This is a genomic window from Phytopseudomonas punonensis, assembly GCF_900142655.1.
Lineage (GTDB): Bacteria > Pseudomonadota > Gammaproteobacteria > Pseudomonadales > Pseudomonadaceae > Aquipseudomonas > Aquipseudomonas punonensis.
The window spans coordinates 115777-171505 of sequence record NZ_FRBQ01000001.1; the positions used below are offsets into that span (position 1 = coordinate 115777).

At 60.0% G+C, this 55729-nt stretch carries 56 protein-coding genes and 1 riboswitch (2 of these 57 running past the window's edge); of the genes, 19 read left to right on the forward strand and 37 right to left on the reverse strand.

The window, feature by feature from the left end:
- From BUC40_RS23200 to BUC40_RS22855, 3 genes are all read left to right on the forward strand, one after another.
- Positions 1–597, forward strand: the 3' portion of a protein-coding gene (locus BUC40_RS23200; protein ID WP_073263806.1) for an RnfABCDGE type electron transport complex subunit B. The gene continues 528 nt to the left of window position 1, outside the view; 597 of the gene's 1125 nt are visible here — the last part of the coding sequence; its start codon lies off the left edge, out of view; its stop codon occupies positions 595–597.
- 29 nt (positions 598–626) lie between these two features.
- The gene (gene nth, locus BUC40_RS00535) at positions 627–1265 is read left to right on the forward strand and encodes an endonuclease III (RefSeq protein ID WP_073261526.1); all 639 of its coding nucleotides are present in this window, start codon (positions 627–629) and stop codon (positions 1263–1265) included.
- Between the two features lie 107 nt (positions 1266–1372).
- Positions 1373–1549: a PA3496 family putative envelope integrity protein gene (locus BUC40_RS22855; protein ID WP_167369128.1), complete on the forward strand. Its 177-nt coding sequence runs from the start codon at positions 1373–1375 to the stop codon at positions 1547–1549.
- 228 nt (positions 1550–1777) lie between these two features.
- On the opposite strand, the gene trxB is transcribed toward BUC40_RS22855, so the two are convergent.
- On the reverse strand, positions 1778–2725 hold the full coding sequence (gene trxB, locus BUC40_RS00540) for a thioredoxin-disulfide reductase (protein ID WP_073261528.1): 948 nt from the start codon (positions 2723–2725) through the stop codon (positions 1778–1780).
- A gap of 227 nt (positions 2726–2952) precedes the next feature.
- Here trxB and cysZ point away from each other — a divergent pair, with 227 nt between their 5' ends.
- Positions 2953–3720 carry a sulfate transporter CysZ gene (cysZ, locus tag BUC40_RS00545; protein ID WP_073261530.1) on the forward strand — a complete coding sequence of 256 codons (768 nt, stop codon included), beginning with the start codon at positions 2953–2955 and terminating at the stop codon, positions 3718–3720.
- A 39-nt stretch (positions 3721–3759) separates the two neighbouring features.
- Entirely contained in the window at positions 3760–4965 is a 1206-nt protein-coding gene (locus BUC40_RS00550) for a glycosyltransferase family 4 protein (protein WP_073261531.1), read from the forward strand.
- Between the two features lie 46 nt (positions 4966–5011).
- Here BUC40_RS00550 and BUC40_RS00555 read toward each other — a convergent pair whose 3' ends face one another.
- Both BUC40_RS00555 and BUC40_RS00560 read right to left on the reverse strand, forming a co-directional pair.
- Positions 5012–5494, reverse strand: a complete 483-nt coding sequence (locus BUC40_RS00555) for a glutathione peroxidase (RefSeq protein WP_073261533.1) — start codon at positions 5492–5494, stop codon at positions 5012–5014.
- Between the two features lie 193 nt (positions 5495–5687).
- Positions 5688–6173, reverse strand: coding sequence for an FKBP-type peptidyl-prolyl cis-trans isomerase (locus BUC40_RS00560; protein WP_073261535.1), 486 nt, complete (start codon positions 6171–6173; stop codon positions 5688–5690).
- On the opposite strand from BUC40_RS00560, the gene BUC40_RS00565 reads away from it, so the two are divergent.
- The 4 genes from BUC40_RS00565 to BUC40_RS00580 all read left to right on the forward strand — a co-directional run bounded on the left by BUC40_RS00565 (position 6066) and on the right by BUC40_RS00580 (position 10812).
- A complete protein-coding gene (locus BUC40_RS00565) occupies positions 6066–6485 on the forward strand; it encodes a DUF3565 domain-containing protein (RefSeq protein WP_425272900.1) in 420 nt (139 codons plus the stop codon). The genes BUC40_RS00560 and BUC40_RS00565 overlap by 108 nt on opposite strands.
- Positions 6486–7670: an acetate kinase gene (locus BUC40_RS00570; RefSeq protein ID WP_073261539.1), complete on the forward strand. Its 1185-nt coding sequence runs from the start codon at positions 6486–6488 to the stop codon at positions 7668–7670.
- Between the two features lie 13 nt (positions 7671–7683).
- Entirely contained in the window at positions 7684–9777 is a 2094-nt protein-coding gene (gene pta / locus BUC40_RS00575; protein WP_073261541.1) for a phosphate acetyltransferase, read from the forward strand.
- A 135-nt stretch (positions 9778–9912) separates the two neighbouring features.
- A complete protein-coding gene (locus BUC40_RS00580; protein ID WP_073261543.1) occupies positions 9913–10812 on the forward strand; it encodes an acyltransferase in 900 nt (299 codons plus the stop codon).
- A 3-nt stretch (positions 10813–10815) separates the two neighbouring features.
- Here the strand turns inward: BUC40_RS00580 and BUC40_RS00585 are convergent, their stop codons facing one another.
- From BUC40_RS00585 to BUC40_RS00610, 6 genes are all read right to left on the reverse strand, one after another.
- On the reverse strand, positions 10816–12141 hold the full coding sequence (locus tag BUC40_RS00585; RefSeq protein WP_073261545.1) for a GGDEF domain-containing response regulator: 1326 nt from the start codon (positions 12139–12141) through the stop codon (positions 10816–10818).
- 155 nt (positions 12142–12296) lie between these two features.
- A complete protein-coding gene (locus BUC40_RS00590; RefSeq protein WP_083593283.1) occupies positions 12297–12953 on the reverse strand; it encodes a YiaD family glycine zipper/OmpA-like lipoprotein in 657 nt (218 codons plus the stop codon).
- A gap of 127 nt (positions 12954–13080) precedes the next feature.
- The gene (locus BUC40_RS00595; protein ID WP_073261547.1) at positions 13081–13725 is read right to left on the reverse strand and encodes an MBL fold metallo-hydrolase; all 645 of its coding nucleotides are present in this window, start codon (positions 13723–13725) and stop codon (positions 13081–13083) included.
- 161 nt (positions 13726–13886) lie between these two features.
- A complete protein-coding gene (locus tag BUC40_RS00600) occupies positions 13887–15254 on the reverse strand; it encodes a DUF1329 domain-containing protein (protein WP_073261549.1) in 1368 nt (455 codons plus the stop codon).
- 28 nt (positions 15255–15282) lie between these two features.
- Positions 15283–17193, reverse strand: a complete 1911-nt coding sequence (locus tag BUC40_RS00605; RefSeq protein ID WP_073261551.1) for a DUF1302 domain-containing protein — start codon at positions 17191–17193, stop codon at positions 15283–15285.
- A gap of 212 nt (positions 17194–17405) precedes the next feature.
- Positions 17406–19088, reverse strand: a complete 1683-nt coding sequence (locus BUC40_RS00610) for a fatty acid--CoA ligase (protein ID WP_073261554.1) — start codon at positions 19086–19088, stop codon at positions 17406–17408.
- A gap of 183 nt (positions 19089–19271) precedes the next feature.
- On the opposite strand from BUC40_RS00610, the gene BUC40_RS00615 reads away from it, so the two are divergent.
- Positions 19272–20447, forward strand: coding sequence for a thiolase family protein (locus BUC40_RS00615; RefSeq protein ID WP_073261556.1), 1176 nt, complete (start codon positions 19272–19274; stop codon positions 20445–20447).
- A 31-nt stretch (positions 20448–20478) separates the two neighbouring features.
- Here the strand turns inward: BUC40_RS00615 and BUC40_RS00620 are convergent, their stop codons facing one another.
- A complete protein-coding gene (locus tag BUC40_RS00620) occupies positions 20479–21108 on the reverse strand; it encodes a LysE family transporter (RefSeq protein WP_073261558.1) in 630 nt (209 codons plus the stop codon).
- A 121-nt stretch (positions 21109–21229) separates the two neighbouring features.
- Between BUC40_RS00620 and BUC40_RS00625 the strand changes: the two genes are divergently transcribed.
- The 3 genes from BUC40_RS00625 (at position 21230) to BUC40_RS00635 (ending at position 24160) form a co-directional block, all read left to right on the forward strand.
- Positions 21230–22195: a 2-hydroxyacid dehydrogenase gene (locus tag BUC40_RS00625; RefSeq protein WP_073261560.1), complete on the forward strand. Its 966-nt coding sequence runs from the start codon at positions 21230–21232 to the stop codon at positions 22193–22195.
- A gap of 82 nt (positions 22196–22277) precedes the next feature.
- Positions 22278–23276: a class I SAM-dependent methyltransferase gene (locus BUC40_RS00630; RefSeq protein WP_073261562.1), complete on the forward strand. Its 999-nt coding sequence runs from the start codon at positions 22278–22280 to the stop codon at positions 23274–23276.
- A 61-nt stretch (positions 23277–23337) separates the two neighbouring features.
- A riboswitch (yybP-ykoY riboswitch) is annotated at positions 23338–23482 on the forward strand.
- A 90-nt stretch (positions 23483–23572) separates the two neighbouring features.
- Positions 23573–24160 (forward strand): TMEM165/GDT1 family protein, encoded by a 588-nt coding sequence (locus BUC40_RS00635; protein WP_139272124.1) that lies wholly within the window; start codon positions 23573–23575, stop codon positions 24158–24160.
- 122 nt (positions 24161–24282) lie between these two features.
- Here the strand turns inward: BUC40_RS00635 and BUC40_RS00640 are convergent, their stop codons facing one another.
- The 4 genes from BUC40_RS00640 to BUC40_RS00655 form a co-directional block, all read right to left on the reverse strand.
- Positions 24283–25101: a M48 family metallopeptidase gene (locus BUC40_RS00640; RefSeq protein WP_073261566.1), complete on the reverse strand. Its 819-nt coding sequence runs from the start codon at positions 25099–25101 to the stop codon at positions 24283–24285.
- Positions 25102–25170: 69 nt separating this feature from the next.
- A complete protein-coding gene (locus BUC40_RS00645) occupies positions 25171–25788 on the reverse strand; it encodes an SOS response-associated peptidase (protein WP_073261568.1) in 618 nt (205 codons plus the stop codon).
- A 34-nt stretch (positions 25789–25822) separates the two neighbouring features.
- Complete coding sequence (locus BUC40_RS00650) at positions 25823–26083, reverse strand: putative signal transducing protein (protein WP_073261570.1); 261 nt, start codon at positions 26081–26083, stop codon at positions 25823–25825.
- Positions 26083–26265 carry a CPXCG motif-containing cysteine-rich protein gene (locus tag BUC40_RS00655; RefSeq protein ID WP_073261572.1) on the reverse strand — a complete coding sequence of 61 codons (183 nt, stop codon included), beginning with the start codon at positions 26263–26265 and terminating at the stop codon, positions 26083–26085. The genes BUC40_RS00650 and BUC40_RS00655 overlap by 1 nt, the downstream gene beginning before the upstream one ends.
- A gap of 144 nt (positions 26266–26409) precedes the next feature.
- Between BUC40_RS00655 and BUC40_RS00660 the strand changes: the two genes are divergently transcribed.
- Positions 26410–27573 (forward strand): 1-acyl-sn-glycerol-3-phosphate acyltransferase, encoded by a 1164-nt coding sequence (locus BUC40_RS00660; protein WP_073261574.1) that lies wholly within the window; start codon positions 26410–26412, stop codon positions 27571–27573.
- A 65-nt stretch (positions 27574–27638) separates the two neighbouring features.
- Here the strand turns inward: BUC40_RS00660 and BUC40_RS00665 are convergent, their stop codons facing one another.
- The gene (locus BUC40_RS00665; protein ID WP_073261576.1) at positions 27639–28223 is read right to left on the reverse strand and encodes a YajG family lipoprotein; all 585 of its coding nucleotides are present in this window, start codon (positions 28221–28223) and stop codon (positions 27639–27641) included.
- Between the two features lie 143 nt (positions 28224–28366).
- Here BUC40_RS00665 and BUC40_RS00670 point away from each other — a divergent pair, with 143 nt between their 5' ends.
- A complete protein-coding gene (locus BUC40_RS00670) occupies positions 28367–28561 on the forward strand; it encodes a hypothetical protein (RefSeq protein WP_073261578.1) in 195 nt (64 codons plus the stop codon).
- Positions 28562–29008: 447 nt separating this feature from the next.
- Entirely contained in the window at positions 29009–30502 is a 1494-nt protein-coding gene (gene mqo / locus BUC40_RS00675; protein ID WP_073261610.1) for a malate dehydrogenase (quinone), read from the forward strand.
- A gap of 152 nt (positions 30503–30654) precedes the next feature.
- On the opposite strand, the gene rpoS is transcribed toward mqo, so the two are convergent.
- The 7 genes from rpoS to ispF form a co-directional block, all read right to left on the reverse strand.
- Entirely contained in the window at positions 30655–31665 is a 1011-nt protein-coding gene (gene rpoS / locus BUC40_RS00680; protein ID WP_073261612.1) for an RNA polymerase sigma factor RpoS, read from the reverse strand.
- Between the two features lie 108 nt (positions 31666–31773).
- Positions 31774–32592, reverse strand: coding sequence for a peptidoglycan DD-metalloendopeptidase family protein (locus BUC40_RS00685; protein WP_073261614.1), 819 nt, complete (start codon positions 32590–32592; stop codon positions 31774–31776).
- 92 nt (positions 32593–32684) lie between these two features.
- Entirely contained in the window at positions 32685–33614 is a 930-nt protein-coding gene (locus BUC40_RS00690; protein ID WP_073261617.1) for a polyprenyl-phosphate transporter, read from the reverse strand.
- A 22-nt stretch (positions 33615–33636) separates the two neighbouring features.
- Positions 33637–34305: a protein-L-isoaspartate(D-aspartate) O-methyltransferase gene (locus BUC40_RS00695; protein ID WP_073261619.1), complete on the reverse strand. Its 669-nt coding sequence runs from the start codon at positions 34303–34305 to the stop codon at positions 33637–33639.
- Positions 34302–35054: a 5'/3'-nucleotidase SurE gene (surE, locus tag BUC40_RS00700; protein WP_073261621.1), complete on the reverse strand. Its 753-nt coding sequence runs from the start codon at positions 35052–35054 to the stop codon at positions 34302–34304. The genes BUC40_RS00695 and surE overlap by 4 nt, the downstream gene beginning before the upstream one ends.
- On the reverse strand, positions 35042–36100 hold the full coding sequence (gene truD, locus BUC40_RS00705; RefSeq protein WP_073261623.1) for a tRNA pseudouridine(13) synthase TruD: 1059 nt from the start codon (positions 36098–36100) through the stop codon (positions 35042–35044). The genes surE and truD overlap by 13 nt, the downstream gene beginning before the upstream one ends.
- Positions 36097–36570, reverse strand: coding sequence for a 2-C-methyl-D-erythritol 2,4-cyclodiphosphate synthase (gene ispF, locus BUC40_RS00710; RefSeq protein ID WP_073261627.1), 474 nt, complete (start codon positions 36568–36570; stop codon positions 36097–36099). Before ispF ends, truD begins: the two co-directional genes overlap by 4 nt.
- A gap of 262 nt (positions 36571–36832) precedes the next feature.
- Here ispF and BUC40_RS00715 point away from each other — a divergent pair, with 262 nt between their 5' ends.
- The gene (locus BUC40_RS00715; protein WP_073261629.1) at positions 36833–37363 is read left to right on the forward strand and encodes a Dps family protein; all 531 of its coding nucleotides are present in this window, start codon (positions 36833–36835) and stop codon (positions 37361–37363) included.
- 171 nt (positions 37364–37534) lie between these two features.
- On the opposite strand, the gene fghA is transcribed toward BUC40_RS00715, so the two are convergent.
- The gene (gene fghA, locus BUC40_RS00720) at positions 37535–38380 is read right to left on the reverse strand and encodes an S-formylglutathione hydrolase (RefSeq protein ID WP_073261631.1); all 846 of its coding nucleotides are present in this window, start codon (positions 38378–38380) and stop codon (positions 37535–37537) included.
- A 59-nt stretch (positions 38381–38439) separates the two neighbouring features.
- Positions 38440–39552: an S-(hydroxymethyl)glutathione dehydrogenase/class III alcohol dehydrogenase gene (locus tag BUC40_RS00725; RefSeq protein ID WP_073261633.1), complete on the reverse strand. Its 1113-nt coding sequence runs from the start codon at positions 39550–39552 to the stop codon at positions 38440–38442.
- Positions 39553–39682: 130 nt separating this feature from the next.
- Here BUC40_RS00725 and BUC40_RS00730 point away from each other — a divergent pair, with 130 nt between their 5' ends.
- Positions 39683–40570 carry a LysR family transcriptional regulator gene (locus BUC40_RS00730; RefSeq protein ID WP_073261635.1) on the forward strand — a complete coding sequence of 296 codons (888 nt, stop codon included), beginning with the start codon at positions 39683–39685 and terminating at the stop codon, positions 40568–40570.
- 140 nt (positions 40571–40710) lie between these two features.
- Positions 40711–41025, forward strand: coding sequence for an HPF/RaiA family ribosome-associated protein (locus tag BUC40_RS00735; RefSeq protein ID WP_279627112.1), 315 nt, complete (start codon positions 40711–40713; stop codon positions 41023–41025).
- 15 nt (positions 41026–41040) lie between these two features.
- On the opposite strand, the gene ispD is transcribed toward BUC40_RS00735, so the two are convergent.
- The 13 genes from ispD to lpxD form a co-directional block, all read right to left on the reverse strand.
- Complete coding sequence (ispD, locus tag BUC40_RS00740; protein ID WP_073261639.1) at positions 41041–41751, reverse strand: 2-C-methyl-D-erythritol 4-phosphate cytidylyltransferase; 711 nt, start codon at positions 41749–41751, stop codon at positions 41041–41043.
- Positions 41748–42026, reverse strand: coding sequence for a cell division protein FtsB (gene ftsB, locus BUC40_RS00745; protein ID WP_073261641.1), 279 nt, complete (start codon positions 42024–42026; stop codon positions 41748–41750). The genes ispD and ftsB overlap by 4 nt, the downstream gene beginning before the upstream one ends.
- 155 nt (positions 42027–42181) lie before the next feature.
- Positions 42182–43471, reverse strand: coding sequence for a phosphopyruvate hydratase (eno, locus tag BUC40_RS00750; RefSeq protein WP_073261643.1), 1290 nt, complete (start codon positions 43469–43471; stop codon positions 42182–42184).
- A 141-nt stretch (positions 43472–43612) separates the two neighbouring features.
- Complete coding sequence (gene kdsA / locus BUC40_RS00755) at positions 43613–44458, reverse strand: 3-deoxy-8-phosphooctulonate synthase (protein WP_073261645.1); 846 nt, start codon at positions 44456–44458, stop codon at positions 43613–43615.
- Between the two features lie 3 nt (positions 44459–44461).
- Entirely contained in the window at positions 44462–46093 is a 1632-nt protein-coding gene (locus BUC40_RS00760) for a CTP synthase (protein WP_073261647.1), read from the reverse strand.
- Between the two features lie 309 nt (positions 46094–46402).
- Positions 46403–47704 carry a tRNA lysidine(34) synthetase TilS gene (gene tilS, locus BUC40_RS00765; protein WP_073261649.1) on the reverse strand — a complete coding sequence of 434 codons (1302 nt, stop codon included), beginning with the start codon at positions 47702–47704 and terminating at the stop codon, positions 46403–46405.
- A gap of 74 nt (positions 47705–47778) precedes the next feature.
- Positions 47779–48729, reverse strand: coding sequence for an acetyl-CoA carboxylase carboxyl transferase subunit alpha (gene accA / locus BUC40_RS00770; protein ID WP_073261651.1), 951 nt, complete (start codon positions 48727–48729; stop codon positions 47779–47781).
- Between the two features lie 242 nt (positions 48730–48971).
- The gene (gene dnaE, locus BUC40_RS00775; RefSeq protein ID WP_073261653.1) at positions 48972–52508 is read right to left on the reverse strand and encodes a DNA polymerase III subunit alpha; all 3537 of its coding nucleotides are present in this window, start codon (positions 52506–52508) and stop codon (positions 48972–48974) included.
- Positions 52509–52583: 75 nt separating this feature from the next.
- Positions 52584–53192: a ribonuclease HII gene (gene rnhB, locus BUC40_RS00780; protein ID WP_073261655.1), complete on the reverse strand. Its 609-nt coding sequence runs from the start codon at positions 53190–53192 to the stop codon at positions 52584–52586.
- Complete coding sequence (gene lpxB / locus BUC40_RS00785; protein ID WP_073261657.1) at positions 53192–54325, reverse strand: lipid-A-disaccharide synthase; 1134 nt, start codon at positions 54323–54325, stop codon at positions 53192–53194. The genes rnhB and lpxB overlap by 1 nt, the downstream gene beginning before the upstream one ends.
- A gap of 3 nt (positions 54326–54328) precedes the next feature.
- A complete protein-coding gene (lpxA, locus tag BUC40_RS00790) occupies positions 54329–55105 on the reverse strand; it encodes an acyl-ACP--UDP-N-acetylglucosamine O-acyltransferase (protein WP_073261659.1) in 777 nt (258 codons plus the stop codon).
- Positions 55102–55542, reverse strand: a complete 441-nt coding sequence (fabZ, locus tag BUC40_RS00795; protein WP_073261661.1) for a 3-hydroxyacyl-ACP dehydratase FabZ — start codon at positions 55540–55542, stop codon at positions 55102–55104. The genes lpxA and fabZ overlap by 4 nt, the downstream gene beginning before the upstream one ends.
- Positions 55543–55586: 44 nt before the next feature.
- Positions 55587–55729 carry the 3' end of a UDP-3-O-(3-hydroxymyristoyl)glucosamine N-acyltransferase gene (gene lpxD / locus BUC40_RS00800; protein ID WP_073261662.1) on the reverse strand. It continues 919 nt past the right edge of the window, so 143 of the gene's 1062 nt are visible here — the last part of the coding sequence; the start codon falls outside the window, past its right edge — the gene reads right to left on this strand; it ends in the stop codon at positions 55587–55589.

The following is a 55729-nucleotide window of genomic DNA, read 5'->3' on the forward strand; positions in this document are numbered from 1 at the left end:
GAAGCGCCTGCTGTCGCGCCCCTGCAGCCCCACGGCGCTACCTCGCTGAAACAGGCGAAGATCGACGCCGCCATGAGCCGGGCCCGGCTGCAGAAGGCCTTGAAAGCCTTTGGTGATACGCCGGATGACAGCCAGCGCCAGCAACTGGCGGCCCTGCAACAGGCCGCCGAGCAGGATCAACGGCGTCTCGCTGAACTGCAGGCAACGTCCGAACAAGCAACCGCGAGCCCGGGCGAGCAGGCACTCAAGCAGGCCAAGATCGACCTGGCCAGCCACCGCATGGCCCTCAAAGCGGGCGAGCGCCGCGGGCTGGACGAGCAGGCTTTGGCGCCACTGCGCAGCGCCTACGCGGCCGCCCAACAGGCGCTACACCTGGCCGAAGAGCGCTGTGGCAAGCCCGCTCCAACGCGCTTGCTGGTCGACAAGGCAGGCATCAGCGCACAATGGCGCGAACTGAAAACTGATCTGGCCTATGCGCGTGCCGAACTGAACAAGCTACAGCGCGCCGAAGCACCCGATGCTGTCATGCTTAACAATGCCCGAGAGCGTCTTGCAGCCGCCGAACGCCGCCTGCAGGAACACACCAGCGCCAGCTAGCGCGCACTGACGAACCCTGATGCCAGACCATGAACGCCGCCAAACGCCTTGAAATCTTCCGCCGTCTGCACGAAGACAACCCCGAGCCAAAGACCGAGCTGGCCTACAGCACACCGTTCGAGTTGCTGATCGCCGTCATTCTTTCTGCGCAGGCGACCGACGTCGGTGTCAACAAGGCCACCGCGAAGCTGTATCCGGTGGCAAACACGCCCGAAGCTATCCTCGCCCTCGGCGTCGACGGGCTGAGCGAATACATCAAGACCATCGGCCTGTATAACAGCAAGGCCAAGAACGTCATCGAGACCTGCCGCATGCTCGTCGAGCTGCACGGCAGCCAGGTTCCCGATAACCGTGAAGCACTCGAGGCGCTGCCGGGCGTCGGCCGCAAGACCGCCAATGTGGTGCTCAACACCGCGTTTCGCCAGTTAGCAATGGCGGTCGACACGCATATTTTCCGGGTCAGCAACCGCACCGGCATCGCGCCCGGCAAGAATGTCGTCGAGGTCGAGAAGAAACTGCTCAAGTTCGTGCCCAAGGATTTTCTCCTCGACGCGCACCACTGGTTGATCCTGCACGGGCGCTACGTTTGCCAGGCGCGCAAGCCGCGCTGCGGCAGTTGCCGTATCGAAGACCTGTGCGAATACAAACTGAAAACCTCCGACGATTGAGGCTTCATACAGTTCTTGTATGGGCTGATTGAAAAAATCTTTTTTACTCGCCTCACATTTGGCTCTATAAGGTCGGCAAATGGCCCCTGTAGCCGGGAGTGAAGCGCATGAGCGGCAAAGAAGACCTGGAACTGGAAGACGACTTCGTCAGCGAAGACTCGGACAACAGCGAAGCACCTGTAGAAGTGGCGAAAACCAACCTGACCAAACGCCGCATCATCGACAATTTTCTCGAGGAGCGACGCCTGCACAAGCAGTTGGCCGAATACGATTTCGACCTGTAACAGGCAGCGCGATCACCGCCGAACGAAGAAGCCCGTATCGATCGATACGGGCTTCTTCGTCCAAGGCCTTGGTAAGCCTTGTGACTTAGAACCTGTTCACGATCTAGCGAGCTAGAGCGATACAAGGCAAAAACAAGCGAGGAAGCGGAGTTTACGAGTGGTAAATGAGCATTCCGAGCTTGTTTTTAACGCAGGAGCGCCGACGCGCAGCAGATCGTGAACAGGTTCTTACAACCCGTCGAGATAGCGCTCCACATCCAGCGCAGCCATGCAGCCGGCACCGGCCGAGGTGATCGCTTGGCGATAGACGCTATCTGCTACGTCACCGGCAGCGAATACCCCGGCAATAGTCGTCGCCGTCGCATTGCCTTCGCGCCCGCCATTGACCTGCAGATAACCATCCTTGAGTGCCAGCTGGCCTTCAAACAATGACGTATTGGGCGTATGCCCAATGGCCACGAACAGGCCATCGACGTGCAGCTCCCGAGTAGCGCCATCACGCTCGCGCAAACGCACACCCGTCACGCCTGAAGCATCGCCAAGCACCTCGTCTACCTCGGCATTCAGCGCCAGCACGATGCGCCCTTCGGCCACTCGCTCCTGCAGCTTGTTCTGCAGGATCTTCTCGGCCCGGAACGCGCCACGGCGGTGAACCAGCGTTACGCGGCTGGCGATTTTGGCCAGATACAGCGCTTCTTCCACCGCTGTGTTGCCGCCACCCACCACCGCCACTTCGCGATTGCGGTAGAAAAAGCCGTCGCAGGTAGCACAGGCAGATACGCCTTTGCCCATGAACGCCTGCTCGCTCGGCAAGCCCAGATAACGGGCGCTGGCACCGGTAGCGATGATCAGCGCATCGCAGCTGTAGGAAATGCTGTCACCGACCAGGGTGAATGGCCGCGCGGCGAGATCCACTGCCTGGATGTGATCGAAAACGATCTCGGTCTCGAAGCGCTCGGCATGGACCTGCATGCGCTGCATCAGCTCCGGGCCAGTCAGGCCGTGGGCATCGCCGGGCCAGTTGTCCACCTCAGTGGTGGTAGTCAGCTGGCCGCCAGCCTGTAAACCGGTGATCAGCAGTGGCTTGAGATTGGCGCGTGCAGCGTAGACCGCCGCGCTGTAGCCGGCAGGGCCGGAACCGAGAATGATCACGCGGGCGTGTCGGGTACTCGACATCAGTAACTCCTCACAGCGTAGCGCTGCAAAAAAAGCCGCCACCAACCAGGGCGGTCGGACTTCGGCGGCTATAAAGGGACGCGAGCAGAGTAGTCGCCACAGTCTCGTGCTTGGAAATGCGCTTTGCCAATTCCATGCATAGCCGCCGGCTATCAGCGCTCGACGCTTTCACCGGGACGGCAAAATGGGTAAGGTCGCGCCACGTTCACTGATTGGAGACACCCTCGATGCGCGCTCCTGTGCTGTCCGGTCCGCAATACCTCGGCGAAGGCCTGAAGCTGGTGATGAGCCCCGGCCTGCGCCTGTTCGTGCTGCTGCCGCTGGCGATCAACCTGATCCTGTTCAGCATGATGATCGGCTTAGCCGTGCAGCAGTTCAGCGGCTGGGTGGACGCTTTCATGCCGTCGTTACCGAGCTGGCTGAGCTTTCTGCAGTACATCCTCTGGCCGCTGTTCGTGGTGCTGGTGGTGCTGATGGTGTTCTTCACCTTCACCATGCTGGCCAATATCGTCGCCGCGCCGTTCAACGGGTTTCTCGCCGAGAAGGTCGAAGTGGTGGTGCGTGGCCAGGACAATTTCCCGCCCTTCAGCTGGGCCGAACTGATCGCCATGGTGCCGCGCACTCTGGGCCGCGAAGGGCGCAAGCTGGCGTATTTCCTGCCACGGGCACTAGGCCTGCTGATCCTCTCGTTCATCCCGGTGGTCAATTTGATCGCCGCGCCACTGTGGCTGCTGTTCGGCGTGTGGATGATGGCCATCCAGTACATCGACTACCCCGCCGACAACAACAAGGTCAGTTGGCAGGACATGCTCGCCTGGCTGCGCGAGAAGCGCTGGCAGTCCCTGGGCTTTGGCGGCATTACTTACGCAGCGCTGCTGGTGCCCTTCGTGAATATCGTGATGATGCCGGCGGCTGTCGCCGGCGCGACGCTGTTCTGGGTGCGTGAAGGTGGCGTGAGTTCGGGCGCCGGCACTGTCACGCAAACGCCACGCTGATGTCACAAACGCTACATGACGGCAGCCCAGACTGCTGTCATGAGCACTCCCCCGCTATTCATCGCCCTGGTCAGCGAGACCTACAGCCCGGAAATCAACGGTGTGGCCAATACCCTTGGCCATCTGGTCAACGGGCTGCGCGCACGCGGCCATCGCCTGCAAGTGATACGCCCCCGGCAGCACCACGATGCCCCGGCCGCGAATAATGAGGATCTGCTGCTCACCCGCGGCTGGCCGTTGCCCGGTTATCGCGGCCTGCAATGGGGTCAGTCGGCGCGCCATAAGCTGCTGCGCCTGTGGCGACGCCAGCGTCCGGATGTGCTGTATATCGCCACCGAAGGCCCACTAGGCCTGTCCGCCCTGCGCGCGGCGCGGCGTCTGCGCATACCGGTAATCAGCGGCTTTCACACCAACTTCCAGCAGTACACCGGGCACTATGGCATCACCTTGCTGACGCGCCTGCTAACCAACTATCTGCGCTGGTTTCACAACGCCTCACGCATGACCCTGGTGCCCAGCCTCAGCCAGCGCAGCGAGTTGCAACGCCGTGGCTTCGAGCGCCTGGAACTGCTCGCCCGTGGTGTCGATGCAGGGCTGTTCAACCCGGCCAGGCGTTGCGACGAATTGCGCCGCAGCTGGGGGCTGGCTGAGCAGGACATTGCCGTTTTGCATGTGGGCCGACTGGCTGCAGAAAAGAACCTGGACCTGTTGGTCAGCACCTTCAATGCACTGCAGCGGCAGTGTGCAGGAGCAACGCTCCGACTGGTAGTGGTCGGCGACGGCCCGCAGCGCGAGAGCCTGCAGAAGCAGTTGCCAGATGCACTGTTCTGCGGCATCCAGCGCGGTGAAACGCTGGCTCAGCACTATGCTAGCGGCGACATCTTTCTATTCCCCAGCCTTTCGGAAACCTTCGGCAACGTGCTGCTCGAAGCCATGGCGTCGGGGCTTGGTGTGGTCGCCTTCGATCAGGCGGCGGCTGCCCAGCACATCGAGGATGGCCACAACGGCATGCTAGCCAGCGCCGATGACCAGCGCACCTTCATCGAAGCGGCCGGCTGGCTGATCGAGAACAGCGAGAACCTGCGCCGGGTGCGCCTGAATGCGCGCCAGCATGCGGCCAGGCAGAGCTGGTCGAGCATCGTCGAGCAATTCGAAGAGCACCTGCATGGCGCATTACAGAATGGCGTGGCATTAAGCGCCGCGCGCAGCACCGCACTGGCGATCGAAACCAAACGCGCGCACTGAAGATACGAAGGGTGTGAACGGCGGGCCGATCGCTCGGCCCAGGAAATCAGGCCAAGGCTTTCTCGATGGCCTGGATCAGCGCAGGATCATCCGGCGCAGTGCGCGGCGAGAAACGCGCCAGCACGCGGCCATCCTGTCCCACCAGAAACTTCTCGAAATTCCAGGTGATGTCGCCTGGAAACTCGGCACCTTCGCCCGCCAACAGGCGATACAGCGGATGGCGAGCGTTGCCGTTGACCTCGAGCTTGCTGCTCAGCGGAAAGGTCACGCCGTAGTTGAGGCTGCAGAACTGCGCGATGGCCGCTTCGCTATCCGGCTCTTGCCCAGCGAACTGATTACACGGCACACCCAGCACGCTGAAACCCTGCGAGGCGTAAGTCTGCTGCAAACGCTCAAGCCCGGCATATTGAGGCGTGAGCCCGCATTTGGACGCGACATTGACCACCAGCACGACCTTGCCTTTGAGCGGAGCCAGCGGCAGCTCCTGGCCATCGAGTGCATGCAGGGTCAGGTCGTGAAAGGCGCTCATGATGTGGTGCTCCGGTAACGCAAAAGGCATGAATAAAACAGAAAATCGCCGAGCTAGTTAACGCTGGCAAGGTGCTCACCACGGATGGCTGGGCACAAAAAAGGCGCCTGAAAAGGCGCCTTTTCGTGACTGCAGCTTAGCAGTCACAGATGACCATCTGCCAGCAGCGACTAAGCGGCTGCCGACATACGGATCAGTGGTGATGACCACCTTCACCGTGCACGTGACCGTGGGCAACTTCTTCTTCGCTGGCATCGCGCACGTCAACGACCTTGACCGCGAAAGTCAGTCGCTGGCCAGCCAGCGGGTGGTTACCGTCGACAATTACGTCGTCGCCTTCCAGCTCGCGGATGGTGACGATCTGCATACCGCCATCCGGGCCGGACGCGTGGAACTGCATGCCAACTTCCAGTTCGTCGACGCCTTCGAACATCGAACGGTTCAGGGTGGCAACCAACTCAGCACTGTATTCGCCGTAGGCTTCTTCCGGCTCGACGGAAACGTTGACTTCGTCACCAGCCTGCTTGCCGACCAGGGCCTTCTCGAGACCGACGATGATGTTGCCAGCACCGTGCAGGTAGACCAGCGGCGCGCCGCCAGCGGAACTATCGATCACCTCACCGGCATCGTTGGTCAGGGTATATTCGATGGAAACGGCCTTGTTGGCGGCGATCTGCATGGGGCGAACCTTTTGCTCGAGGAAAATGAACGTGAGATTGTAACCAACGGCGGGGGCGAAAGCGACCCAAGCCCAGACGGGCGGGACGCAGCCGGGGTTACTCTGGTCGGTTTTGAGCAAGATCATGACGGCCATTGGGTAGCTGTCTTATCTTGTGGTCATACTCAGCACCTGCGCCATCAGCCGCCTTGGCAAAATCGCGCCTGGGTGCTTGATGCCGCGCAGCGCCATGCGCATATCGGCACGAACTTCACCTGTGGCTGGTGTGTCGCAACACTGGCTCCAACGCCTTCTGATGCTAAGGACTCTTGAATGCCCGCACGCAATATTCTGGTGATCAACTGCGGTAGCTCCTCGATCAAATTTGCCCTGGTCGATCCTGATCAGCAGCAATTCGCGATCAGCGGCCTGGCAGAGCGCCTCGGCAGCGCCGACGCTGCTTTGCATTGGCAGCGAGATGGCGTCAAACACACCCAGGCCATCCCCGGAGACGATCACCGCGCTGCGCTCGTTCACCTGCTGCAGCAGGTGCAGGAAGCAACAGGCGGCCAGCTGCATGGTATTGGTCATCGCGTGGTACACGGTGGCGAGCACTTCACCAGTGCCCAACGCTTGGACGATGAAGTGATCGCAGCGATTCGTGCAGTTGCGCCGCTGGCTCCGCTGCACAACCCGGCAGGCCTACTTGGTATCGAAGCGGCACTGGCCCTATATCCGCAGCTGCCACAAGTTGCTGTGTTCGACACCGCCTTCCACCAGAGCCTGCCCGAACACGCCTTCCGCTACGCCGTGCCGGAGCAGCTGTACCGCGACCACGGCGTACGCCGCTACGGTTTTCACGGTACCAGCCACCGCTTCGTCAGCGCCCGTGCAGCCGAACTCACCGGTCTGCCGGCGGACGACAGCGCCTGGCTGGTCGCCCACCTGGGCAATGGCTGCTCGACCTGCGCGGTGGTCAACGGCCAGAGCCGCGACACCAGCATGGGCCTGACACCGCTCGAAGGCCTGGTGATGGGCACCCGCAGCGGTGATGTCGACCCTAACCTGCACAGTCACCTGTCACGCACGCTGGGCTGGAGCCTGGAGCAGATTGATCGCATGCTCAACCATGACAGCGGCCTGCTCGGCCTGTCCGGCCTGTCCAACGACATGCGCAGCCTGGAGCAAGCACGTGACGAAGGGCATGCCGGCGCCACCCTGGCCATCGAAGTATTCTGCTACCGCCTGGCCAAATCCCTGGCGGCCATGAGCTGCGCTCTGCAGCGTCTGGACGGGCTGATCTTCACTGGCGGTATCGGCGAGAACTCGCCGCTGATCCGCAGCAAAACCGTCGCTCACTTAGGCCTGCTCGGCCTGAAGCTGGACGACACCGCCAACGATCGTTGTCTGCGCGGTGTCAGCGGCCCGATCAACGCGCAAAACCATACGCGGGTGCTGGTGGTGCCCACCAACGAAGAACGGCAGATCGCCCTCGACACGCTGGCACTGCTCGACTGATACGGAGAACCCCATGCACACCTTTTTCATCTCCCCGACCGGCTTCGGCGTCGGCCTCACCTCCATCAGCCTGGGCCTGGTCGGCGCGCTAGAGCGGGCCGGCCTCAAGGTCGGCTTCTTCAAGCCCATCGCCCAGCCGCACCAGGGCGACGCCGGCCCCGAGCGTTCCAGCGAGCTGGTTGCGCGCACCCACGGCCTGCATTCACCCAAGCCGCTGGCCCTCGCCCACGTCGAACGCCGACTCGGCGACGGCGACCTGGATGAACTGCTCGAAGAAATCATCAGCCTCTACCAGGAGGCCGCCAAAGACAAAGACGTGGTGATCGTCGAAGGCATGGTGCCGACGCGCCAGGCCAGTTACGCCGCGCGGGTCAACTTTCATCTGGCCAAGAGCCTGGATGCCGACGTGATTCTGGTCTCGGCGCCGGAGCAGGAAAGCCTGGGCGAGCTGTGCGACCGCGTGGAGATTCAAGCCCAGCAGTTCGGCGGGCCGAAGGACCCCAAGGTACTTGGTGTGATCCTCAACAAGATCCGCAGCGACGATGGCCTGGAAGCCTTCACCGCACGCTTGCGTGAACAATCCTCCTTGCTGCGTCACCCGGAATTCCGCCTGCTCGGTTGCATCCCCTGGCTCGACGAGCTGAACGCACCGCGCACCCGCGACATCGCCGAACTGCTCGGCGCCCGCGTACTCAACGCCGGCGACTACGAACAACGGCGCATGACCAAGATCGTGCTCTGTGCCCGCGCCGTGGCCAACACCGTGCAATTGCTCAAGCCCGGCACGCTGGTAGTCACGCCGGGTGATCGCGACGACATCATTCTTGCCGCCAGCCTGGCCGCCATGAACGGCATGCCATTGGCTGGCCTGCTGCTGTGCAGCGACTTCGCCCCCGACCCGCGCATCATGGAGCTGTGCCGTGGCGCCCTGCAGAGCGGCCTGCCGGTGATGACCGTGAGCACCGGCTCCTACGACACGGCCACCAACCTGAACCGCCTGAACAAGGAAATTCCGGTCGACGACAAGGAGCGCGCCGAGAAGGTCGCCGACTTCGTCGCCAGCCACATCGATCACGACTGGCTGGCCGCCCGTTGCGGCAGCCCGCGCGAGCTGCGCCTGTCGCCGCCGGCGTTCCGTTATCAACTGGTGCAGCAGGCCAAGGCTGCCAACAAACGCATCGTCCTGCCTGAAGGCGCCGAGCCGCGCACTGTGCAAGCCGCCGCTATCTGCCAGGCACGCGGAATCGCCCGTTGCGTACTGCTGGCCAAGCCCGAGGAGGTGCACAGCGTGGCCCAGGCCCAGGGCATCGAACTGCCGCCAGGGCTGGAGATTCTCGATCCGGATCTGATTCGCGAGCGCTACGTCGAGCCGATGGTCGAGCTGCGCAAGGGCAAGGGCCTCAACGCACCGATGGCCAGCGCCCAGCTCGAAGACACCGTGGTGCTCGGCACCATGATGCTGGCGCTGGACGAGGTTGATGGCCTGGTATCCGGCGCCGTGCACACCACCGCCAACACCATCCGCCCGGCGCTGCAGTTGATCAAGACCGCGCCCGGCTACAACTTGGTGTCCTCGGTGTTCTTCATGCTGCTGCCGGATCAGGTTCTGGTATACGGCGACTGCGCGGTAAACCCCGACCCTAACGCCGAGCAGTTGGCGGAAATCGCCCTGCAGAGCGCCAACTCGGCCCAGGCCTTCGGTATTCCGCCGCGGGTAGCGATGCTCAGCTATTCCACCGGTGATTCGGGCAGCGGCGAGGAAGTGGAAAAAGTCCGCGAGGCAACACGCATAGCACGCGAAGCCAACCCACAATTGCTAGTCGACGGCCCCCTGCAGTACGACGCCGCCGCCATCGAAAGCGTCGGCCGGCAGAAAGCCCCCAACAGCCCGGTAGCCGGTCGCGCCACGGTGTTTATCTTCCCGGACCTGAACACAGGCAACACCACCTACAAGGCCGTACAGCGCAGCGCCGACTGCATCAGCGTCGGCCCCATGCTGCAGGGCCTGCGCAAGCCGGTGAACGACCTGTCGCGCGGCGCGCTGGTCGACGATATCGTCTTCACCATCGCCCTGACTGCCATCCAGGCTGCCAACATGCGCCAGTGAAACGGGCCGATCCGAGCGCGGGTGACACACCCCGCATTCGGATCGACTTGCAGTTCCATCGCCAATCATTAATCTGTGCGCCAATTGCGGCCAGCGCTATAGCTGGCCGCCAACCTGCCTGAGGTTCGCACGTCCATGCTGCACTTTCTGCCTGCCCCGGTGCTCGGCCTTTTGGGTAGCGTCTCGCTGGCGCTCAATACCCTGTTCTGGTGCGTACCTCTGTTCACCGTCACGCTGCTGCGTATCCTGCTGCCACTGCCGATTGTGCAACGCGCCAGCGATCGCGTGATGACATTCATTCAGGAAGGCTGGATCAGCTGCAACAAAACCTGGATGCAGGTGCTGGGTAAAACCCGCTGGCACATCGAGGGTGACCAGAAATTCGACTATGAACATTCCTACCTGGTAACCAGTAACCACCAAAGCTGGGTGGATATTCTGGTGCTGCAGTACCTGCTCAACCGACGCGTCCGACCGCTGAAGTTCTTCCTCAAACAGGAACTGATCTGGGTGCCGGTTATCGGTTTGTGCTGGTGGGCGCTGGGCTTTCCCTTCATGAAGCGTTACTCGAAGCAATACCTGGCCAAGCACCCGGAAAAGAAAGGCAAGGATCTACAGACCACGCGACGCACCTGCGCCAAGTTCCGTAATAACCCGGTGGGCATCTTCAATTTCGCCGAAGGCACGCGCTTCACCCCCGCCAAGCATCAGGAGCAACAGTCGCCCTACCGCTACCTGCTCAAACCCAAAGCTGGCGGCCTGGCCTTCGTGCTCGATGCCATGGGCGAGCAACTGCACGGCATGATCAACGTCACGCTGCATTACCCGCAGGGTAGCCCCGGCTTCTGGACATTACTCAGTGGCCAGTTGGAGGATGTGGTCGTGGTCGTCGAACAGCTACCGATTCCCACACACTTCATCGGCCGCGCCTACGACCAGGATGAGATCTATCGCAAAGACTTCCAGCAGTGGGTCAATACGCTCTGGGAAGACAAGGACAGCCTGCTCGAGCGTTTGCATCAGCAACACCCCTAACGCTCAATTTTGCGGGCATAGATCGGTTTCGTAGAAACGATACTGTCGCCGCCCGCCGCGCTTGGCCGCATACATTGCCGTATCGGCAGCGCGCAGCAGATCTTCGACACTGCTGCCATCAGTCGGTAGGCAAGCGATACCGATGCTAACGCCAAGACCTGGCTGACCGCCCTCGCCCGCCCCTTCACTGACTACCTGCTGGATCAGTTTTTGCGCCACCGAGGCGGCCTCGGCCGGGTCACTCAGGCTGTCGAGGATCACCGTGAATTCGTCACCGCCGATGCGCGCCAGGCGGTCGTATGGCCTCAAGCAGGCCTTGAGCTGAACGCTCACCTGACGCAGTACTTGGTCGCCACGCTCGTGACCCAGGGTGTCATTGATGTGCTTGAAGCCATCCAGATCCAGATACAGCAAGGCGGCCTTCTGACCGGTGCGCTGATGGCGGGAGATCGAGGCCTGCAGCTCCTGCAGAAAGCCGCGACGGTTGAGCAGCCCGGTTAGGGCATCGGTAATGGCCAATGCTTCGAGCTGGTGATGCAAGTCGCGCACCCTCGACATATCCAGCGCGAGCAGGATCATCCCGTGGGCATCGTCGGGCAGCGGCGAACAGGACAGCGCCACCGGCACGACGCCACCGCCACGCGTATGTAGATTGGCATCGTGCAAACGCAAGTGCTCACGGCGCCGCCAATGCTCATAAAAGCTCGACTCCTGCCACTGCAGATGCCCAGGCACATCGACCCAGGAAAGTAATTCGCTGCCTGTAAGCTCGCCCTCCTGGCAGCCGAGCATCCGAGTGATCGCAGGGTTGGCAAAGCGTATGCGGCCATCATCGCCCACCACCAGAATGCCTTCAGCGGTATTGTCGAGGATCGACGCATTGAAGGCCCGCTCGCGCTCCAACTGCAGGCTCATGCGTCGCAGATCGCGGCGATACTGCTCATGTTCAAGCAGCGCACGTACCTTGTGGAGCAACATGGCGGGCTGGACAGGCTTGGCGATGAAATCCATCGCTCCGGCACCGTAACCTTGACCGAGAATCTCGTCAGTCTGGGCCATGCCGGAAACGAAGATGATCGGCGTGAATCGAGTGTGCGGATCAGCACGCATACGCCGCGCGACCTCGAAGCCATCCATACGCGGCATCTGCACATCGAGCAGCACCAGGCCCACGTGCCCCTGCGCCAGGTACTCAAGCGCTTCAGCGCCCGAATCAACACAGTGAACAGGCTGTTCGATGGCCTCGAGCAGCTCCTGCATGTCATCAAGATTGTCTTGCCGATCATCGACGACCAGTATTTCCAGCGGTTCTTCCCGATCCAGTAGCACCTCTACCTCCCTGCCTGCATCGCTTCACGGCTCGACCATTGATCAGCAGAGTCTAGCTCTCGCCTGCGCGGTAGCCACACCATCGAATCGACAGCCAAGAAAAACCCCGCCGAAGCGGGGTTTCAGGCAAGGATTTCAAATACGGCCGGACAGGATCACAGCGGCCGCAGGTTGATCTCCACGCGGCGGTTCTGCGCGCGACCTGCTTCATTGGCGTTGCTGGCAATCGGCTGGTTCGGGCCCGCGCCATAGGCAGAAATCCGCGACGAGTCGACACCATTAGCAGCCAGGTACGAGGCCACGCTCTGGGCACGGCGGGTGGACAGGCTCTGGTTCAGCTCGGCGGAACCGGTGCTATCGGTATGCCCAACGATGTTCACGCCGTTCTTGTTGAACTCCTTGAAGGTCAGCACCAAAGAATTCAGCGTCGGGTAGAAGCTGCTGGAGATATCCGCCGAGTTGCTGGCAAAGGTGATTTTGCCGGGCATTATGAGGGTCAGATCATTGCCGTTACGCTGCACCTGCACGCCGGTGCCTTGCAGCTGCTGGCGCAGTTTGGCTTCTTGAGTATCGACGTAATAACCGTAACCGCCGCCTGCCGCGCCACCTACTGCAGCGCCGATCAATGCGCCCTTCTTGCGATCTTTCTTACTCGAGGTAGCAGCACCGACTGCAGCACCAGCCAGCGCCCCTACACCGCCGTAGATACCGGATTTACCTGCCTGGCTTTCACCGGTATAGGGGTTGACTGTACAGCCGGACAACACAGCGAAAACTGCCGTTGCGGCAACCAGGGAGCGGAGTTTAATCATTGGGTAATCCTTAGTCGTGTTGCAGATGGAGGCATTCTTTTATTCGCGACTTCGAGCCGGCGAACGCAGTCAAGTTCCCCTCCAAGGCTAACAATCACGACGCAGAAAATCTGTAAGCACTTGTTTTTCAAGCTCTCACGAATGGATTTTCGCGCATCTCGTCACCCAAGCGAGTGTCTGGCCCGTGGCCCGTCACCACCGTGGCGTCCTCATCCAGGCGATACAGGCGCTGCTTGATGGAGCGCTCGATGGTCGCGTAGTCACCACCCCACAAGTCGGTACGGCCAATGCCGCGGCGAAACAGCGTGTCGCCTGCGATCAACAGCTTGGCCTCGGGAAACCAAAAGCTCATGGAGCCAGGCGTATGCCCCGGCGTGTGCAGCGCCACACCACAGCCACAGGCGAGCGCCTCGTCATCGGCAAGCCACTGATCGGGCGCAGGTACCGGCGTATAAGGAACGCCGAACATCTGGCACTGCATCTCCAGGTTGTCCCACAGGAACTGATCGTCCTTGTGCAGGTGCAGCGTCGCGCCAGTCTTTTCCTTCATCTGCCCAGAGGCCAGGAAATGATCGAGATGTGCGTGAGTGTGAATGATGCTCACCACCTTGAGGCCGTGAGCCTCCAAGCGCGCCATGATTAGATCGGGATTGCCGCCAGGATCGACCACGATGGCTTTACCAGTGACGGGGTCGCCAATAATTGTGCAGTTGCACTGCAGAGGGCCTACGGGAAAGGTCTCGCGGATTAACGCGGGTTTGGCGGTTTCCATACTGTATTCCTGTAACGCGAATGGCAGGCGAAGCATTGATTCTAACCGGCATAGCGCGTTCCAGCCGAGCCAGTTACCCGGAGCATCAGCACCCAACCGCGATTATTGAAGAGGCAATAAAAAACCGGCCCTAAGGCCGGCTTTCTGTTACTACGTTGCGATCAGCGAACGCCAGACTGTCGCAGTGCTGCCGGCGTGTAGTCGCTTTCCTTGGCCGGGTAGTCGAACTCGTAGGCCTTCTTCTCTTCGTTCTTCAGACCCAGAGCCAGATAGCGGCCGGAGAGCAGATCATGGATCACCTCGACGGCATACCACGGTACTTGCTTGTCGTAGTAGTACTGAGCGTGGGCTTCAGCTACGCGCCACAGGGTACCGCGACCGTCGTAGTGGTCGATGGCAGAGGCCTGCCAGGTATCCTCGTCGATATAGAAATCACGCTTGGCATAGATATGACGTTCGCCCTGCTTGAGGGTGGCAGTCACATGCCAGACGCGGTGTAGCTCATAGCGCGTCAGATCCGGGTTCAGGTGCCCGGCCTTGACGATGTCGGCGTACTTCAGCTTCGGCGAATCGAGACGGTAGCTGTTGTAAGGAATGTAGATTTCCTTCTTGCCCAGCAACTGCCAGTCGTAACGATCAGGTGAACCGTTGTACATGTCGAGGTTGTCGGAAGTACGCAGGCCATCGGCTGCAGTACCCGGGCCATCGTAGGACACCTGCGGCGCACGACGCACACGACGCTGACCTGCGTTGTACAGCCACGCCATGCGCGGCTCTTTTACCTGGTCGATAGTTTCGTGCACCAGCAGCACGTTACCGGCCAAACGTGACGGCGCCGTTACCCGCTGCTTGAAATAGAACAGAATGTTGCTTGGTTTACTGGTGTCGGCATCCTTCATCATCGCTCGGAAGGCGAACTCTTCTTCCAGGCTGACGGGGCTGAACGAGCCATTGGCCTGCGGCGTCACCTGCACAACGTGGCGGCGTACGCTGGCGCCACGGTAGCGAGTGATGTGGTTCCAGATCGCTTCCAGACCGTCCTTCGGAATCGGGAACGGATTGGCCAGCTGGAAGTTCTCCAGCCCCTCGCCGCCCTGAATCAGCTTGGCGTTGGTAGCATTCTGCTTGGTAGCCGCAATGATGTTATCCGGCACCGTCGCCGTACGGTGGGTGGTGTAAACCGGCATCCGGTAGGTTTCCGGATAACGCTTGAACATCGCGTACTGGCCAGGCGTCAGCTTGTCCTTGTACTGCTCGACGTTCTGCGCGGTGATGGTGAACAGCGGCTTCTCGTTAGGGAACGGATCAGCAAGGAAGCCACCCGAATCCACCGCACCAGCATTGACCGGCAGTCCACCGGTCCAGGCCGGGATGCTGCCGTCGGCATTACCGGCCTTCTCAGCACCGATAGGCGTCAAGGTATTACCCAGCTTGGCCGCCTCGTCCGCCGATACTGCCGCCATCACACCGGTGGCTAACAACGACAATGTCAGAGCGCCTGTTTGCAACAGCCTTTTTGTTGTTTTCATAAATGCGTTTTCCTATGAATACGGGCGCTTAGAAGTTCATACCGAAGCTGAGGGCCAGAAAGTCACGATCAACCAGCGTATTGTATTTGCCACCGAAGAAGTCGGTGTAAGCGAGGCTGGCGGTATAGGTATTCTGATACTCAGCATCCAGCCCCAAACTCACAGCTTTTGCGCCTTCAGTGAACAAGCCATTGGGCCCGTAACCGCTCACATCGTGAGACCAGGCAACATTGGGCTTGAGGTTCACACCAGCAAATACATCTGGATACTCCCAAATCGCACGTGCACGGTAACCCCAAGAGGTACTAGTGACGAACCCATCGTTTTCGCAATATTTAGAAACGTTCTTCCGTGATGCGCCACCGAGTGTAGATCCGTTAAGCGTTTCACACGTATTTACGAAAGTTCCAGGTGCAACTTGTGTTGGCTGTAGTGGCCCAGGGCCGAACACGGGATCACGACCATAGCGAGCCTCGGACGTACTTTCCAACCCCCCGACATGCACAACACCTATTTCTCCAACAACCGTAAAGCGGCTAGCCCCCATAACCTGATCAAAGAAATGTGTAAAGGTTGTCTGGAATTGAGTAATTTCCTTCCTACGATAACCATTCAGATCCTGGCCTGGAGCGCCGTCCAACACAGACGCATTACCGAATAGCCCTCCCAAAGAACCTACGCCAGCAAAAAGAATATCAGTGGTATTAAGCTGAACGGGAGCATTTGGGCGATAGCTTATCTCACCGCTCCATGCTGTTCCCGTAGGCAAAGTGGTAGAAAAACTCAAACCATAGAGCTGTATGTCCTCAGGATACTCAATAAAGTACCGAGAAGATCCTGCCACAGCAAGAGGCCTTAAATTTGCCGGATTATTTGCACCTAATACGGGTATATTCGGCAACCCAGCATTAATGGCATTCAGCTGCGCCTGCGTGGCGCTACTGCCGCTAAAAACGGGATTTCGGCTGTGGTAATTCATGAAATAAGCACCAAACTCGGTATCGAGGGGTGCAAAATAATACCTAAATGCCGTTCCCCATTGACCGCTATCGGATGGATCCTTATCACCACCACGCCTTACAAGAACGCCTTCTTCATTGGCATCTACACCAAACGCCCCCAAGGCTCCCAAAGCAGCCGGGCTTAAGGAAGATGCTTGCCGAAGCACTCTCAAATTGTTATCGCATCCATCAGCAACAATGTCTGCTTGGGAGAAAAAAGTACCGCAGTTCTCTACAATTGTCTGGTCCCACTCTAGCTGATAGAAAAACTCAGCAGATAGATTTTCCGTCAACCCCTGAGAAACATAAAACATATTAACAGGAATCAACGCTTCTTTAATTTCAGCCCCTGGGCGACGAAATGCAGCAACATCAATAGGATTTATAGAATTGATGCTATTCTGCAAAAAGGTGCTTTCACCCCAACTGACAACTTGTTTACCGAGACGAACAGACCCTGGCTGATCTGCTATGGAATAATTGTGATAAACAAAAGCGTCGAGCAACTGCGCACCGGATGATTTCGCTCCCTCTTTACGATTAGAGTCGCTAATCTCCTTAAACTCACGCCCTTCATCTTTTAACTCGAAGTCGTACCAGTATTTGCCTCGAACAAAAACACCAGTATCTCCGTACTTCAATTCAAGATCATGGATACCCTTAAAAATCTTGGAGAACGTCTCACCACGCTTAAAATTGAGGTGCCCATCATCAGACGTTTGCGACAGTCCACGCCCTCCGTTATTCGACCCAATCAAATCCTTGTCAGGCGAAGCCGTCGACCAACTAGCCCCCACCGACAGCGACGAGTCGAATTGACCTTCGATTTCCCCAATATTGAAGTTCACTGCGAATGCCGGGCTGGCAAGAGTTGATGCGAGACTGACGGCCAGCGGCAGTTTTGCCAGACGCCAGAACGGCCTTGTTGTGTTGGTCATCGACGCTACTCCATTTGTTTTTGTTATGGCTGATTGACTAGATCCAGCGAGCCTTGCCAGATGGTGCTTGCAGTGCCCGAGACACTCTGGCTCGCCGGTTTAGACAGATCAGATCCATCCGTGACAAGCCAAGAATGGCCTGAAACCAGCAATTAGCAAGCCAAACGCTTGTTTGACTGATCAGTCACTTTTTTGGCGTTGAAATTCGTGCCTTACAGGGACGATAAAAACTCACTTCCGGTCTCCTGCCACTGCTTGAGGTCAACGCGAATACGCTTTTTGTCCAGCTTGCCCACACTGGTCTTGGGAATTTCGGTAACAAGGGCAATCTGCGAGGGAATTGCCCACTTGTTGATAACGCCCTGCTCGACAAATGGTTTGAGGTGTTCCTTGAGAATCCCAGCATCGAGATGCTGCCCTTCCTTGGCGACTACCAAGGCAAAGGGTCGCTCACCCCACTGCTGATCCGCCACACCGACTACGGCTACTTCGCGCACCGCCGATTGGCGGCTGATCAGGTCTTCGAGTTCAAGTGAAGAAATCCACTCGCCGCCGGTCTTGATCACATCCTTGATGCGGTCGCGAATGTCGATGAAGCCCATGTCATCCAGCGTTGCCACGTCACCAGTGTGCAGCCAGCCATGGGTCCAAAGCTCTTCACCTTTTTGCGGTTCACGGTAGTAGCCCTGAGTCAGCCAGGGCGCACGCAGCACTAGCTCGCCCTGGGTCTCGCCATCAACAGGCAGTCGCTGGCCCTCGCTGTCCATGATCGCAGCCTCCACCATCGGCACCGGGATGCCGGCCTTGATGCGGTAGGAGGCACGCTGTTCCTCGCCTGCCGCGAGTAGGTCTTCGTTGATATAGGCACAGGAAATCAGTGGGCAGGTCTCAGACATACCGTACGCGGCCGTCAGCTGAATACCTTTGGCCTTGGCCGCGTCATACACGGCGCGATTGAGTGCGCTGCCACCAATGATCACCTTCATGCCCTTGAAGTCATGCCCTTGGGCGCCAGGTGCAGCGAGCAGCATCTGCAGGATGGTCGGTACACAATGGGAGAAGGTCACCTGCTCGCTCTTGATCAGCTTACAGAGCATCTCCGGCTCGTAGCGCCCTGGATACACCTGTTTCACGCCCAGCATCGTCGCCACGTAGGGCACGCCCCAGGCATGCACGTGGAACATGGGCGTGATCGGCATGTACACGTCGTCATTGCCCATCAGACGGATGCTGTCCAGGCTGCCCAAAGTGGTTGCCATCGACAGGGTATGCAGCACCAGCTGGCGATGGGTGAAGTACACGCCCTTTGGGTTGCCGGTAGTACCCGTGGTGTAGAAAGTGGTCGCCACGGAGTTTTCGTCAAAGTCGGCGAACGCATAGGTCGGCTCTGCAGCTGCCAGCAGGTTTTCGTATTCACCGACCAAACCGGGAAGCTCAACAGCGGACTGAGCGTTGTCGGTCAGCAGTAACGTGCCGGTCACCGTGCTGAGCTGCCCCGCGATGCCCTGATACAACGTAGCGAAATCGCTGTTGACCAGCACGAAGCGATCTTCGGCGTGGTTCATCGTGTAGAGAATCTGCTCTGGCGACAGGCGGATATTGATGGTGTGCAACACCGCGCCCAGCATCGGCACCGCGAACATGCATTCCAGGTAACGGTGGCTGTCCCAATCCATTACCGCCACGGTATCACCGGCCTTCACACCCGCCTGGGTGAGCACATTGGCCAATCGTGCTACCCGCTCGTTGAAGGTCGCGTAGTTGTAACGCAAGGTGTCGCGATAGACGATTTCGCGATTTTTCTCGTAGCGGCTGCCCGACAGCAGCAGGCTTTTGATCAACAACGGGTATGGGTGGGCATTCGCGGCGGGGGGAATGATACGGGTCTGCAACATGGGCTCACCTGTTCTGAACTATTGTTGAAAGCGACGAATATGAAGCGAAACCGTAGCGGGGATGGCAACTTGCCCAACATTAGCCTGTGCAAGCGCTCACTCAATCAGCCAAAGGGATGATTGTGTTGCTCGCTATGACCTGCGAGCCGGTTTCGCCCCTTTACTGCAGATTAGGATGGAAATATGTCGGATATCGTTATCGTCAGCGGCGCTCGCACGCCCATGGGTGGTTTTCAGGGTAGCTTGTCTTCGGTAAGCGCAACGGATCTTGGCGCAACGGCGATTCGTGCCGCAGTGGCTCAAGCTGGCATCGCTGCGGGCGATGTGCAGGAAGTGATCATGGGCTGTGTGCTGCCCGCCGGTCTCAAGCAAGGCCCCGCGCGCCAGGCGTCACTCGCGGCAGGCCTGCCGAATGCAACGGGCTGTACCACCATCAATAAACTCTGTGGCTCAGGCATGAAGGCGGTGATGCTGGCCCATGACCTGATCAAGGCTGGCAGCGCCGAGATCATCATCGCGGGAGGCATGGAGAGCATGTCCAATGCGCCTTACCTGCTGCCCAAGGCGCGCGGCGGGCTGCGCATGGGCCATGGAGAGGTGAAGGACCATATGTTCTTCGATGGGCTGGAGGATGCGCGCACCGGCCGTTTGATGGGCTCATTCGCTCAGGAGACCGCAGATAGCTCTGGCATCACCCGTGAAGCGATGGACGCCTATGCCATCGAATCGCTAAGCCGCGCGCAACAGGCCATGGCCTCAGGCGTGCTGGCCGCCGAGATAGTCCCCGTCACTGTAACGACTCGCCAGGGTGACACTCAGGTTAGCGAAGACGAACAGCCGCTGAACGCCAGGATAGACAAGATCACCGGCCTGAAACCGGCCTTCAGCAAGGACGGCACCATTACGGCCGCCAACGCCAGTTCGATTTCCGATGGCGCCAGCGCGTTGTTGCTGATGACGGCAGAGCAGGCGCGCTCACGTGGCTTGCAACCGCTGGCCCGCATCGTCGCGCATTCGACGCAGAGCCAGGATCCCAGCGAGTTCACCATCGCCCCAATCGGCGCCATCAGCAAAGTCCTCAACAAGGCTGGTTGGCAAAAGGACGACGTGGATCTGTTCGAAATCAACGAGGCGTTCGCCATGGTCACCATGCTCGCCATCCGCGAGCACAACCTTGACCCTGCCAAGGTGAATATCTACGGCGGCGCCTGCGCTCAGGGGCATCCGGTGGGGTCAACCGGCTCGCGCATCGTCGTCACGCTGATCAATGCGCTACGCCAAACGGGCGGCAAGCGTGGTATCGCCTCGTTGTGCATCGGCGGCGGCGAGGCAACGGCAATCGCGATAGAGGCGCTCTAGCCTCACCTGAAGTGAGTACGCAACCGCGTACTCACTTCAATTCGGTAAAGGCCAGCTTGATGCCAAGACCAACCAGCACGACGCCCATCAGACGATCAAACCAATGCCCCATGCGGGCAAAACCATCGCGCACGCGCTGCTGGCTGAACAGCATCGCCACCAGGCAAAACCACAGGGCCGTAGCTACCGCCAGGTAAACCCCGTAACCGCCCTGCACGAGCAGCGGCGTGTGGGGGTTGATCACCACGGTGAACAACGACAGGAAGAACAACGTCGCCTTGGGGTTCAGACCGTTGGTGACGAACCCGGTGACGAACGCACCGCGAGGCGTTCTCGCTGGCACAGCTGCCTGCTCCTGCACCGCACCAGGCGCAGCTGGCTTGGCCCGCAGCGCCTTGAAGCCGATGTACAGCAGATAGGCAGCGGCCAACCACTTGAGGGCGTTGAACAGCATGATCGACTGGGAAACGATCAGGCCGATCCCCAACAGCGAATAGGCCACGTGAACGAAAATCCCCATGCCAACGCCCAGTGCGCAGAACACCCCGGCACGTCGCCCGTGGGCCACGCTTTCACGGACCACGATGGCAAAGTCCGGCCCCGGGCTGGCAACGGCCAGCAGATGGATAAGGGCGACAGTGAAGAATTCCATCCAGTACATGGCAGCTCCAGGATCAAGTAATTGATACGAACCGACTCGCTACAGGCAATCGGCAGCGACTAAACAGCATCTGATAGGCTGCATTTTACTTCTCGACTAGACACCCAGACAGGTACAGCTGATGAGCAAAAACGGCCGCGCGGTATTTCTCGACTATCGCTCCCTCGACCTCGGCGATCTGGACATGGCGCCATTGCGCGAGCAGTTCAGCGAACTGGTGTTGCACGATCAGAGCAGCCCGTCGCAGCTCATCGAGCGACTGCAGGGTGCACGCGTAGCGATCAGCAACAAGGCGGTCATTGACGCATCGGTGCTGGCCGCCTGCCCTGACCTTGAACTGATCCTGATCGCGGCCACCGGCACGAATAACGTCGACCTCGCCGCCGCCCGTGAGCACGGCGTCGCGGTGTGCAACTGCCAGGGTTACGGCACGCCCTCGGTCGCCCAGCACACCCTGACACTACTGCTCGCCCTGGCCACCAGCCTGCCGGCTTACCAGCGCGATATCCGCAATGGCTGCTGGCAAAAGTCGCCGATGTTCTGCCTGCTCGATCATCCGATCGTCGAGCTCGAAGGCAAGACCCTCGGCTTGCTCGGCCATGGTGAGCTGGGCAGCGCCGTCGCCAGGCTCGCCGAAGCATTCGGTATGCGCGTGCTCTACGGCCAACTGCCCGGCCGGCCGCCACGGGCAGATCGCCTACCGATCGATGAACTGCTGCCACAGGTCGATGCATTGACGCTGCACTGCCCGCTGACCGAGCAGACCCGCAACCTGATCGGCGCACGCGAACTCGACCTGCTCAAGCCCAGCGCGTTCGTGATCAACACAGCCCGTGGCGGTTTGATCGATGAGCAAGCGTTAGCCGATGCACTGCGTGCCGGCAAACTTGGCGGCGCCGCCACGGATGTGCTGACGCAGGAGCCGCCCAAGGATGGTAACCCGCTGATGGCTGCAGACATTCCTCGCCTGATCATCACCCCACACAGCGCCTGGGGGGCTCGCGAAGCGCGCCAGCGGATCGTCGGGCAGCTGGCTGAAAACGCGGCGGGCTTTCTCTCTGGCCGACCCAAGCGCCAGGTGAATTGAAGGCGCTGCGCGTCGCCTGCAGCTTTAGGCTTGCAGCGTAACGCGTGCGCCCCTACCCTTCGCGCTTTTGCCGGGGTAGATCATGGATCCGCGAAGTGAAGTGCTGCTGCGTCAGGCCGAGCTGTTCGGTGGCCGGACGTTGCTCGCCGGGCTGCCTGCCGATGATCTGCTTGGGCAACTGCCCGAGGCCCTCGGCTGGAGCTGGCACGCAGGCGACCAAAATCTGTTGCAGGCACGCTTCGCCGGGCGCAGCGATTTCGCGGTCACCCCGCCGCAAACGGATTTCGAGACAGCCGTGCTGTTTCTACCCAAGTCTCGCGAACTGACCGGTTACCTGCTCGACGCCCTTGCGTCGCACCTGCCGGGCAAGCTGCTTTATCTAGTCGGTGAGAAGCGCGCCGGCGTCGAGCGTGCGGCCAAGCAGATGTCGATCTACGGCACGCCTCGCAAGCTCGACAGCGCACGCCACTGCCAGCTGTGGCAGGTGCGCGTGGATCAGGCGCCTGCCGCCCCAGAGCTCGCCTCACTGGCGCAGCGCTATAGCCTGCAACTCGATGACGGCCCGCTCGAAGTAGTCACCCTACCGGGTGTATTCAGCCATGGCCGGCTCGATATCGGCAGCGCACTGTTGCTCAACCACCTGCAGCAACTACCGGGCGGTCATCTGCTCGATTTTGGCTGCGGTGCCGGTGTGCTCGGTGCAGTGCTCAAGCGTCGCTATCCAGAAAGTCTGGTCACCCTGCTGGACGTCGATGCATTTGCCGTCGCCAGTAGCCGCCTGACATTGGCTGCCAATGGCCTGGAGGCCAATGTGATCAACGGTGACGGCATTGCCGCAGCGCCCAGCGAGCTGAGCGCCATTCTCAGTAACCCGCCGTTCCACCAGGGTGTGCACACCCATTACCAGGCCAGCGAAGACTTGTTGCGCCAAGCCTGCAGACATCTGCGCAAAGGTGGGCAGATACGCCTGGTGGCCAACCGCTTCCTCAAATATCCGCCGTTGATCGAGCAACACATCGGCACCTGCCACACCCTGGCCGACGCCGATGGCTTTCGGATTTACCAGGCCACTCGAGCGTAATCGCACACGCCTGCGACAGAGCCGCGCAGGCCTTGCCCAACGTGATCGGTTTGGGCAGAATGCGCGCGTCCTAGGGGAGTAGTCTCCCGCGAGCGCCAGCTCGCCCGGCATGTATCAACATACTTGGTCCACAGGCCATGGTGCATGCGACCCAAGATCCGCCAAGACGGATCTGCGCCGTTCGGCTCGAACGCCGCGCAGGGTTTGACAAGACCTATGACACGAACACCTTACCCGGGGCGGGAAGGCTGTACGTGTCATAGCCGTGTCTACCCGCCCCTTTAGGAATCCTGATGCTGGAATCTCTGTTCGTTCCCACCCTGATCGTTGCCCTGGCGGAAATCGGCGACAAGACGCAACTGCTCGCCCTATTGCTGGCCGCACGCTTTCGCAGGCCCTGGCCAATCATCTGGGGGATGGTGGTCGCCACCCTCGCCAACCATATGGCCGCTGGCGCGGTAGGCAACTGGGTCGCCGGCCTGCTCTCGCCGGCGGTGCTGAGCTGGATCCTCGCCGCCTCCTTCATCGCCGTGGCGTTGTGGACGCTGATCCCTGACAAGCTCGATGACGATGAAAGCTCCAGCCTGAAGCGCTACGGGCCATTTCTAACCACGCTGATCGCGTTCTTTCTGGCAGAAATGGGTGACAAGACTCAGGTGGCCACGGTGATGCTCGCGGCGCAGTATCCCCACTTCATCATGGTGGTGCTCGGTACCACGCTGGGCATGTTGATCGCCAACGTGCCGGTGGTTCTGGCTGGCAACTTCGCCGCCGACCGCTTGCCACTCACGCTGATTCGCAGGATTGCAGCCGTCGCCTTTGCGGCCCTGGCACTCTATGCGGCCTATCAGGCCATGCTGCTAAGCGGTTTTCTGAATAGCTGAAGGCCATATAAAACCGCCGCCTGAATACAGGCGGCGTTGGAAACCGAATCAGCAGGCAGAACAGGTGATCCCGAAGGTCAGCTCCCGAGAACGTCGTTCAGGAGCTGGCTGCTTACTCGCGATCAGCCTTTCTTGGCCTGCTGATACAACGGCATGACTTTCGGAATCGCCGCCTGCAGCGAGGCGATGCGGCTTGACGACGAGGGGTGAGTGCTCATGAACTCTGGCGGCGAGCCCTCGCTGGCCTTGGCCATTTTTTCCCATAGGGTGACGGCCGCGTTGGGGTTGAAGCCCGCACGTGCAGAGAGCTCCAGACCGATCAGGTCAGCCTCGTTCTCGTTACCGCGGCTGTTGGGCAACGTCATGCCGTAGTTCACGGCGGCGTCAGCCAGCGCCATCTGGTCAGAACTTACCCCCAGCAGCGCGGCGGCGCCCTGCTTGGCCAGACTCACGCCATAGGCCTTGGACATTGCCTCACGGCCATGCTCGCGTAGGGCGTGAGCAATCTCGTGGCCCATTACCGCGGCAATTTCATCGTCGGTGAGCTTCAGCTTTTCGATGATGCCGGTATAGAAAATGATCTTGCCGCCAGGGCCACAGTTGGCGTTGAGCTCTGGGCTCTTGATCAGGTTGACTTCCCACTGCCACTGCGCCGAATCCGGGCGGAGTATCGGTGCCTGCTTGATCAAGCGATCAGCGATGCGCTGCAGACGCTTAGCCTCGGCGCTGTTCTTGTCCAGCACACCTTCGCTGGACGCTTTCTGCAGCGTCTGCTGGTAAGACTGGGCATACATCTGGTTGACCTCATCGGTCGACAGCGCGCTGAACATGTACTGCTTGCGCTCGACGCCGACCGAGCCACCGCTGGTCGTGTTAACGGCTTGGCATCCTGCCAGCAGCAGAGCCGCAGTCAGCGTGGTAATGGACAACGACGATTTCATGCTGGAACTCCCTGGGAACTGAGCGACGTATGCTAGGGGCTGCCTGTATTTCAGCGCAAGCAGCAGGGCTCAGGCGGGCGTCAGACACTCTGGGCCGTCGAGCTTCGGGTCATTGACCAGATTGCTCAACACCCGTTCCCGCAAGGGTTGTGGTCTGCCGACAAGCAGCGCTTGCAGCTCCTCAAGCGGCGTATCGGCCGCCAGCCAGCGCTGCCTGTCCTGCGCATTGAGAATCAACGGGCGGCGCAGCGATGCCGCGGCCTGGGTGATCATCGCCGTGCTCAGGTAAACATGCCCTTCAACGGGATAAGCCTCCCAGACGGCAGCGAAATACAGCAGCGATTCCTCGCTGCTCAGCCAGTAAGGCCGTTTGCGCGCGGCACCTCGCCACTCGTAGAAACCGTTGGCCGGAATCAAGCCACGACGCTGGCGAAACGCATCACGAAACATCGGTTGCTCAGCGAGGGTTTCCGCGCGGGCGTGGGCAGGCGTTTTCGACAGATCAGTCAACCAGGCGGGGGTAAGCCCCCAACGAGCGCGAACCAGCGCAGGCTGCTCATGTTCGCCGCGTAGCAGCAGCACCTGGGAGCCAGGCGCCAGGTTCCAGTGTGGTTGCTGGTCAGCGGGGAAACCTTGCTGGGCCGCAAAGGCGGGCGTCCAGCGAAACAGCGCAAAGCGTCCACTCATGAAGGGCTCGGTCAGGATAAGCGGGGCGGGTCGTTCAACACAGCAACACGCCCTGAACGTTGTCCGGCTCGTCACCGGGTAGTGGTTGCGCGCCATTGTACTCGGCGATCAGCCAGCGGGCGCGCTCGGCGTCGCCATCGTCGACCAGCATGCCGAGTAGCCCACAAGCCGGCAGCTCGCCCACCGCGCCGGCCAAATGAGCCCCCACCAGATGCGCCTGAATACCCTCGCTGGCGAGCATGGCTTTCAATAATTCGCCTTCCATCAGGTCCTGCGGCTCGTAGACGCGCTTCATCAGTCATTCTCCCCGCGCACATCCAGACTCCAGACCTGCCCGTCGGTTTCGAGCAGAAACACGATGGGCCGGCAACACACGGGGCAATCCTCGATGTACTGCTGATCGCCAGCCGACAGATCCAGTACTGCCTCGACCGCCTCACCGCAGTAGGGGCACTGATAATCCTGGGTTTCCAACATGGGGCGCCTCCGTGTGACTTGCAGGGTATAATGGGCGGCTTATTGCCGCGCCTTATGCGGCTGCCGTGCTGAAACGAGTATGGCAGTAGCGCGTGGCGCAGGCATTCAACCTCTCAATCGCAGCGATAATCACAAGAGATCATGATGGGCGAATTCGACAGCATCCGACCCTATGCCGACGCGGAAATTCCAGCGGTTCTGGCCCGCCTGTTGGCCGACGATGCGTTTCTCGACATCCTTACCCAATTTCGCTTCCCACGCCTGGCCGGCCCATTCGGCTGGGCGCTCAAGCCTCTTATAGCCCATCGCCTGCGTTCGCAGTTCCGCCATATCGATTCGGTGCGCGCGCTGCAGGAATCCATCGAGCCTTACATCGACCGCAGCGTCGAGCATGCTACCGATGGCGTGACCTACTCAGGCGTGGAAACGCTGAAGGCCGGCACCCCTTATCTGTTCCTGGCCAACCATCGCGATATCGTCATGGACCCGGCATTCGTCAACTACGCGGTGTATCACGCGGGCCTGCAGACGCCACGCATCGCCATTGGCGACAACCTGCTGCAGAAGCCTTTCGTCAGCGACCTGATGCGCCTGAACAAGAGCTTCATCGTGCATCGCTCGATCAGCGGCCGCCGCGAAAAGCTGGCCGCCTATCAACTGCTCTCGGCCTATATCAGTCATTCGATCTGCCAGGACGGCGAGTCAATCTGGATTGCCCAGGCCGAAGGCCGCGCCAAGGACGGTGATGACCGCACCGACTCGGCGATCCTCAAGATGTTTCATATGAGCCGTAAGGACGAGTCGTTCGCCGACGTCATCGCCAGCCTCAGGCTCACCCCGGTTTCGATCAGCTACGAATACGACCCTTGCGACCAGGCCAAGGCCCGCGAGCTGTACACGCGCGCGACAACGGGCAGCTACACCAAACAGCCTGGCGAAGATGACAAGAGCATCGGCCTGGGCATCACAGGATACAAAGGGCGCGTGCACGTGCACTTCGGTGACCCGGTGACGGCTGGCTTTGAAGACGCCAAGCAACTGGCAACCCTGACCGACGCGCAGATTCTCACCGGCTATCGCCTGTTCCCGGTGCACTACCTTGCCTACGCCATGTGGAGCGAGCGCGACCCACAACTCGAGGTGCCGGCAGCCGAGTCGCTGTTCGGTGCAGTTGAGCTGGCCGCTGCCAAAGAGCAGTGGCAAGAACGCCTAAACCGCTGCCCGAGCGAGCAGCAGCCTTACCTGATCCTTCAGTATGCGATGCCGGTACGTAACCAGTACCGCGTAAAAGCGGGCATTGCACTTTGATCGTTTGATAAAAGACAAATGAAAAAGCCCCGACATGTCGGGGCTTTTTTACAACAGCGGAAAACTTACTGGCCGCTGAGAATCTGCGACAGGGTCGGGTCCTTGAATGCGCGGGTGAGCGCATCGCTCAGTACATCACTGACCAGCTTGGTGTTGGTTTCCTGGTTCGGCGCCATGCCGAAACGCTGGTTCAGCGAGGCACCGTAACGACCACTGTAACGACGGCTGCTGTTTTGCACGTCAGCACGGAAGCTGGCGGTCATATCAGCTTCGGTGACGTACAGACCTTCTTTAGGCGACTGGTACTTCAGCTCAGCCAGAGTCAGGGTCAACTGCGGCGCATTGTAAGCATTCGCCGATGGGGTGAAGCCCAGCAGACGCACGGCAGCTTCAGCCTGGGCCTGCAGCTTGGGCAGTACATCCTGGCCCGAGACGCTGATCGCGCTGGTTTCTGGATACAGGCCACCGCGGGTTCCCAAGACCGGAGAAGGGCGCCCATCGACCACACGCACCACAACCGGCTGCCCCTGGCCAACAGGAGTCAATGATCCAAGCAACTTGGGCTGCGGGCTGAGTTGTTGCGGGCTGTGGGCACAACCGACAAGAGCCAGACTGATAACGGCAACCAGACCAAACAACAGGCGATTCATACTCGGTTCTCCATGGGGGGCGCTTAAGGCTCGCGAAGTATAACGAATCGACCCGCAAACGGTGAACGCGGTTCCGCGTCATGCGCCCGTCACATGCTGGCGGTATAAGACTTTGGTCGCTTTGCATGATGGAGACTTGTTCGATGCATGCCCTATTCAAGAAGGTCGCCAACACCCCACAACCGCGTATTTTCGCCTGTCTTGACGAGCACGGCATCTGCCGCGCCTTTCGCCAGAGCGCCCAGCCACCGGGCCATACAGGCTGGCATGAGGTCAATGAGCAGCGCCTCAACTGGCTCGGCGCACAGCTCCCCAAAAGCGCTTTCGCCATTCACTGAACACCTGCCGGGGCGTTTTCACGCCCCACTGCGTGCGCAATAAAAGTCGCGCGTACCTGATCACTTCTCTCGCTTTCGCCTTATAATCGCGCCCCGATTATAAGGACGCCTCCTGATCGGCATCGCCGCAGAGAGTCGCCCACTTCGTGCTGCTCGATATCGACAGCCTCCGCATCCGTACAGCACCGCGTTTTCGCGGAACATCTGCGGCTGGGGAAGGCCAAACAGGCACATGAACTTTTGAGGTTCGCGTTCCAAAAGAACGTGAAAAGACGGTTTCAGTAACTTCACAAGAGTGTGGCGAACATATGAATCATCTTGCGGCAGGACAAGGCGAGTTCTTCCCGTCTTCCGAATTCCCAGTACAGCTCTGCAACCGCTGACAGGCGCATTTGACGCCCAGGCCGACGGCCTACGACTGGACGCTGATTTTTTGGAGATGTGGTAATGGCGCAGAACGATTACGAAGCTGTAGATGTAGTGCTGGTCGGAGCCGGCATCATGAGCGCAACGCTGGCCGTGCTGCTCAAGGAGCTTGATCCGGGCATCAAGCTGGAAGTCGTCGAGGCGATGGACAGCGGTGCAGTGGAAAGCTCCAACCCGTGGAACAACGCGGGTACCGGGCACGCCGGCCTGTGCGAACTCAACTACACCCCCGAGTCCGCCGATGGGTCCATCGACATCAAAAAGGCAGTGAGCATCAATGCCCAGTTCGAAGAATCCAAGCAGTTCTGGGCCTATCTGGTCAAGAAAGGCACCTTTGGCGCTCCCAAGACCTTTATCAACTCGGTTCCGCACCTGAGTTTCGTGCGCGGCCAGAAAGGCATCGACTACCTCAAAAAGCGCTTCGATGCCCTGCGTGTGCACCACGCCTTCGAGGACATGGTGTACAGCGAAGATCGCGACACCATGCACCAATGGATGCCACTGATGATGCCGGGCCGTGATCAGAACGAGCCCATCGCAGCGACCCGTGTAGCCAACGGTACGGACGTGAACTTCGGCGCACTGACCAAGAGCCTGCTCGACCACCTGACTCAGCAGAGCCAGGCACGTGTGACGTTCAATCAGCGTGTAACAGACCTGACCCGCAACGAGCATGGCTGGCGCGTAAGCACCAAGGATCAGAAGAACGGCAACCATCGCCAGATCCAGGCGCGCTTCGTTTTCTTGGGCGCCGGTGGCGGCGCTCTGCCCTTGCTGCAAATGTCTGGTATCGCGGAGGGCAAAGGCTTTGGCGGCTTCCCAGTCAGTGGCCAGTGGCTGCGCTGCGACAACCCGGAAGTGGTCAACCGGCACCAGGCCAAGGTCTACAGCCAGGCCGAAGTCGGCTCGCCGCCCATGTCGGTACCGCACCTGGACACCCGCGTGGTCGATGGCAAGAAATCTCTGCTGTTCGGGCCTTATGCCGGCTTTACCACCAAGTTCCTGAAGAAGGGCTCGTTCCTCGACCTGCCGATGTCGGTGCGCCTGAACAACATCGGGCCGATGCTGGCAGTCGCTCGCGACAACTTCGACCTGACCCGCTATCTGGTCAAAGAAGTCATGCAATCCCAGGAACAGCGCCTGAATACCCTGCGCGGTTTCTATCCAGAGGCCAAAGCCAGCGATTGGCGCCTGGAAATTGCTGGGCAACGTGTGCAGATCATCAAGAAGGATGCCAAGAAGGGCGGCATTCTGCAGTTCGGTACCGAACTGGTAGCGGCTCAGGACGGCTCCATCGCGGCATTGCTGGGAGCCTCTCCAGGCGCCTCGGTGACCGTCTCGATCATGCTTGACCTGATTCGCCGCTGCTTCCCTGAACAGGCAGCCTCGGCGCAGTGGAGTAGCAAGCTGAACGAAATCTTCCCGGTACCTTCTTCGGTGCTGGTGAGCGATGCCGAACAGTACCGCTCTGTGCAGGCACAATCCGACGCACTGCTGCAGCTGCGAGAAGCATAACCGGCTTGATCACCGGGCTTACTGAAAACGGCGCCTGCGAGGCGCCGTTTTCATTGCTGTGGTTCTACTTGCTCAATAAAGACGTGCGCAATAAAAAGGCCAGTCAGCAAAACTGACTGGCCGCAGGCCTGGCAGGCCTGGCAGGCCGGGAACTACTGGAACAGAGAGTCGGCGGAAAGGCCATTTTTCTCGAGTATTTCACGCAGACGCTTGAGCGCCTCGACCTGAATCTGCCGAACACGCTCACGGGTCAAGCCAATCTCCTGGCCAACCTCTTCGAGCGTGCAGCTTTCATGGCCACGTAAGCCGAAGCGACGCACAACCACCTCACGCTGCTTATCGGTCAGTTCCGAGAGCCACTGATCGATGCTCTGCGACAGATCATCATCCTGTAGCAGCTCACAGGGGTCGGTTGGTCGGTCATCGGTCAGCGTGTCGAGCAACGTCTTGTCCGAATCCGGACCGAGAGATACGTCGACCGAGGATACGCGCTCGTTCAAGCCGAGCATGCGCTTGACCTCACCCACTGGTTTTTCCAGCAGGTTGGCGATCTCCTCAGGGGACGGTTCGTGATCGAGCTTCTGGGTCAGCTCCCGCGCGGCGCGCAGGTAGACGTTAAGCTCTTTGACCACATGAATCGGCAGGCGGATGGTGCGGGTCTGGTTCATGATCGCCCGCTCGATGGTCTGCCGAATCCACCAGGTGGCGTAAGTAGAAAAGCGGAAGCCGCGCTCCGGGTCGAACTTCTCGACCGCGCGAATCAGGCCCAGATTGCCCTCTTCAATCAGATCCAGCAGGGAAAGCCCGCGGTTCACGTAACGCCTGGCGATCTTGACCACCAGGCGTAGGTTGCTTTCAATCATGCGTTTGCGGCCGGCGGGGTCGCCCTTCTGCGCCAAGCGCGCGAAGAACACCTCTTCTTCCGGTGTAAGCAAGGGGGAGAAACCGATTTCGTTTAGATACAGCTGAGTGGCGTCTAGCGCGCGGGTGTAGTCGATGTACTTGTGTTGCTTGCTGCCGGCGGGTTGCTTGGCTTTGCTGCGTGTAGCGACCTTGGCAGTAGCCGCCTTGTCACTAGCCTCGTCAAGATCGATGTCAGGCTCCATCAGGAGCACTTCGTCATCGATGTCAAACTCCGGCGCTGCCTTGGTAATGAGTGCCATTTTATTATTCCGTCCCTTGCTGAGTTCGACCAGCAAGCCCCGATGTGCCCTTCTCCTTGGCAACATCCGAGCCCGTCCATCCCACGTGAGGGGCGAACGAGCGACAGATCAACGACGTGGCAGGTATTGCATTGGATCTACAGGCTTACCCTGGCGGCGAATTTCGAAGTGAAGCTTCACCCGGTCAGTTCCCGTGGAACCCATCTCGGCAATCTGTTGCCCGACTTTGACCTGCTGCCCCTCTCGTACCAACAGCCTGCGGTTGTGACCGTAGGCACTCACGTAGGTATCGCTGTGCTTGATGATCACCAATTCGCCGTAGCCCCGTAACCCACTCCCGGCATATACAACGGTTCCACCAGACGCAGCAAGGACAGGCTGTCCCAATTCACCGGCTATATCAATGCCTTTATTCAAACTACCGTTTGAGGAAAAGCGTCCGATAATCGCACCGCTTGCTGGCCATGCCCAACCTGCTGCAGAGCGCTGAACGGGCTCGATCGGAGTGGTTGCAGGCGTCGTCACGACGGGTGCCGATGGCCTGGTCGTAGTCTGTGTAGGCGCAGTCTGAACAGGCGCCGAAGGTCGGCCAGGCGTGGTCGCTACGGGTGTCGAGACGGTAGGTGAAGATGCAACCACAGGCCTGCTCGAGCTACCGTCGCCAAAGCGAATCACCTGCCCGACACGGATCATGTAAGGCGGCGCAATGCCGTTGCGTGCAGCCAGTGCTTTCCAGTCCCAGCCGTAACGGTAAGCGATCGAGTAAAGTGTATCGCCGCGTTGCACGCGGTACTGGCCCGAGGTCACCGGCTGGCGCTGCGAGGCCGAGCTATTGCGATCGACGACCTGTACACCACCGGAGTGCGAGCTGGCGCAGCCGCTCAGCAATGTGCCCACCGCTACCAAAATCAGCAGGTTGCGCAACATGCCCGAGGAGCGATGTCCTTGTTTGGCTGTGAAACTCACCCCAATCTCCCTTGCAGACGGCCCCGAGCGACCTGTGACGAACGCCGAAAACGTCAAATCTCTTCAACCTGGCGGCGACGCGCCAGCCATTCCATGCCGAGTACCAATGCGATGGCACCCAGGCTCAGCGCAATAGCGAACAGCAGTTGCGCATCATCACCGCTGGCATCGGCAAACTGCCACGGCAACAGATTGACCTGCTCGAGTGGAAACGATTCACCATGTCGATTGGTCTGCCAGGTGAGCGTTTGTTTCCAGGGCCAGACCTTGACCAGCGAGCCGAGCATCAAACCAGCCAGAAAAGCCATGGTCAGATCGCGCATATTGGCGAGCAACCAGCTCAGCAGCTTGGAAAAGGTCAGCAAACCCAGCACGCAACCGGCGCAAAACACCGCCAGTACAGGCAGATCAAAATTCTTCAACGCGCCCAATACCAGCGGGTAAAGCCCCAATAACACCAGAATGAAGCTACCTGAAATCCCCGGCAGGATCATCGCGCTGATGGCAATCGCGCCAGCGAAAAACAGCATCAGCGGATCAGCTGACAACTGCATCGGCACTGCCAGGGTAATCCACAGCGCAAATGCCAGGCCGATAGCGAAGCTGATCAGTCTATTGCCTCGCCAGACAGCAACTTCGCGCCCCACCAAATAAACCGAGACCAGCACCAGCCCGAAGAAGAATGCCCACAATGGCACAGGGTGTTCGCTCATCAGGTAACTGATAGCCCGCGCTAGAGTGAATACGCTACTGAGAATGCCCATCAGCACCACAAGCAGGAAGCTGGCATTGCAGGCTTGCCAGGCGGCGGCGATGCGCCCGCGGGCAACCAGCATCAACGCCTGAGGTATGGCGGAAAAAGAGGCAAGCAGCTTGTCGTATATACCGGTGATCAGGGCGACGGTGCCACCGGAAAAACCAGGCACTACATCGACCGCGCCCATCGCCAATCCTTTGCTATACAGCAACAAGGTTTTCTTCATGCATCCTTCCGATCAATTTGAATCAGGCCAGCGGGCCGTTAAGCAGAGGCACGAATCGTACTGCGTCGAGTACGTGCCGGGAGAAACCCTGTTCCTCGCGAATAATCAATAACAGTTGCTGAACGTCGCCTGAACCGACAGGAATCACCAGGCGGCCGCCTGGGGCCAGCTGGTCCAGCAACGCCTGCGGTACTTCCGAGGCAGCGGCGGTAACGATGATGCCGTTGTAAGGCGCCAGCGCCGGCCAGCCTTCCCAGCCATCGCCCCAGCGGAACACCACATTGCGCAGGCTCAGTTTGACCAGACGCTCCTTGGCCCGTTCCTGCAATCCCTGAATGCGCTCGACCGTGAACACGCGCTCGACCAGCTGCGCCAGAATCGCCGTCTGGTAACCCGAACCGGTGCCAATCTCCAGCACCTTGTCCAACGGGCCTGCGGCCAGCAGCAGCTCGCTCATCCGGGCGACCATATAAGGTTGCGAGATGGTCTGGTTGTGGCCGATGGGCAGCGCGGTGTCTTCATATGCGCGATGAGCAAGGGCTTCATCGACGAACAGATGGCGCGGCGTGCGGCGAATCACTTCGAGCACCTGCGCGTTCGACAGCCCTTCATCGTAGAGGCGTTGAATCAGGCGCTCGCGGGTACGCTGCGAGGTCATGCCAATCCCGTGGCGGTCGTGCTCCCGGTTCATGTCATCAACCCCTCCAGCCAGGGTTTGAGGCGATTGAGGCCGTCCTGATAGGTTCGATCAAGCTGAAGCGGAGTAACCGACACGTAGCCCTGCATCACTGCATGGAAGTCGGTGCCTTCGGCGCCATCCTCGACATCGCCGGCTGCAGCGATCCAGTAGCCTTCCTTGCCCCGCGGGTTCACGTCCTTGACCGGCGCAGCGGCGCGCGCACGATGCCCCAGGCGGGTCAGTTGCACGCCACGGATATGCTCCAGCGGCAGGTTCGGGATGTTGACGTTCAGCACGGTACGCGGCGGCAGGTCGAGCAGTTCGTGGGCCTCGACCAGCTTGCGGGCGAAATAGGCTGCCGTGAGCAGATTCTCCGGCGACCGTGAAACCAGCGAAAACGCGAACGCCGGACGCGCCAGAAAACGACCTTCCAGGGCCGCACCCACGGTACCCGAATACAACACGTCATCGCCCAGATTGGCGCCCATGTTGATACCTGAAACCACCAGATCCGGTACAGCAGGCAGCAAGCCATTGATGCCCAGGTGCACGCAGTCGGTGGGTGTACCATTGAGGCTGATGTAACCGTTGGCCAAGGTGCACGGGTGCAACGGGCGATCCAGCGTCAGAGCGCTGCTGGCGCCACTGCGATCACCATCGGGCGCAATCACCGTGCACTCGGCATAATCTGCCAGCGCAGCATGCAACGCGGCGAGGCCCGGTGCGGCCACGCCGTCATCGTTAGAAATCAGAATAAGCATGGGTTGTCCGTCTGCCCTGCAGGCAAAAGATCGACGATTTCGCGCACCAGTGCGGTGGCGAAACATCCAGCCGGCAGGACGAATTCCAGTTGCAGAATGTCAGGCTCGGGATAATGCCACGTCAAACCGCTAATGGGGAGGCGCAGGATGCGCCGTTCGTGCGCCATGCCCGCTTCTGCCAGCCAGATGGCCAGCTGCGCCTCGGCATCGCCGATGCCCTGCTCGAGCTGATGAGTAGCACCGGCTGCTAGTGACGGGCCTTCCCCCCACAACGGCCCAGTCGGATGCAAGTCCAGCTGAGCCAAGCGCGGGTCCTGACATTCGGCCTCGCCCGCCGGGAAAAAGCTGCGGCTGTCGGTAAACGCCAGCAGGTCACCAGGCAGCGCCTGATTCCAGTTGCCAGCGGCGACGCGCTCGGCCAATACACGATTGAAAATGAAGCTGCGCGCAGCGGACAAAACCCGCGAGCGCACATTGCGTTTCTCGGGCAGTTCCTTGCGCTCGGCAAAATGCCGTGCATGGGCGACGTTGCCGCCTTCGAAGCCGAAACGCTGAGCACCGTAATAGTTGGGAATGCCCTGAGCAGCAATACGCTGCAAGCGCTCATCGAGTACCGCGTGATCGGCCTGCAACTGCGTCAAGCGTAAGGTGAAACCGTTAGCGGCATGGGCACCACGCTGCAGCTTGCGCGAGTGGCGCACCTGCTTGAGGATCACCAGGCTGTCATCCTGCGCAGCGGCGAGATCAGGATCACTCTTGCCCGGCAGGTGAACGCTGAACCATTGCCGGGTCAGCGCCTGACGATCCTTGAGCCCGGCATAACTGATCATCCGCACCGGCACACCCACAGCACGGGCCAATCGGCGCGCGGCATCTTCGGTGTTCAGCTCGCGTTTTTCGACCCACAGCCATAGATGCTCGCCAGTGCCAGACAGTTCGATGTCCAGCACCTCGTCAACCTGGAAGTCTTCGGCCGTAGCCTTGAGCACGGCTTGGCCACAGGGTTTGCCATAGGCGCGCGGGCCAAGCAATTCCAGTTCGGTCATGCGCTGACCAGCAAAGCAACTGCGTGAACCGCGATGCCTTCCTCACGCCCCACGAAGCCCAGCTTCTCGGTCGTGGTGGCCTTGACATTGACCTGATCGAGCTCGACCTGCAGATCTTCGGCGATCAGCGCGCGCATGGCTTCGATATGCGGGGCCATCTTCGGCGCCTGGGCTTCGATGGTGGCGTCGACATTGCCGACCTTCCAGCCTTTGGCGTGGATCAAACCGACTATATGACGCAACAGCACACGGCTGTCGGCGCCTTTGAAGTTCGGGTCGGTATCCGGGAAATGCTTGCCGATATCACCCAGCGCGACGGCGCCAAGCAAGGCATCGGCCAGGGCATGCAGCACCACGTCGCCATCGGAATGGGCAATCAGGCCGAATTTATGGGGAATGCGTACACCGCCCAGGGTGATGAAATCCCCTTCGCCGAAACGATGTACGTCGTAGCCATGGCCGATACGCATGAGCCGGTGCCCTCGCAAAAAAACGCGATTCTACCCGAAAGCGCAGCACCCGCGGACTTGCCGGGCCGCTGGGGCGGCCAATTGCAGCGCCTTTCATTATTTTGAGCCCACCATCAGCGAATCTCGACTGCCACGCTTACTGAAGAGCAATGCGTCTCTCGGCCGAGCTGAAAATCACCGTGGTGAAAATATTGGAATGTTCTTGCGCTACCAATAGTCGACAAGAAGTAGCAAAAAATTTCTACCACCCATGGAGACCATCATGGCCGCAGCACCAAAACCTAAGTCGAAAGCCACCCAGCAGAAACTCAAAGGCGATGGCCTGGCCATCAATACGAGCGTCGACGGCGCTGCCCGCGAAAAGGTCGCTGAAGCGCTGACCAAAGCGGTAGCGGACAGCTACACCCTGTATGTGAAGACCCTTGGCGTGCACTGGAACGTGCAAGGCGCCAACTTCTACGGGCTGCACAAGCTGACCGACGAGCAGTACAACGAAATTCATCAGGCCGCTGACGCACTTGCCGAGCGTATTCGCGCACTGGGCAAACTGGCGCCGACCGGCGGGGAAACCTTCCGCTCGCTGACCGTCATCGATAACGAAGCCCCACACAAGCCAACGGCGCAGATGATTGCCGAGCTGGTGAAGGACAACGAAGCAGTCGCACGCCGCATGAGCGAGTTCGCCGAGCTGGCCGAAGAAGCCGGTGACCTGTTCAGCCACGACATGCTGGTAGCACGTATCGGCGTGCACGAGCAGAACGCGTGGATGCTGCGCTCCAGCCTGGGCGAATAATCGTTCGGCGACATAAAAAAGGCGCTGCAGATCTGGTCTGCAGCGCCTTTTTAATTGCCCTAATCGATACCGCCTAGCGGGCATGGACTAGGAGTCCCCGCCCGCGCCCACAAAGCGATCCCTCGCGGGAGCGGGCCATGCCCACGAAGCCCTACCTATCGAAGAGGTCCCTCAGCCTGCCAACGCCTCGGCATGATGACGCAGGTGATCTTCGATAAAGCTGGCAATGAAGTAATAGCTGTGGTCATAACCTGGCTGCAGGCGCAGGGTCAGCGGATGATTCGCTGCCTTCGCCGCCGCTTCCAGCGCATGGGGTTTGAGCTGGCCGTCGAGGAAATCATCGCGGTCGCCCTGATCGACCAGAATCGGCAGCTTCTCGCCAGCCTCGGCGATCAGCAAGCTGGCATCCCACTCGCGCCAGCGCGAACGGTCTTCACTCAGGTAGTTGCTAAAGGCCTTTTCACCCCACTGGCAATTCAGCGGATTAGCAATCGGCGAGAACGCCGAGACCGATTGATAGCGCCCGGGATTCTTCAGAGCGCAGATCAGCGCACCATGGCCGCCCATCGAGTGCCCGGCGATACCGCGTTTGTCCGAGACCGGGAAGTTGGCCTCGATCAGCGCCGGCAATTCCTGCACCACGTAATCGTACATACGATAGTGGCGCGCCCAGGGTTCCTGAGTGGCATTGATGTAGAAGCCAGCACCCAGACCGAAATCGTAGGCGCCATTGGCGTCATCCGGCACGCCCTCGCCACGCGGGCTGGTATCGGGCGCGACGATGATCAGGCCAAGCTCGGCAGCCATGCGCTGAGCGCCCGCTTTCTGCATGAAGTTCTCGTCCGTGCAGGTCAGGCCGCTGAGCCAGTACAGCACCGGTAACTTGGCGCCTTTTTCGGCCTGCGGCGGCAAGTAGACGGCGAACACCATGTCGCAATTGAGGCAGGTGGAACGATGCTTGTAGCGCTTGTGCCAGCCGCCAAAGCTCTTGTTGCTGGAGACGATTTCCAAGGTCATGACGAATCCTCACGGGCCGCGGATAAGCCGTCGGGCAACGGCGTTATCCGCCCCACTGATCAGTAGTGGATGACGGTGCGAATGCTCTTGCCTTCGTGCATCAGATCGAACGCTTCGTTGATCTGCTCCAGGCCCATGGTGTGGGTGATGAAGGTATCCAGCGGAATTTCACCGCTCTGCGACTTCTCGACATAGCTCGGCAGCTCGGTGCGGCCCTTGACGCCACCGAACGCCGAACCGCGCCAGACGCGACCAGTCACTAGCTGGAACGGACGGGTACTGATCTCCTGACCGGCACCGGCCACACCGATGATCACGCTCTCGCCCCAGCCCTTGTGGGCGCATTCCAGAGCCGCGCGCATCAGCTGCACGTTACCCACGCACTCGAAGCTGTAGTCCACGCCGCCATCGGTCATTTCGACGATGACGTCCTGGATTGGCTTGTCGTAATCCTTCGGGTTGACGAAGTCGGTGGCGCCTAGCTCACGTGCCACATCGAATTTCGCCGGGTTGATGTCAATGGCGATGATGCGCGAGGCCTTGGCCATCTTCGCCCCGATGATCGCGGCCAGGCCGATGCCACCCAAACCGAAGATAGCCACGGTAGCGCCCTCTTCCACCTTGGCGGTGTTGAGCACGGCGCCGATGCCAGTGGTCACGCCGCAACCGAGCAGGCAGACCTTTTCCAGCGGTGCATCTTTGGGGATTACAGCCAGGGAGACTTCCGGCAGCACGGTGTACTCGGAGAACGTCGAGCAACCCATGTAGTGATAAATCGGCTCGCCGTTGTAGCTGAAGCGCGAGGTGCCATCGGGCATCAGGCCTTTGCCCTGAGTGGCGCGCACCGAGCTGCACAGGTTGGTCTTGCCGGACAGGCAGAATTTGCACTTACGGCATTCGGCGGTGTACAGCGGGATCACGTGGTCACCCACGGCAACCGAGGTCACGCCCTCGCCGATGGCCTCGACAATGCCACCGCCTTCGTGACCGAGAATCGATGGGAATACACCTTCGGAGTCAGCACCAGAAAGGGTGTAGGCGTCGGTGTGGCAAACGCCGGTGGCAACGATACGCACCAGCACTTCCCCAGCCTTTGGCGGCTCGACATCCACTTCAACGATTTTCAGCGGCTCGTTGGGCGCAAAGGCTACAGCGGCGCGGGACTTGATCATGCTCTGACTCTCCAGATGAAGTAACGATGGCGACGAGTGTAGTAGAGCAATGTCGAGAGATAATCAGGCAGAATGCAAAACATTATTGCCATCCAGGGATAATCACATCGAGTGGGCCTACGGAGAACATATGAATCGCTGGGAAGGGTTGGATGAATTCGTTGCAGTCGCCGAATGTGGTCAGTTCACTGCCGCAGCCGAGCGTTTGGGCCTTTCGTCATCCCAGGTGAGCCGGCAGATCGCCCGACTGGAAGAGCGGCTGCACACCCGCCTCTTTTACCGCACCACCCGCAAGGTGGCATTGACTGAAGCTGGCCAGACCTTTCTGCAACACTGCCAACGCCTGCAGGACGCCCGCGAGGAAGCGCTCAACGCCATTGGTGATCTGGGCAGTGAGCCCAAAGGGTTGCTGCGCATGACCTGCGCGGTAGCTTATGGCGAGCGCTTCATCGTGCCATTGGTTACCCAGTTCATGGCGCGCAACTCGCGGCTTTCCGTGGAAATCGAGCTGAGCAATCGCACTTTGGATCTGGTGCAGGACGGCTTCGATATCGCCATCCGTCTCGGCCGCTTGCAGGATTCACGCATGCTGGCAACACGGCTCGCACCGCGGCGCATGTACCTGTGCGCATCCTCCGAATACCTGCAGCGCTATGGGCGCCCACACAGCCTGTCGGAACTGGCGCGGCACAATTGCCTGATCGGCAGTAGCGATATGTGGATCTTCCAGCTCGAAGGCCGAGAAGCCTCTCAGCGCGTCAATGGCAACTGGCGCTGCAACAGCGGCCAGGCCGTGCTGGACGCCGCCCTGGCCGGGCTCGGTTTGTGCCAGTTGCCGGACTACTACGTGCTCGAGCACCTGCGCAGCGGCGCCCTGGTGTCGCTACTCGACAACCATCAGCCGCCCAATACCGCGGTGTGGGCGCTGTATCCACAGCAGCGGCACCTGTCGCCCAAGGTCAGGCAGCTGATCGACGCATTACGTTACGGTCTCGCGCAACGCCCTGAATACGCCTGAGTGCGGCGGCCTGCGGGTATCGTGCTCATAGAATGTCACAACCATCCACGAACCCACTCGCCCCTGCTCCGTCGTAACCCATGAGGCCCCTGTTCGGGTCGTTGTGAATCCACCAGCATGAGGAAATGGTTATGCAGGTCATGGTCAACAGCGGAAAGCACGTCGACACCTCAATGGCATTCAAGACTGACATTCGCGGTCGAGTGCGCGACAAACTGCAACGCTACGAGGAGCACCTCACCCGGGTGGAAATTCACCTCTCGGACGAGAACGCCCTGAAAAGCGGCCCCCAGGACAAACGCTGCAAAGTCGAGGCACGCATGAAAGGACGCGACCCCATGTCGGTCTCCTTCGACGCCTGCGAACTGCACCAGGCCATCGACGGAGCGATGAACAAGCTCACCGCCGTGCTGGAGCGAAACATTGGCAAAAACGCCAAGAAATGGATTCACTGAGGCACAGACAGTGACTCAGTGCCGGCCTCGCCAGAGGCGCTCCAGATAATGCAGATCTTCCGGGCGGGTGATCTTGAGGTTGTCCGCCCGGCCTTCGATAAGACGTGGCGATTGCCCGGCCCACTCGATGGCCGAGGCTTCGTCAGTCACGGCAACATCCGATACCAGCGCTTCCGCCAGGGCCCGATGCAAGGCACCGAGACGAAACATCTGCGGCGTGTAGGCCTGCCAGATAACCGAGCGATCGATGGTTTCACGCACCCGACCATCACTGCCCACGCGTTTGAGCGTATCGCGTGCCGGCACCGCCAGCAGCCCACCCACCTCGTCATCGGCCAGCTCGGCCAACAGCAGATCAAGATCGGACTGCGCCAGATTCGGTCGTGCGGCGTCGTGCACCAGCACCCAGTCCTGCTCGCTGGCACCCAATTCCGCCAAGCGCAGCAAGGCGTTGAGTACCGAGTCAGCACGCTCGGCGCCACCACTGGCAGCGTGAATGCGCGCGTCGCGGGCGCAATCGAGAGACGGCCAGAACGGATCGTCCTCGGCCAGGCTGACCACCACGCCACGCAAGCATGGATGATCGAGAAAACAGTTGAGGGTATGTTCGAGAATGCTCTTACCGGCCAGCTGCAGATACTGCTTGGGCCTGTCGGCACGCATGCGGCTGCCGATACCGGCGGCCGGAATCACCGCCCAGAAAAACGGCAGATCAGGTGTGTTCATTCAGCCAACTGATAGAGGGTTTCGCCGTCCTTGACCATACCCAGCTCATGGCGGGCACGCTCCTCGACGGTTTCCATGCCTTTTTTGAGCTCCATAACCTCGGCTTCGAGGATACGGTTGCGCTCGAGCAGACGCTCGTTCTCGCCTTGCTGATCGGCAATTTGCTGCTGAAGTTCAGTCACCTGCGCCAGGCTGCCCTCGCCCACCCACAGGCGGTACTGCAGGCCTGCAAGCACAAGGATCAGAACGGGAAATAGCCAGTAGGGACTACGCATGGCAGGTGAGGCACTCGGGTAAGAAAAGGTCGCTACTGCGGACATCCGTGGATTCTCCCTGCGTCATCGGCATCCGGCAAGGCCGCTAAGTCGACTTGGCGGTAATCCAGGAAGCCCGCGCAGCTGGGCATGACGCCCGGCTGCGCGAACCTGACTCAGCCGCGGAACTCGCCGCGACCGCGGTACGGCGCCTTGGCGCCCAGTTGCTCTTCGATACGCAGCAGCTGGTTGTACTTGGACACGCGGTCGGAACGGCACAGCGAACCGGTCTTGATCTGACCAGCGGCAGTACCGACGGCCAGGTCAGCGATGGTGCTGTCTTCGGTTTCGCCCGAACGGTGCGAGATCACCGCGGTGAAGCCGGCTGCCTTGGCCATCTGGATGGCTTCCAGGGTTTCAGTCAGCGAGCCGATCTGGTTGAACTTGATCAGGATCGAGTTACCGATGCCCTTATCGATGCCTTCCTTGAGGATCTTGGTGTTGGTCACGAACAGGTCGTCACCCACCAGCTGAACCTTGGCGCCGATCTTGTCGGTGAGGATTTTCCAGCCCGCCCAGTCGGACTCATCCAGACCGTCTTCGATGGAGATGATCGGGAAACGCTCGGTCAGGCCTTTCAGGTAGTCGGCGAAACCTTCGGCGTCGAAGGATTTACCTTCGCCGGACAGGTTGTACTTGCCGTCTTCGTAGAACTCCGAGGCCGCGCAATCCAGCGCCAGGGTCACATCGGTGCCAAGCTTGTAGCCGGCGTTGGCTACGGCTTCAGCGATGGCCGACAGGGCGTCTTCGTTGGACGCCAGGTTCGGTGCGAAACCACCTTCGTCACCTACGGCAGTGTTCAGGCCGCGGGCCTTCAGTACGGCCTTAAGGTGATGGAAGATTTCTGTACCCATGCGCAGGCCATCGGAGAACGTCTTGGCGCCAACCGGCTGAACCATGAATTCCTGAATGTCGACGTTGTTATCAGCATGCTCGCCGCCGTTGATGATGTTCATCATTGGTACCGGCATCGAGTAGACGCCCGGCGTGCCGTTGAGATTGGCAATGTGCGCGTACAGCGGCAGATCCTGATCCTGGGCAGCGGCTTTGGCAGCAGCCAGAGACACGGCGAGGATGGCGTTGGCGCCCAGCTTGGCCTTGTTCTCAGTGCCATCGAGATCGATCATGGTTTTGTCGAGGGCTTTCTGGTCAACCGGATCCTTGCCCAGCAGCGCATCGCGAATAGGGCCATTGATGTTGGCCACGGCCTTCAGCACGCCCTTGCCCAGGTAACGGCTCTTGTCGCCATCACGCAGTTCCAGCGCTTCGCGCGAACCGGTGGAGGCACCCGACGGCGCGCAGGCGCTGCCAACGATGCCATTGTCGAGGATTACGTCCGCTTCCACGGTGGGGTTGCCACGGGAGTCGAGAACCTCACGACCCTTGATGTCGACGATCTTTGCCATTCTTGTAAGCTCTCCAGAAGTTGTCGAAAAACACACTGCAGCATTCGGTAGCCGCTACCCGCAACGCGCGTTGGCGGCCAGGCAGATATACAAACCCGGCCTAAAGGCCGGGCGGTGGAACAGACGAGATCAGGAAACGCCTCAGGCGGTCTCAATTGGATCCTGACTCTTGATCAGATCATCCAGCTGCTTGAGCTGAGCAAGGAATGGCTCAAGCTTGTCCAGACGCAATGCGCACGGCCCGTCGCACTTGGCATTTTCCGGATCCGGATGCGCCTCGAGGAACAAACCTGCCAGTCCCTGACTGAGGCCAGCTTTGGCCAGCTCGGTAACCTGGGCACGGCGGCCGCCGGCAGAATCCGAGCGACCACCCGGCATTTGCAGGGCATGGGTGACATCGAAGAAAACCGGATATTCGAAGGCCTTCATGATGCCGAAACCCAGCATGTCCACTACCAGGTTGTTGTACCCGAAAGAGGAACCACGCTCGCAGAGGATCAACTGATCGTTCCCGGCTTCGACACACTTGGCGAGAATATGTTTCATCTCCTGTGGAGCCAGAAACTGCGCCTTCTTGATATTGATCACTGCATTGGTCTTGGCCATGGCCACGACCAAATCAGTTTGCCGGGACAGGAAAGCCGGCAACTGGATGATGTCGCAAACATCCGCCACTGGCTGCGCCTGATGCGGCTCGTGCACATCGGTGATCACCGGCACGCCGAAGGTCTTCTTCACCTCTTCGAAGATCTTCATGCCCTCTTCCAGGCCTGGGCCGCGGAAAGAAGTCACTGACGAACGGTTGGCTTTGTCGAAGCTTGCCTTGAACACATACGGGATACCGAGCTTATCGGTTACTCGCACGTACTCCTCGCAGGTACGCATGGCCAGGTCGCGGGATTCCAACACGTTGATACCGCCGAACAGCACGAAAGGCTTGTCGTTGGCGATGTCGATCTTGCCGACTCGAACAGTCTTCTGCGCCATGGGTCAGGCCTTCTTAGCTTGGTGCGCGAGCGCGGCGTTGACGAAACCGCTGAACAGCGGATGACCGTCACGCGGTGTGGAGGTGAATTCAGGATGGAACTGGCAGGCGACGAACCATGGGTGATCCGCGCTCTCGACCACTTCGACCAACGCACCATCGCCAGAACGACCGGTGACCTTCAGGCCAGCGTCGATCAGTTGCGGCAACAGGTTGTTGTTCACTTCGTAGCGATGACGATGACGCTCGACAATAACGTCCTTGCCGTAGCAGTCGTGAACCTTGGAGTTGGCCTGCAGCTGGCAATCCTGAGCGCCGAGACGCATGGTGCCGCCCAGGTCGGAAGTTTCGGTGCGTAGCTCGGTCGCGCCGGTCGCGTCCTGCCATTCGGTGATCAGGCCGACCACTGGGTGTTTGCTGGCAATATCGAACTCGGTGGAGTTGGCGTCGGCCCAGCCCAGCACGTTACGGGCGAACTCGATGACCGCAACCTGCATGCCGAGGCAGATACCCAGGTAAGGAATCTTGTTCTCGCGGGCGTATTGAACGGTCTTGATCTTGCCTTCCACACCACGTAGACCGAAGCCGCCCGGAACCAGAATGGCATCGACGCCCTGCAGCAGGTCGGTGCCGTTGTTCTCGATGTCTTCGGAATCGATGTAGCGCAGGTTGACCTTGGTGCGGTTGCTGATACCGGCGTGGCTCATTGCTTCAATCAGCGATTTGTAAGCGTCCAGCAGCTCCATGTACTTACCGACCATGGCGATGTTGACTTCTTTTTCCGGGTTCAGTTTGGCATCGACCACTCGATCCCATTCGGATAGGTCGGCACCGCGGCATTCAAGGGCGAAACGCTCGACGACGAAATCATCCAGGCCTTGCGAATGCAGGATGCCCGGAATCTTGTAAATGGTGTCGGCGTCTTCCAGAGCGATGACTGCGCGCTCCTCGACGTTGGTGAACTGAGCAATCTTGCGACGCGACGACAGGTCGATCGGGTGATCAGAACGGCATACCAGCACGTCCGGCTGCAGGCCGATGGAGCGCAGCTCCTTGACCGAGTGCTGAGTCGGCTTGGTCTTGGTTTCGCCTGCGGTGGCGATGTACGGAACCAGGGTCAGGTGCATCAGCATGGCGCGCTTGGCGCCCACTTCGAAACGCAGCTGGCGAATGGCTTCAAGGAACGGCTGCGACTCAATATCGCCAACCGTACCGCCAATTTCGACCATGGCGACGTCAGCGTCGCCAGCACCCTTGATAATGCGGCGCTTGATCTCGTCGGTGATGTGCGGGATGACCTGGATGGTTGCACCCAGGTAATCACCACGGCGCTCTTTGCGCAGTACGTCTTCGTACACGCGGCCGGTGGTGAAGTTGTTGCTCTTGGTCATAGTGGTGCGGATGAAACGCTCGTAGTGACCCAGATCGAGGTCAGTCTCGGCGCCATCGTGGGTAACGAACACCTCACCATGCTGGAACGGGCTCATGGTGCCCGGATCGACGTTGATGTACGGATCCAGTTTGAGCATCGTGACCCTCAGGCCCCGCGCCTCCAGGATTGCCGCCAAGGATGCCGAGGCGATGCCTTTCCCCAATGAAGAAACAACACCACCCGTGACGAAGATGAAGCGCGTCATGAAAAACCCTAAGAAGTCAGCAGTGACGGTCGAGCCGCCGGGGAGCAGAGAAGGCCTTGGTTCACCTTAGCAAACATGGCGAACCATGCTGGCAAATAGCAAACATCCACCGCTTCTGAAAGAAGCAGCGAATACCTGAATAGAGACGGGAGCGTAGTCTACCGGAAACGTCTTGAGTGGGGAAGAACAGGAAGCCCATGTGGGCCAAAAGCAGGTGAACTAAAGACCTCGACAAGAATTAAAACTCTTTCAAATCATAACCCTATGCAACGCACCTTTAAGAAGCAGCACTTATTCCGGGCAGTACGCCTACTCGCTGCCCGCAACACACAAAGGGCGCCAGTGAAGCGCTGCGGCAGCAGGGTCAAAGGGCAGATTGGCCACCGCCAGAGGCTGGCCGTCCCTCAATAGCAGCGGCATGCGCGCGCGGATAAAGTCGGGTACGCTGGCCTCCTGTAAAAGCCGCTTAAGGTCACGCCGACCGCGCCCGGAAACGGAAATAATCTCGCCGCCCTGGCGATAGCCAATACTCAGCCGCCCCTCGGGAATCGGCCCACTGAACCAGACCTCGCCGTTGCCAGGCAAAACTAGCGGATGCTTTGGATCGTGCCAAGGCCGCTCTTGCCTGGGCCAGCCAAGACTCCACACTGCGTCCAACCACAACAACTGATTACCGTGTCGGCGTAACTCTCCATCTTCCAAGCGCCACACCGGCGAGGCGCCAGCCGCTGCATCGCGCAAGTCACGCCAGCCTTGCCAGTGGCGGCTATCGGGCATGGCCGTCGCATCCTTCAACCAGTACCTGAGCAGGTTACGCTGACGCGCTTCGGACAACTGGCGCAGCGCCTGCAAATCGAGGCAGGGAATCCTCAGCCACGAAATCGCCAGCTCGCTGCGCGTGCGCTGTAGATCGATTTCAGCGAGGTCCTGCAGCAACTCGCCCGCCTCGGCCTGATGCGCAGCAGCACGAGCCAATACTTGAGACACCGCAGGCCAGCGGGTCGCCAGACGCGGCAAAATGTCCCGGCGCAGGAAGTTACGGGCAAAGCCGCTATCGGCATTCGATGGATCATCGACCCAGCGCAATCCATGGCTGACGGCATAGTCCTCAAGCACCTTACGCGACACAGCGAGCAAAGGCCTGACCACATGGCCCTGCCCCAACGGGCGACGCTCCGCCATCGCGGCCAACCCACTCACACCGGCACCACGCAGCAAGCGGTAGAGCACGGTTTCCGCCTGATCATCCTGATGCTGGGCCAACAGCATCACTTCGCCCGGCGCCATCAACGACGTGAACGCGGCGTAGCGCGCATCACGGGCGGCCCGCTCAATGCTAGCGCCCGGCGCGACCTGCACGTGCTCGACATGCAGAGCAACGCCAAGCTCATCACAGAACCTCTGACAGTGCGCAGGCCAACTCTCAGCAATAGACTGCAGCCCGTGATGGACATGAATAGCGGAAATTGGAGGAAGCTCATGCCGCCGGGCGGCGCAGGCAAGCACGTGCAGCAGCACGCTGGAGTCGAGCCCGCCGGAGAAAGCTACACGCCACGCAGGCGCGCTTCGACACGCCGCAAGGCGTTCAAGCAGAATGTTTTCTAGGACCATGGGGAGTCAGTGAAGCATCCCCGCAAGCATGGCGGCCATCAGGGCGATCGGCCTGCTTGCGGGGTAGAACGGCATCAGGCGATACCGTAGCTCATCAGGCGCTCGTAACGACGGGCCAGCAACGCATCGGTATCGAGCTTGCGCAGGTCTTCGAGCTGAGCCAGCAGTGTCTGGCGGATCGATTCGGCAGCAGCAGCCGGATCACGATGCGCACCACCGAGCGGCTCGGCGATCACCTTGTCGACGATGCCCAGGCCTTTCAGGCGCTCGGCGGTAATGCCCATGGCCTCGGCAGCTTCAGGCGCCTTTTCAGCGGTTTTCCACAGGATCGATGCGCAACCTTCCGGCGAGATCACTGCGTAGGTCGAGTACTCGAGCATGTTGAGGTTGTCGCACACGCCGATGGCCAGTGCGCCGCCGGAACCACCTTCACCGATCACGGTGGAGATGATTGGTGTCTTCAGGCGCGACATGACACGCAGGTTCCAGGCAATCGCTTCGCTCTGGCCACGCTCTTCAGCGTCAATACCTGGGTAAGCGCCCGGAGTGTCGATGAAGGTCAGGATCGGCATTTTGAAACGCTCGGCCATTTCCATCAGACGGCACGCCTTGCGGTAGCCCTCAGGACGCGGCATGCCGAAGTTACGGCGCACCTTCTCACGCACTTCACGGCCCTTTTGGTGGCCGATAACCATAGCTGGCTGGCCATTGAGACGCGCAACCCCGCCCACGATCGCCGCGTCGTCGGAGAAGTGGCGGTCGCCATGCAGCTCGTCGAACTCGGTGAAGATGTGCTTGAGGTAATCCAGGGTGTACGGACGCTGCGGGTGACGCGCGAGCCGGGCGATCTGCCAACTGGTCAGATTGCTGAAGATGCTCTCGGTGAGCGTGCTGCTCTTATCCTGCAGGCGGGCGATTTCGTCGCCGATGTTCAGGGAGTTATCGTTACCAACCAGACGAAGCTCTTCGATCTTGGCTTGCAGGTCGGCAATCGGCTGTTCGAAATCGAGATAGTTCGGGTTCATAGGCATCCGTCATGCGTCGACGGCCAAAAGGGCCGGGGAGCGTGTATCCAATTGGCGCCTACCTTATAGGAACAGGCGCCTTCAGGTCGACACCTGCAAGGCACTTCCGGCGAAAATGCCGGCAAATGCGTCAAGCATTCACTCGGCAACCGAACCACTCGGGTTCGGTCACACCAGGGGCAATCGTGCGGTGTCAGAGGTCGAAATACGGGGCCTGAACCCCGCATTTCAACGCCGCTATTCTAGCGGTATTGCAAGAAGACGTTTTCTCGCCCGAACTGGTCACGCAAAGCTTGAATCAAGCTGTCAGCCGGGTCGATTCGCCACTCCTCACCAAATTGCAGCAAGGCTTTCGCATCGGCGCCAGTGTAGTCCAGAGTTATCGGACAGGCGCCGCGGTGCCGCTGACACAGCTCACCCAACCAGCGCAGGCGATCACCCTTGAGCGCTGCAGCCTGCACCTTTACCCGCAGGCTCTCGGCCAGCCCAGTGCGCGCCTCTTCCAGGCTCATCACCCGCTTGGCACGCAGGCGCATGCCGCCGGAGAAATCGTCGTTACTGACCTCGCCTTCCACCACCACCAGAGCATCGCTCTGCAGCAATGCCTGGTTACTGGAAAAGGCCTCGGCGAACAACGAGGCTTCAATACGCCCGGAGCGGTCGTCCAGGGTGATGAAACCCATCTTGTCGCCCTTCTTGTTCTTCATCACCCTCAGGTTGACGATCAAACCTGCAACCGTCTGCGTATCGCGAGCTGGCTTGAGGTCGACGATGCGCTGACGGGCGAACCGCCGCACTTCGCTCTCGTATTCGTCGATCGGGTGACCGGTCAGATACAGGCCCAGCGTGTCCTTCTCACCTTTGAGGCGCTCCTTGAGCGAAAGCTCGCGGGCCTTGCGGTGATTGGCGTAAACATCCGCTTCCGGACTGGCGAACACCCCACCAAACAAGTCCATATGACCACTGTCGTGACTACGCGCAGTCTGCTCGGCAGCCTGCACGGCCTCCTCCATCGCAGCCAGCAGCACGGCGCGGTTACGATCGATATTGGCCTGATAGGCCTTGAGTTCGTCATGGAAATGCGGCCCCAGACGATCCAGCGCACCACTGCGAATCAATGCTTCCATGGTGCGTTTGTTGATGCGCTTGAGGTCGACACGGGAGCAGAAATCGAACAAATCCTTGAACGGGCCGTCCTGACGCGCCTCGACGATGGCTTCGACCGGACCTTCACCGACGCCCTTGACCGCCCCCAGGCCGTAAAGAATTCGCGGAACATCGGCTTCGTAGCTGACGGTAAACTTGAATTCGGAAGCATTGACGTCTGGCGGGTCGACGCGCAGCTTCATGCTGCGGCATTCCTCAATGAGGATCACCACTTTGTCGGTGTTGTGCATATCCGCCGAGAGCACCGCCGCCATGAATGGCGCCGGGTAATGCGCTTTCAGCCAGGCGGTCTGGTAGGAGACCAGGCCGTAGGCGGCGGAGTGAGATTTGTTGAAGCCGTAACCAGCGAATTTTTCCACCAGGTCGAAGATGTTGCCAGCCAGCTCGGCATCGATGCCGTTGTTGGCACAGCCCTCGATAAAACCGCCGCGTTGCTTGGCCATTTCCTCGGGCTTCTTCTTACCCATGGCACGACGCAGCATGTCCGCCTGGCCGAGGGTATAACCGCCCATGACCTGGGCGATCTGCATGACCTGTTCCTGATACAGGATGATCCCGTAAGTCGGCTTGAGCACCGGCTCCAGACCCGCGTATTGATAGTCCGGGTGCGGGTAGGATAGCTCGGCCCGGCCGTGCTTACGGTTGATGAAGTCGTCCACCATGCCGGACTGCAGCGGGCCTGGGCGAAACAAGGCCACCAGGGCGATCATGTCTTCCAGGCAGTCGGGCTTGAGCTTCTTGATCAGCTCCTTCATGCCGCGCGATTCAAGCTGGAAGACCGCAGTGGTCTCGGCTTTCTGCAGCATCTGGTAGGTCGGCTTGTCATCGAGCGGGATGAAGTCGATGTTGACCAGGTTCTCTTCTGGCTCGCCGGCAGCACGCTGGTCGCGGTGGATGGTTTCCAACGCCCACTTGATGATGGTCAGCGTACGCAGGCCGAGGAAGTCGAACTTCACCAGACCGGCCGATTCGACGTCGTCCTTGTCGAACTGGGTAACCAGGCCAGCGCCCTCTTCGTCACAGGCGATCGGTGCAAAATCGGTCAGTTTGGTCGGCGCGATAACCACGCCACCCGCGTGCTTGCCGGTACCGCGCACGATGCCTTCGAGCTTGAGCGACATGTCCCAGATTTCGGCAGCCTCTTCGTCGACCTTGAGGAAGTCGCGCAGCGGCTCCTCCATCTCGAAGGCCTTCTCCAGAGTCATGCCGACTTCGAACGGGATCATCTTCGACAGGCGATCTGCCAGGCCGTAGGACTTGCCCTGCACCCGCGCCACGTCACGCACTACCGCCTTGGCCGCCATCGAACCGAAGGTGATGATCTGGCTTACCGCGTTACGGCCGTACTTCTCGGCCACGTAATCGATAACGCGGTCGCGACCATCCATACAGAAGTCGACGTCGAAGTCGGGCATAGACACCCGCTCGGGATTGAGGAAGCGCTCGAACAGCAGATCGTAGGCCAACGGGTCGAGGTCGGTGATCTTCTGCACGTAGGCCACCAGCGAACCGGCACCTGAACCACGGCCCGGGCCGACCGGCACGCCGTTGCTCTTGGCCCACTGGATGAAGTCCATAACGATCAGGAAGTAACCGGGGAAGCCCATCTGGATGATGATATCCAGCTCGAAATTCAGCCGGTCGATGTAGACCTGCTTCTTCGCGTCGTAATCCGGGGTGTCCTTGGGCAGCAGAACTTCGAGGCGCTCTTCCAAGCCGTCGAACGAGACCTTGCGGAAGTATTCGTCGATAGTCATGCCTTCCGGCACAGGGAAGTCCGGCAGGAAGTATTTGCCGAGCAACACTTCGATGTTGCAGCGCTTGGCGATCTCGATGGTGTTTTCCAGCGCGTCGGGTAAGTCGCTGAACAGCTCAGCCATTTCCTGCGGCGACTTCAGGTACTGCTGATCAGAATAAATACGCGGCCGGCGCGGGTCGTCGAGAATGCGACCCTCGCCGATACAAACACGAGTCTCATGGGCTTCGAAGTCGCTCTGCTTGAGGAAGCGTACATCGTTGGTGGCGACCAGTGGAGCACCGGTCTTGTCGGCCAGGGCGACGGCAGCATGCAGATGCTCCTCGTCATTGACGCGGCTGGTGCGCTGCACTTCCAGATAGAAACGCTCCGGGAACACCGCCTGCCATTCCTGCAACAGGGCTTCGGCCTTGGCCGGCTCGCCATCGAGCAGCGCATGACCGATCTCACCTTCCTTGGCGCCAGACAGGGCGATCAGGCCTTCGCTGGCAGCTTTCACCCAATCGCGCTGAATGATTACCAGATCGTTGCTCTGCCCTTCACTCCAGCCGCGAGAAACCAGTTCTGTGAGGTTGCGATAGCCTTTGGGGTTCATGGCCAGCAAGGTCATGCGGGTCAGCGGGCCGTCTTCGTAGGCGCTGGCCAACCAGATATCGGCGCCGCAGATCGGCTTGATACCGGCGCTCATGGCGGCTTTGTAGAACTTCACCAGCGAGCACATGTTGCTCATGTCGGTGACCGCTACGGCCGGCATGCCGGCGCCGGCAACCGCCTTGACCAGCGGATTGACGCGGACCAGGCCGTCGACCAGGGAATATTCGGTGTGCAGGCGAAGATGAACGAAAGAAACAGCCATGAAGAAGCCCTGCAGGAAAAGCGACAAAACGCGGATTGTACCGTAACTGGAAAGTCCGACAGCGAGTGGTTGCACTCAACCGAAGGTGGCGGCTTCCAGCAAACGGCGCACCGGCGCAAAGGAGCGGCGGTGAATGGGAGTCGGGCCCAGGCGAGTCAGAGCCTCGAGGTGCACAGGCGTCGGGTAGCCTTTGTGCAAGGCGATACCGTAGCCGGGATACAATGCGTCGAGCTCACGCATCTCGCGATCGCGACTGACCTTGGCCAGAATCGACGCTGCTGCGATAGCCGGCACCTGCGCGTCACCACCGATCACCGGGGCGCTGGGCATCGACAGTTTCGGGCAGCGGTTGCCGTCGATCAACGCCAATTTCGGCTTCACGCTCAGGCCTTCGACGGCACGCTGCATGGCCAGCATGGTGGCATGCAGAATATTCAGGCGGTCGATCTCCTCCACGTCAGCACGGGCGATGCACCAGGCCAGTGCCTTTTCACGAATCTCGTCGAAGAGTTTTTCGCGCCGCGCCTCGCTAAGCTTTTTGGAATCGTTGAGACCAAGAATGGGTCGAGCCGGATCGAGAATCACCGCAGCGGTCACCACGGCGCCACACAGCGGGCCGCGGCCAACCTCATCGACGCCGGCAACCAACTCTTCGACGGTGGAAAAATCCAGCCCCAACTGCATCAGCGACGGCCCAACAGTTCGAGCACTGCAGTAGCTGCGCGCTCAGAGGCATCACGGCGCAAGGTGCGATGAATGGCATCGAAGCCTTCAGTCTGCACCTCGCCATCGACCAGCAGTGGCGATACCGTCTGGGCCAGCGCTTCAGGCGTCGCGGCATCCTGAATCAACTCGGGCACCAGCAGGCGCTGAGCAAGCAGATTGGGCAGTGAAATGTACGGGCTTTTCACCAGACGCTTGAGAATGCGGAAGGTCATTGGCGCCACGCGGTAAGCAACCACCATCGGTCGCTTGTACAGCAGCGCTTCGAGGGTGGCAGTGCCGGACGCGATCAACACCGCGTCGCAGGCGGCCAGAGCGTCGTGGGAGCGGCCATCGAGCAACTGCAACGGCAGGTCACGACCACTGAGCATCTGCTCCAGCTGCTGACGTCGCTCCGGGCTCGCGCAAGGCAATACGAAACGCACGCCAGGCCGCAGCGCACGCAGGCGCTCGGCAGCATCGAGGAACAGGCTACCGAGGCGCGACACCTCACCACCGCGGCTGCCTGGCAACAACGCCACCACCGGTGCATCAACTGGCAGGCCAAGCAGCTCACGCGCCGCAGCGCGGTCAGCCTGCAAGGGAATGGCATCAGCCAGCGGATGCCCCACGAAGCACACCGGCACTTGATGTTCTTCGTAGAACTGCGCCTCGAAAGGAAAGAGGGTGAGCATCAGGTCGCACGCTTCGCGGATCTTTAACACACGCTTTTGCCGCCAGGCCCAAACGGACGGGCTGACGTAATGCACGGTGCGAATACCCGCCTGGCGCAGCTTGAGTTCGACGCCCAATGTGAAATCCGGGGCGTCGATACCGATGAATACATCAGGCTTACGCTCGACCAAGCTGGCGATCAGGCGGCGGCGGCGCGACAGCAGTTCAGGCAAACGACCCAGTACTTCAACCAGGCCCATGACCGCAAGGCGCTCCATGGGAAAGTCACTGACCAGCCCTTCGGCCTGCATACGCGGCCCGCCTACACCGATGAACTCGACATGTGGGTGCTGGGCTTTGAGCGCCTGCATCAGGCCTGAGCCGAGAATATCGCCGGATGCCTCGCCAGCAACCAGCGCGACACGCAATACTTCAGCCATGGGTCAGCGCGTAATGCCGCGGCTGGACGTCAGAATCGAATCACGGAAAACCGCTACTTCGGAGAACTGAGCGGCCACATCTTCCAGCTCCACCAGTGCTTCTTCGATGGTGAAACCCTGACGGTAGACGATCTTGTAGGCGCGGCGCAGCGCCTGCATCGCCTCGGAACTGAAACCACGACGGCGCAGGCCTTCGAAGTTCATGCTACGCGCTTCGGCAGGATTGCCGGAAACGGTGACGTATGCCGGTACGTCCTTGCCGATCGCTGCGCCCATACCGGCGAAGGCATGTGCACCGATATGGCAGAACTGATGCACCAGGGTGTAGCCGGACAGAATCGCCCAGTCGCCGATGTGCACGTGCCCAGCCAGGGCCACGTTATTGACCAGGATGCAGTGATTGCCAACCACGCTGTCATGCCCGATGTGGGCATAGGCCATGATCAGGTTGTGGTCACCAATAGTGGTTTCGTCACGATCCTGAATGGTGCCACGGTGCATCGTCACGCCTTCGCGGATGATGTTGTGGTCACCGATGACCAAGCGCGTGGGCTCGCCCTTGTACTTGCGATCCGGGGTGTCTTCGCCCAGCGAGGCGAATTGATAGATCTTGTTGTGCTTCCCGATTCGGGTAGGCCCCTTGATGATCACATTGGGACCCAGCACACAGCCCTCGCCAATTTCTACGTCGGGCCCAATGATCGACCAAGGGCCGACGACGACGTCGTCTGCCAACTTGGCGCTGGGATCGATGATGGCGCGAGGGTCAATCAAACTCATAACTTGCGTTCCGCACAGATGATTTCGGCCGAGCACACTTCTTTACCATCGACCGTGGCCTTGCATTCGAACTTCCAGATGCTGCGCTTGCTGCTGAGAAACTTAGCCTCGAGGATCAGCTGGTCACCCGGCACGACCGGTTGACGGAAGCGTAGCTTATCGGAGCCGACGAAGTAGTAAAGCGTACCATCGGCAGGCTTTACGCCCATCATTTTGAAGCCCAGGATGCCGGCCGCCTGAGCCATGGCCTCGATGATGAGCACACCTGGCATGATCGGGTGCTCAGGAAAATGGCCGTTGAAGAATGGCTCATTGACGCTGACATTCTTATAAGCACGAACGCTCTTGCCTTCCAGGTCCAGATCCGTAACCCGGTCCACCAACAGGAATGGGTAACGGTGCGGCAAGTACTCGCGAATTTCGTTGATTTCCATCATTTCCAGAGAAGCCTGTAATAAAAAGAAGAGAGCCGGCCATTGGCTCAGGCATCAGATGAGGCATTCCCGCTCGAGGTCACGGCAGCGAGCTGTTTTTCCAACTGCTTCACACGCCGCGCCATGTCGTCCAGCTGGCGGATGCGCGCCACGCTTTTCTTCCACTCGGCTGCAGGTTGCATGGCGGTGC

Excerpts from the sequence above, each read along its gene's own strand:
- trxB (WP_073261528.1), bottom strand. The coding sequence starts at position 2,725 with ATGTCGAGTACCCGACACGCCCGCGTGATCATTCTCGGTTCCGGCCCT.
- BUC40_RS00735 (WP_279627112.1), top strand. The coding sequence starts at position 40,711 with ATGGTCAACAGCGGAAAGCACGTCGACACCTCAATGGCATTCAAGACT.
- BUC40_RS00685 (WP_073261614.1), bottom strand. The coding sequence starts at position 32,592 with ATGTTGCGCAACCTGCTGATTTTGGTAGCGGTGGGCACATTGCTGAGC.
- BUC40_RS00590 (WP_083593283.1), bottom strand. The coding sequence starts at position 12,953 with ATGATTAAACTCCGCTCCCTGGTTGCCGCAACGGCAGTTTTCGCTGTG.
- surE (WP_073261621.1), bottom strand. The coding sequence starts at position 35,054 with ATGCTTATTCTGATTTCTAACGATGACGGCGTGGCCGCACCGGGCCTC.
- nth (WP_073261526.1), top strand. The coding sequence starts at position 627 with ATGAACGCCGCCAAACGCCTTGAAATCTTCCGCCGTCTGCACGAAGAC.
- BUC40_RS00550 (WP_073261531.1), top strand. The coding sequence starts at position 3,760 with ATGAGCACTCCCCCGCTATTCATCGCCCTGGTCAGCGAGACCTACAGC.
- BUC40_RS00645 (WP_073261568.1), bottom strand. The coding sequence starts at position 25,788 with ATGAGTGGACGCTTTGCGCTGTTTCGCTGGACGCCCGCCTTTGCGGCC.
- BUC40_RS00630 (WP_073261562.1), top strand. The coding sequence starts at position 22,278 with ATGGATCCGCGAAGTGAAGTGCTGCTGCGTCAGGCCGAGCTGTTCGGT.
- BUC40_RS00640 (WP_073261566.1), bottom strand. The coding sequence starts at position 25,101 with ATGAAATCGTCGTTGTCCATTACCACGCTGACTGCGGCTCTGCTGCTG.
- BUC40_RS00665 (WP_073261576.1), bottom strand. The coding sequence starts at position 28,223 with ATGAATCGCCTGTTGTTTGGTCTGGTTGCCGTTATCAGTCTGGCTCTT.
- eno (WP_073261643.1), bottom strand. The coding sequence starts at position 43,471 with ATGGCAAAGATCGTCGACATCAAGGGTCGTGAGGTTCTCGACTCCCGT.
- fghA (WP_073261631.1), bottom strand. The coding sequence starts at position 38,380 with ATGACCTTGGAAATCGTCTCCAGCAACAAGAGCTTTGGCGGCTGGCAC.
- BUC40_RS00670 (WP_073261578.1), top strand. The coding sequence starts at position 28,367 with ATGCATGCCCTATTCAAGAAGGTCGCCAACACCCCACAACCGCGTATT.
- lpxB (WP_073261657.1), bottom strand. The coding sequence starts at position 54,325 with ATGGCTGAAGTATTGCGTGTCGCGCTGGTTGCTGGCGAGGCATCCGGC.
- BUC40_RS00660 (WP_073261574.1), top strand. The coding sequence starts at position 26,410 with ATGGGCGAATTCGACAGCATCCGACCCTATGCCGACGCGGAAATTCCA.
- BUC40_RS00580 (WP_073261543.1), top strand. The coding sequence starts at position 9,913 with ATGCTGCACTTTCTGCCTGCCCCGGTGCTCGGCCTTTTGGGTAGCGTC.
- BUC40_RS00730 (WP_073261635.1), top strand. The coding sequence starts at position 39,683 with ATGAATCGCTGGGAAGGGTTGGATGAATTCGTTGCAGTCGCCGAATGT.
- accA (WP_073261651.1), bottom strand. The coding sequence starts at position 48,729 with ATGAACCCGAACTATCTCGATTTCGAACAGCCGATTGCCGACCTGCAA.
- BUC40_RS22855 (WP_167369128.1), top strand. The coding sequence starts at position 1,373 with ATGAGCGGCAAAGAAGACCTGGAACTGGAAGACGACTTCGTCAGCGAA.
- BUC40_RS00625 (WP_073261560.1), top strand. The coding sequence starts at position 21,230 with ATGAGCAAAAACGGCCGCGCGGTATTTCTCGACTATCGCTCCCTCGAC.
- ftsB (WP_073261641.1), bottom strand. The coding sequence starts at position 42,026 with ATGCGTAGTCCCTACTGGCTATTTCCCGTTCTGATCCTTGTGCTTGCA.
- pta (WP_073261541.1), top strand. The coding sequence starts at position 7,684 with ATGCACACCTTTTTCATCTCCCCGACCGGCTTCGGCGTCGGCCTCACC.
- BUC40_RS00570 (WP_073261539.1), top strand. The coding sequence starts at position 6,486 with ATGCCCGCACGCAATATTCTGGTGATCAACTGCGGTAGCTCCTCGATC.
- tilS (WP_073261649.1), bottom strand. The coding sequence starts at position 47,704 with ATGGTCCTAGAAAACATTCTGCTTGAACGCCTTGCGGCGTGTCGAAGC.
- BUC40_RS00600 (WP_073261549.1), bottom strand. The coding sequence starts at position 15,254 with ATGAAAACAACAAAAAGGCTGTTGCAAACAGGCGCTCTGACATTGTCG.
- mqo (WP_073261610.1), top strand. The coding sequence starts at position 29,009 with ATGGCGCAGAACGATTACGAAGCTGTAGATGTAGTGCTGGTCGGAGCC.
- rpoS (WP_073261612.1), bottom strand. The coding sequence starts at position 31,665 with ATGGCACTCATTACCAAGGCAGCGCCGGAGTTTGACATCGATGACGAA.
- BUC40_RS00615 (WP_073261556.1), top strand. The coding sequence starts at position 19,272 with ATGTCGGATATCGTTATCGTCAGCGGCGCTCGCACGCCCATGGGTGGT.
- BUC40_RS00655 (WP_073261572.1), bottom strand. The coding sequence starts at position 26,265 with ATGTTGGAAACCCAGGATTATCAGTGCCCCTACTGCGGTGAGGCGGTC.
- BUC40_RS00560 (WP_073261535.1), bottom strand. The coding sequence starts at position 6,173 with ATGCAGATCGCCGCCAACAAGGCCGTTTCCATCGAATATACCCTGACC.
- truD (WP_073261623.1), bottom strand. The coding sequence starts at position 36,100 with ATGACCGAACTGGAATTGCTTGGCCCGCGCGCCTATGGCAAACCCTGT.
- fabZ (WP_073261661.1), bottom strand. The coding sequence starts at position 55,542 with ATGATGGAAATCAACGAAATTCGCGAGTACTTGCCGCACCGTTACCCA.
- lpxA (WP_073261659.1), bottom strand. The coding sequence starts at position 55,105 with ATGAGTTTGATTGACCCTCGCGCCATCATCGATCCCAGCGCCAAGTTG.
- BUC40_RS00725 (WP_073261633.1), bottom strand. The coding sequence starts at position 39,552 with ATGATCAAGTCCCGCGCCGCTGTAGCCTTTGCGCCCAACGAGCCGCTG.
- BUC40_RS00555 (WP_073261533.1), bottom strand. The coding sequence starts at position 5,494 with ATGAGCGCCTTTCACGACCTGACCCTGCATGCACTCGATGGCCAGGAG.
- BUC40_RS00690 (WP_073261617.1), bottom strand. The coding sequence starts at position 33,614 with ATGAAGAAAACCTTGTTGCTGTATAGCAAAGGATTGGCGATGGGCGCG.
- BUC40_RS00650 (WP_073261570.1), bottom strand. The coding sequence starts at position 26,083 with ATGAAGCGCGTCTACGAGCCGCAGGACCTGATGGAAGGCGAATTATTG.
- ispD (WP_073261639.1), bottom strand. The coding sequence starts at position 41,751 with ATGAACACACCTGATCTGCCGTTTTTCTGGGCGGTGATTCCGGCCGCC.
- cysZ (WP_073261530.1), top strand. The coding sequence starts at position 2,953 with ATGCGCGCTCCTGTGCTGTCCGGTCCGCAATACCTCGGCGAAGGCCTG.
- kdsA (WP_073261645.1), bottom strand. The coding sequence starts at position 44,458 with ATGGCGCAGAAGACTGTTCGAGTCGGCAAGATCGACATCGCCAACGAC.
- BUC40_RS00760 (WP_073261647.1), bottom strand. The coding sequence starts at position 46,093 with ATGACGCGCTTCATCTTCGTCACGGGTGGTGTTGTTTCTTCATTGGGG.
- BUC40_RS00620 (WP_073261558.1), bottom strand. The coding sequence starts at position 21,108 with ATGTACTGGATGGAATTCTTCACTGTCGCCCTTATCCATCTGCTGGCC.
- dnaE (WP_073261653.1), bottom strand. The coding sequence starts at position 52,508 with ATGGCTGTTTCTTTCGTTCATCTTCGCCTGCACACCGAATATTCCCTG.
- BUC40_RS00715 (WP_073261629.1), top strand. The coding sequence starts at position 36,833 with ATGGCCGCAGCACCAAAACCTAAGTCGAAAGCCACCCAGCAGAAACTC.
- rnhB (WP_073261655.1), bottom strand. The coding sequence starts at position 53,192 with ATGCAGTTGGGGCTGGATTTTTCCACCGTCGAAGAGTTGGTTGCCGGC.
- BUC40_RS00595 (WP_073261547.1), bottom strand. The coding sequence starts at position 13,725 with ATGGAAACCGCCAAACCCGCGTTAATCCGCGAGACCTTTCCCGTAGGC.
- BUC40_RS00605 (WP_073261551.1), bottom strand. The coding sequence starts at position 17,193 with ATGACCAACACAACAAGGCCGTTCTGGCGTCTGGCAAAACTGCCGCTG.
- ispF (WP_073261627.1), bottom strand. The coding sequence starts at position 36,570 with ATGCGTATCGGCCATGGCTACGACGTACATCGTTTCGGCGAAGGGGAT.
- BUC40_RS00695 (WP_073261619.1), bottom strand. The coding sequence starts at position 34,305 with ATGAACCGGGAGCACGACCGCCACGGGATTGGCATGACCTCGCAGCGT.
- BUC40_RS00610 (WP_073261554.1), bottom strand. The coding sequence starts at position 19,088 with ATGTTGCAGACCCGTATCATTCCCCCCGCCGCGAATGCCCACCCATAC.